Source organism: Micromonospora sp. WMMD980 (assembly GCF_029626035.1).
Lineage (GTDB): Bacteria > Actinomycetota > Actinomycetes > Mycobacteriales > Micromonosporaceae > Micromonospora.
On sequence record NZ_JARUBE010000003.1, the window covers coordinates 3,538,620 to 3,595,261 of the forward strand.

A 56,642-nucleotide genomic window follows, 5' to 3' on the forward strand; every position below is an offset into this window, starting at 1 on the left:
GCTGACCCCGTCGTAGTTGTGGTGCTCGGTCAGCGCGGTGGTGACATAGGTGTCCACCGCGCCGGTGGTGGCGTTGAGCGAGGCCAGCCCGCCGCGCGGGGTGGTGTTGCCGGCCGTGGTGAAGATGCCGCCGACCAGCAGCCGGTTGCCGACCACGGCGATGTCGTTGACCAGGCCGTTGAACGCCGGCGGGGCGAAGCCGGTGACCAGCGCCCCGGTGGCGACGTCGAGCAGCGCCACCTTGCGCCGGGTCACCCCGTTGACGGTGTTGAACTTGCCGGCGACGAAGACGGTGCCGGGGGTCGGGCCGGCGACCACCGCGTACACCTCGTTGTCGACCGTCGGCACGAACGCGGTGTCCACGGCGCCGGTGGCCTTGTCGAAGGCGAGCAGGTAGTTACGCGGGATGTCGGTGTCGGAGTTGCGGTTCTGCACGGTATGGAACGAACCGGCCACGATGATCTTCGTGCCGGCGTCGTGGATCGCGTCGACGGCGCCGTCCACGATGTCCGGCGAGGCGGTGGTGGGGACGGGCTTGACCACTGTCGTGTGGTTGGGCGCGGCGCCGGCGGGGGCGGCCGGGGCGAGGCCGGCCGCGGTGAGCGCGACGGCGGCCAGGGCCGCGAGGACGCGGCGGCGCGGGGCCGAGGGGTGGGTCACGGGCAGCTCCGTAGGATCGACGGGGAGGCGTGTCGCTCCGCTCACCCTGGGCCACGCCCGCACCGCCGTCCAGCGCCCGGCAAGCTTTCTGACCGACCACCGCACCGCCGGGCCCGACCACCCGCCGCGGCGGCCGGGACAGCCGGGCCGCGCCGCACGAACAGGTGGCCCCGGGGGTACGCCCGGACGGGCGCGGATCGACGGTCAGGTGGCCGCGGGCGGGTCGGCCGACGGGAGCGTCACCGTCACCTCCAGGCCGCCGCCGGGCTGGGCGACCGCCTTCACCGTGCCGCCGTGCGCGTCGCAGACCGCCCGCACGATGGACAGGCCGAGGCCGGAGCCGCGGGCCCCGGTGCGTTCCTGCCCGCCCCGACGGAACGGCTCGAACAGGCCGGGCACCTCGGTCGGGGCGACCTCGAAGCCGGTGTTCCCCACCACCAGCCAGGAGCGCTGCCCGTCGGTGCCGGTGCGCACCCACATCCGGCCGTGCAGGTGGTTGTAGCGGACCGCGTTCTCCACCAGGTTGCCGGCCAGCCGGTCGAGCAGCCCCGGGTCGCCGACCACCGGCGCCGGGCGCAGCGAGGTGTGCACCTTCAGGCCGATCCGTTCCACCTCTCGGGCCACCGCGGAGAGCGCGTTCGCGGTGCCCACGGCGAGGTCGCTCTCGGCCCGGCGGGCCAGCCGCCGGCCGGTCTGCGCCTCGCTGCGGGCCAGCACCAGCAGCGCGTCGACCAGTCCGTTGGCCCGCTCGGATGCCTCCCGCACCACGCCCGCCATCCGGCGGTACTCGCCGAGGTCCGCGTCGTCGTCGCTGAGCGTCACGTCGATCTCGGTACGCATCACCGCGAGCGGCGTGCGCAGCTCGTGCGAGGCGTTGGCGACGAACCGTTTCTGCGCCTCGAACGCGGCGCTGATCCGGTCCAGCATCGCGTCGAACGTCTCGGCCAGCTCGGCCACCTCGTCGTCGGCGCCGGACCAGCCGATCCGCTCGTCGAGCGTGGTCTCACCGAGCCGGCGGGCGGTGGCGGTGACCTGGTGCAGCGGGCGCAGCGCCCGACCGGCCACCAGGTAGGCCCCGGCCACCCCGACGACGCTGATCGCCAGCAACGCCAGCAGCCCCTTGACCAGCAGTTCCCGCGACGCGGCGTCGACGAGTTGCCGCTGCCACTGCCCGGCGTCGAGGGTACGGCCGTCGGTGAGCACCACTGTGGTGCCGGGCAGCAGCTCGTCGGTGGGGCGCAGCGCGTCGCGGACCAGCAGCCAGGCCAGCAGCACCAGGATCGCCCCGGCGCCGACCAGGAGCACGCCGTTGAGCAGGGTCAGTCGCAGCCGCAGCGTCGGCCGTACCCGCCGGGCGGCCGTCACGCGGGCTCACCGACGCGGTAGCCCGCGCCGACCACGGTGTCGATCAGCGGCGGGTCGCCGAGCTTCTTGCGCAGGGTCATCACGGTGACCCGGACGATCGTGGTGAACGGGTCGGTGTTCGCGTCCCAGACCCGCTCCAGCAGTTCCTCGCTGGAGACCACCGCGCCGCGCGCCTTGAGCAGCTCGGCGAGCACGCCGAACTCCTTGTTGGTCAGGTCGAGCGGGACACCGGCCCGGGTCACCACGCGCCGGGCCGGGTCGAGTTCCAGGTCGCCCACCGCCAGCACCGGCGGCGCGGCCGGGGTGGCCCGCCGGCCCAACGCCTGCACCCGGGCCACCAGCTCGTCGAAGGCGAACGGCTTGGCCAGGTAGTCGTCGGCGCCGAGTTGCAGCCCCTCGACCCGGTCCGCGACGGTCCCGCTCGCGGTCAGCATGAGGACCCGGGTCAGCGCGCCGGAGGCGGCCAGGTCGGCGCAGATCCGGTCGCCGTGCACGCCCGGCAGGTCCCGGTCCAGGATCACCACGTCGTAGCGGGTGACGAACGCCGCCTCGTGCCCGGCGTCGCCGTCGTAGGCGACGTCCACCGCCATTCCGCGCTTGCGCAGCCCGCGCGCGATCGCGTCGGCGAGGTTGCGCTCGTCCTCGACCACCAGTACCCGCATCCCGGCCTCCCGCCTCGTGACCTCCCACAACCTAGTGCCGGCGACCAAACGACAGGCACGCGCCGCCGTTGCAGAAATTCTTCGGGTACGCGATGCTCGCCGGCAACGATCGACAACGCCCGCGGCCGACCCGCCCGGCCCGAGCCGAACGGAGCCCCGATGACCACCGTCGACCCCGGCCGGGACGTCGCATACCACCGCTTCCGCTTCCCCGCCGACCGCGAGCGGGGCCACGCCGACGGGCTCCGGAACGGTCCGGACGGGCTCACGCCCGACGCCGCGACCGGCCGGCCCACGCACGCCGACCCGCGCCCCGGAACCTGGACCTCGCCGGTGGTGCCGGTCGGCTTCACCACCACCGAACTGGTGCCGTCGTGGACCGCCGACACACCCCCCGGCTGCTGGCTACGGGTGGAGCTGCGCGGCTGGGACGGCGACGCCGCCACCACCGGCTGGTACACGCTCGGCGACTGGGCGGCCGACGACAGCGCGGTGCGGCGCTCCTCGGTGCCCGGGCAGTCCGACGGGCGGGCCCGGGTGGCCGCGGACACGCTCCAGGTCACGGCGCGACGGTGACCGGTTGGCAGGCCCGCGTGACGCTGTTCCGCCGCGTCGGCGCCCCGGGCGACCCGGTGCTGCGCTCGCTCGGCGTGGTCGCCTCCGCCGATCCCGCCCCGGCCGGCGATGTCGCTGCCGGCACCGGAGACGTCGACGCGCTCGGCGGGCCGTCCGCCGGTGGCGCGCGGGGGCGGGTGCTGGACGTGCCGCGCTACGCGCAGCGGCTGCACGCCGGCGGCGAGACCCGCTGGGGTGGCGGCGGTGACTCCTGGTGCAGCCCCACCTGTGTGTCGATGGTGCTCGACTTCTGGCACGCCGGCCCCACCCCGGACCGGTACGCCTGGGTCGACCCGCCCGGCCCCCGGCCGGTCGTGGTGCACGCCGCCCGGCACTGCTACGACCACGCCTACGGCGGGGCGGGCAACTGGCCGTTCAACACCGCGTACGCGGCGACGCACGGGGTGGACGCGTTCGTCACCCGACTGCGCTCGCTGGCCGAGGCGGAACGGTTCGTGGCCGCCGGCATCCCGCTCGTCGTCTCGGCCGCCTTCACCCGGGGCCAGGTGCCCGGGCTGGACTACGACACCCGGGGGCACCTGATCGTGCTGGTCGGCTTCAACGCCGACGGCGACCCGGTGCTCAACGACCCGTACGCGCCGGACGACGAGCGGGTCCGCCGGACCGTGCCCCGGGCGCCGTTCGAGGCGGCCTGGCAGGCGGGCAGCGGCGGGATCGCGTATGTGCTGCGACCCGACTCGGTGCCGCTGCCCCCGGCCCCCGAGCAGGCCAACTGGTGATCACCGGACGACCGGCCAGACCGCCAGGCCGCCGGCCGGACGCAGGCACACCAGCGCCTCGCCCGCGTCCGCGCACTCGTCCCAGGAGCCCGGCAGGACCGCCCGGACCCGCGCCTCGCCGGCCGGCACGTCCAGCGCGCCGACGAGCGTGCGGTCCCCGGTGAGGCGACGCAGCCCGAGCAGCCCGGCCAGCGTGCCGGACCCGTCGTCGCGGCCGGTGACGCGCCAGCGGCCGAGCCGGGCGAGCACCCGGCCGGTGGCCGGTTCGAGCGTCCACAGGTCCAGCTCCGGGCCGTCCCCCGCCGTCGCGGCGATCAACCGGTCGCCGACCGGCGCGAACCCGAGCCACCCCTCGTCCGTCCAGGCCGAGCGGCCGGTGGCGGGATCGAGGGCCACCGCCCCGCCCACCTGGTCACGTCGGCAGATCACGCCGGCGCAGTCGGTGAACCAGATGCCGGCACGCGGATCCACCGGCACCGTCCAGAGCCGGTCCAACCGGTCCAGCCCGTACGCGGTGACCGCGCCGGCGCCGTCGTCGACCAGCAGCAGGCCGCCGACGACCTGCGCGAACCGGTGGGAGACGCCGTCCGGCACGGACGACACCCGGCCGGCGCGCAGGCGCGCGCCCGAGTCGGCGTCGTGCACCGCGACCCGGCCGTCCGGCTCGACCAGCACGAGCTGCGTCACGCCCCGGGCCTCCCGCCGGTACGACACCCCCTGCGCGGGCACCGGCAACGACCAGCGCACCACGCCGGACGCCGGGTCGACGGACCGCACGCTGCCGGTGCCGCCCGGACGGGGGTTCTCGACCAGCAGCCCGCCGGTCGCGGTCGCGATCGGGTAACCGGACTGCCGCCAGCGGACCGCCCCGGTCGTCGGATCGAGCAGCGTGACGACCGTGTCACCGACCCCGGTCGGACTGCTCGTCACCAGCAGTCCGCCGGCCCCGACGGTCAGGCCGAGCACATGGGCGCCGGCGGGCAGCGTGAACCGCCACGCCGGCTCGCCACCGGGCAGCCGGAAGGCGGTGACCTCCCGGCCGCCCCGCTGGACCGCGCCGGGGCCGTCGGCCACCACCAGCCGACCGGCCAGCGCCACGAAGACGGCACCCTGCGGCGCGGGCACCCGCGCCGGCGCCGGCTGCCGCGCCGGCCCCGCCGCGCCGGCGAGGGTGAGCAGCACCAGGCAGCCGAGCGCCACCGCGCGGGCGGTCCGGCCGGGCGGCCGCCGGGGCGGCGCGGGGAGCGGCTCGTCGCCGTCCTCGGCGTGCCGCATCTCCCCCAGGTCGATGACCGGGCTCACGGCAACCGCCGCAGCGTGAAGTCGCCGCTGCGCGCCCGGCAGACCAGCAGCGTCGTACCGGCGGTGCAGTCGGTGCCGGTGAGCACGTCACGCACCACCGGTGGGCCGCCCGGCAGGTCCGGCTCGGCGAGGAGCAGCCGGCCGCCGCCCAACGGCCGGGTCAGGAAGATCCGCCCCGTCATCTCGCTCTGCGGCAGCACCGCCCAGTCGCCGAGGTCGGCGACCAGCCGCCCGTCCGCCTCCTCGAGCACCGCCAGGTGGTCGCCGGTGGTGCCGCCGGCACCCACCAGCAGGCGGCCGGCGTCGGCCCGGAGCACGCTCTGCCACCGCTCGGCGGTCCAGCGCAGCGCGCCGGCGCCGGGATCGAGCGCGCGTATTCCGCCGTCCTGCCGGGCGGCGCAGAGCAGCCCCCCGCACTGCTCCAGGTGATCGACCAGCGGCATCTCGACGGTCCACCGCAACCGGAGCGTGTCCAACTCGTACGCGTTCACGGTCGCGCCGGCGTCCGAGGTCTGGACGGTTTCCAGGAAGAGCCCGCCGGTGGCCTGCGTCGTGCGCGGGCCGGGCAGTTCCTCCGGGTGCAGGTTCCGAACGGCCAGCCGGGCGCCGGTCACCGCGTCCAGCACCACCGTCCTGCCGGCGTTCGGCACCAGCAGGATCCTCTCGACCCCGGACGATCCATAGCTGAACTGCACGTCCTGTCCGTCGGGCGCGGGCGCGGTCCAGAGCGTCCGCCCGTCGGCCACCGCCAACCGGCGGACCGGCTGCGAGCCCGGCCCACCCACCGGGCGCAGCAGCAGCGCGTCGCCGGCCGGGAACGCCAAGCCGGACTGCCGCCGGCGGAGCGCGCCGGTGCCGGCGTCGAACGCCACCGTCTCCCATCCCTCGCCCTCGCCGGTGCCCACGGCAAGCACCCGCCCGCCCTGTTGCCACAACCCGACGACGTCGCCCGTGCCGGGCATCCCGGCCCGCCACCGCTCACGACCCTCGTGGTACGCCACGACGTCCCGGCCCGGCCGCTGCGTGGACCGCAGCGCCACGTACACCCGGTCGCCGGAGAGGAACGCGGCGGCCCCGGTGCCGCCGGGGATGCGGCGCGGCGCGGGTCGGGCCGGCGGCACCGCGGCGGCGAGCGTGACGAGCGCCACCGACAGCACCACCGCGCAGCGGAACGGCCGCCCCGCGGCACGCGGCGGCCGGCCCGGCGCCCCGGATGCCGGGGCATCGTCGCGCAGCTCACCCAGATCGATGACGGTCACGAACTCCCCCTTCCGCGCCGCCGCACCGCCGCCCGGCCGTGACCGGACCGACGCCGGGCCGCCTGTACGATGGCCCGTCGTGGCCGTGCCGGTGGTTGACCCTCCTCTGAACTCCTCGTCCGTCGAGGTGGACGCCGGCGCGGCGGATCCGCCGCGCCGGCCCCGTCGCCGACCGGCCCGCGCCGACGTGCTGGCCATCGGAGCCTATGCGCTGCTCGGCGTTCTCGTCTGCCTCAACTACTGGGGCGACGTGCAGCACCGGGTGTCCTCGCACCTGCCCACCGACCACAGTTGGTTCGAGTGGCTGTTCGCGCACGGCGCGTACTCGGTGCGGCACCTGGAGAACCCGCTGTTCACCGCCCGGCAGAACGCGCCGGACGGGGTGAACATGATGGCGAACACCTCGCTGCTCGGGGTGACGCTGCCGTTGGCGCCGCTGACCATGCTGCTCGGCCCGCAGGTGATGTACGCGCTCTACCTCGGCGCGGCGTTGTCGGCGACCGCCGCCACGTCCTACTGGATGCTCGCGAAGCACCTGGTCCGCTCCCGGGCGGCGGCGTTCGTCGGTGGCGCGTTCCTGGGCTTCGCGCCGGGCATCGTGCACCACGCCAACGGGCAGCCGAACTTCGTGTCGAACTTCCTGCTCCCGCTGATCGTGGCCCGGGTGCTGCGGCTCGGCGAGCCGGGCCGCTGGCGGCGCAACGGGCTGGCGCTCGGGCTGCTGGTGGCGTACCAGATCTTCATCAACGAGGAGATGCTGCTGCTCACCGCGTTGGCCTGTCTGGTCGTGGTGGTGGCCTGGGTGGTGCAGCGACCACGCGCGGCGCGCGAGCGGGCCGGCACGTTCCTGGCCGCGATCGGGCTCGGCGGCGGGGTGGCGCTGCTGCTCACCGCGTACCCGATCTGGTTCCAGTTCAACGGCCCGCAGTCCTACCGGGGGTTGCAGGGCGGGGTCTTCCACAACTGGGGTGAAGACCTGATGGCCTTCGTCACCTTCGCCCGGGACACCGTGGCCGGGGACGAGGCGGTCGAGAAGACCATCGGGCTCACCGAGCAGAACACCTGGTTCGGCTGGCCGCTGGTGCTGGTCGCGCTGGCCGCGCTGGTGCTGCTCGTCCGCCGCTCGGTGCCGGCCCGGATCCTGGCCGTGCTGGTGGTCCTGTTCACCATCGCCTCGATCGGGCCGGTGGTGCGCTTCGACGGCGCGGAGACCGACGTGGCCGGGCCGTGGGCCTACGTGCCGGACGACCTGCCGCTGGTCGAGATGATGATGCCCACCCGGTTGAGCCTGGTGGTGGTCGGCGCGGTCGGCGTGCTGCTGGCGCTGGCCTGGGACACGCTGGCCCGCACCGGCCGGCCGCCGGTGCCCGCGCCCCGCGCCGGCGACCACGACGCCGACGCCGACGCGGTCTCCGGCGGTGACAGGTCGGACCGGCGGCGGGCGGTGCGCCTGGTCGGGTACGCCGCGATCGTGGCCGCCCTGCTGCCGTTGATCCCGCGTCCGCTGCCGGCGCAGCGGATCGACCCGCCGCCGCACTTCGTCACCGCCGGTGGCTGGCGGCCCTACGTGCCGGCCGGCCGGACGCTGGTGCCGGTGCCGATCCCGAGCAACGTGCACGGCCTGCCGACGCTGCGCTGGAGCGCGCTGACCGGGCAGGAGTTCCCGATCCCGGCCGGCTACTTCATCGGCCCCAACGCGGCCGGCGAGGGGGTCTTCGGCGCGCCGAACCGGCCGACCAGCACGCTGATCTACGCCACGATGGACGCCGACGAGGTCCCCGAGATCACCGCGGAGAACCGCCGGCACGCGCTCGACGACCTGCGCTTCTGGCGGGCGTCGGTGGTGGTGCTCGGCGCCGGCCCGCGCGAGGCGGTGCTGCGCGACCTGATGACCGCACTGCTCGGCCCCCCGCGGCGGATCGACGACGTCTGGCTCTGGGACGTCCGCGACCGCGGGTAAGGCGGGGCCCCCTGTTAACGCCTCCGGTAGAGAAGGCGCCCCCGCTCACCACCACGCGTTAAGAAGGGGCCCCTCCTTACCCGAGGGGTCAACGGAGCAGGGGGCGGACGTCCCACAGGTAGCCGCCGGCGACGTCCCGACCGGGGCCGACCAGGGCGTCCACCGTGGCCCGCACCGGGTCGGCCGGTGACGAGTCGGCCTGCACCAGCGCCGCCGCCCGCCAGTGCCGCAGGTCCGCCACCGCCTGCCGGCGTTCCGCGTCACCGACCGGCGGCACCTGACCGGTCTCGGCGGCCCGGCGCAGCAGCAGCGACGTCGGCCGGTCCGGCGCGCCCCACCGGGCGGTCGGGTCGCCGGCCGAACGCGGCCCGATGAAGTAGCCGCCCGGCGCGTCGAAGGCCAGCCCGGTGCGCGCCGACCAGAACATCGCCGGGCTCTTCGCCGCTCCGGTGACCGGCGGGACCGGCACCAGTGTCCGGCCCGGCGGGACGTACGCCCGCCAGCCGCCGCCGGCCACCACGGCGGGCACCGGCGGGACCGGCACGGTGCGGATCGGGGTGGGTACGAGCGGCAGCAGCGCGCCGGCGACCGCGCCGGCCCACGGCGCCCAGGCTCGTACGGCGCCGCGCCGGACCCGGTCCACGGCCAACGCTAGCAGCACCCCGGCCACCGGCACGCAGACCAGCGCGAAGCGGGCCGGCACCACCAGGTCGAGCAGCGGCACGCCGGCGAGCAGCCGGTACGGGCCGGGCAGCCCGGTGTCGTGCCGGTCCACCACCACCGTGGCGCCCAGCGAGAGCGCCGCGAACAGCAGCCCGCACGCGGCCACCGCGCGCACCAACGGCCGCCGCCACAGCCGCACCACCACGAGCAGCGCCACCAGCGGCAGGAACGGCCCGAAGAACGAGTTCTGCTCGGTGGGGTTCGGCGAGAGCAGCCCGGCGCGGTGGCCGTCCCCGGCCACGGTCTGCCGGGCCGCGGCGGTGAACGAGGCCAGGTCCAGCCGGTAGCCGTGGGTGTGGAACGGCATCCCGGTGTAGTGGCCCGGCCCGAAGAACTGGAACCACAGCGGGTACGCCAGCAGCACGCCGGCCACCACCGCGCCGACGCCGAGCCGGCGCGCCAGCACGGGCGCCAGCCGGCGCGCGGCGGCCCGGTCGGCCAGCGCGTACGCCCCGGCCAGCACGCCGGCGGCCAGCGCCAGGAAGACCAACACCTCCTCGCCGAGGAAGACCTGGTAGGCGACCGCCAGCCCGAGCAGCACGCCGTCCCGGCGGATCCGGTCGGTGGCCGGCCGGAACACCAGCGCGAGGATCACCGGCACCAGGAACTGGGCGGCCATGTGCAGGTGCGCGCCGGCCTGCGCCACCATGCCGGGGGCGAAGCCGCAGCAGAGCCCGCCCACCGCGGCGGCGGCCCGGGAGCGGACCAGCCGGCGGGCGAGCAGCGCGTACCAGGCGGTGGCGGTGCCGGCGAGGCTGAGCACCACCGCCACCAGGAAGGCCACCTGGGAGCCGAACGCCACGGTCACCGGGGTGAGCGGCACGCCCAGCCCCAGCACCGAGGTGTTGGCCATCAGGTTCACCCCGTGCGGCACGTTCAGCGCGGCGCTGTGCAGCGGGTTCTCGCCACCGGTGACCGCGCGGGCGGCCCGGGCCAGCATCCACTCGAACAGCATCTGGTCACCGGCCTGGTGGAACAGCCGATCCGGGCGGCGCCACTGGTCGGCGGTGAGCAGCACGGCCGGCGCGAGGTAGCCGGCCACCACGAAGGCGTCGACCGACCGGGGCCACCACCGGCGCCGGGGCGCGGGGGCGGGGCGGTCCGGGCGGGCGGGCGCGCTCAGGCGGACCGGTCGGTCAGTGTCCGTACGTCCCACACCCACACGTCCAACTCCTGCCGGGCGGGCCCGACCAACTGCTCCACGGTGCGGCGCAGCGGCTCGGCGTTCTGCTCGTCCAGCGGCAGCACCACCACCGCCGCGTTCCAGTGCCGCAGCTCGTCGAGGAAGCGGCGGCGCTGCCGGTCGTCGAGCTTCGGCGTACGCCCGGTCGACGCCACGTCGGCGAGCACCTCGCCGATGCCGCTGCGCCGGCCGCCGAAGCGGCCCGGGTCACCGGTGACGCCGTTGCGCGGGGCGAGGAAGTAGCCGCCGGGAATCTTGAAGTCGAGGTCGGTGCTGGCCGCCCAGCGCATCGGGTCGGTGTTGCCCATCGCCGGCACCGGCACGGAGACCAGCGTCTGGTCCGGGCCGACGTACTGTCGCCACCGGTCCGCGGTGATGAACTCCGGCACCGGCGGGCGGCTGGTGACCCGCAACGGCATCGGCGCGATCGGCAGCAGCGCGAAGACCAACCCGGCGGCGGTCAGCGTCCGCGCGGTGCGCCGCTCCACGCCGCGCAGCACCCAGGCGCTGCGCACCGCGAACGCCAGCAGCACCGCGACGGTCACGCTGGTGATCAGGCCGAACCGGGTGGGCACCACGGCGTCCAGCAGCGGCAGCCGCACCAGCAGCTCCCACGGGCCGGTGGCCAGGTCCCGGTCCCACCAGGAGATCCGCTCGCCGAGGGAGAGCACCGCGAAGAGCAGGCCGGTCGCGGCGAGCGCCCGGACCATCACGTCCCGGCGCAGCCAGACGACGATGCCCACGGCCAGCAGCGACAGGCTCCAGCCGAAGAAGGCGTTCTCCTCCGAGTAGTTCGGGGCCAGGTTGACGTTGGCGCGCTCGTTGCCGCCGAACGTGGGCGAGCCGGGGGCGACGAACGCGGCGATGTCGTTGCCGTAGTCGCGCACCGCGTCGCTGAGCCCGTGGTAGGCCATCGGCCCGGCGAACTGCACCCAGAGCGGGTACGCCAGCAGCGCGCCGGCCAGCACCGCGCAGACCGCCAGCCCGGCGCCGAGCGGCCGCCACGCGGCGGCCCACCGCTCGCGCTGCTGCACCAACACGGCGAGCAGGAACACGCCCAGGGCCAGCGCGGTGAAGAGCAGGATCTCCTCGTTGATGAACGCCTGCACGACGACCAGCAGGGCGAGCAGCGCGCCGTCGCGCACCGGCCGGGCCGAGCGGGTCAACACCAGCACCCGCCAGACGATGAACGGCAGCAGGAACTGGCTGATGATGTTCGGGTGCCAGTTGGCGTGCGACAGCATGGCCGGCGAGAACCCGCAGAACCAGGCGCCGACCGCGGCGGCCGGCCGGTGCTTGACCAGATGCCGGGAGAGCACCCGGTACCAGGCCGCGGCGGTGCCGGCCAGGCCCAGCGTGACCAGCGCGACGAAGGAGACCGCCGGTCCGAACAGGAGGGTCACCGGCACCATCGGGATGCCGAGGGCCAGGATGGCGGTGTTCGCCATCAGGTTGACCCCGTCGGGGTAGTTGAACTGCTCGGTGAAGAACGGGAACTCGCCGTGCAGCACCACCCGCACCGAGTGGGCCAGGAAGAACTGCACCTGGGCCGGGTCGCTGCTGTAGAGCGCGGCCACCCGGCCGGCCGGGTCGGCCCAGATGCCGCTGGTCACCCAGACGGCGGCGAGCAGGAAGGCCGCGTACACGACGAGGTCGATGCGCCGGCGGGTCCACCGCCAGCGCCACCGGGGGCGCGCGGCCGGCGCGACGGGTTCGGTGGTGGCGACCATCGGCTCGCGCGGCTCGACCGGAGGTTCACGGCGGGTGACCGGCGGCGGATCGAGGGTGACGGATCGGGAGCCCGTCGGGGCGTCGGCGGCCGGCGTCGAGGCGCCGCGGGTCTCGGCAGGCGTCACAGTCGGCGGAGTCTACCGGAGCCGGATATCGACCCCCGAATCGCGCGTCACGTTCCGCGACGAGGGGGAGAACCGGGCGCGTCCGGGCACCGGGTCGTCTCGTACCATGTGGGCTTCCGACCGACGACCGGCGAGGGGATCAGGGTGGTTTCAGCCCGCCGAGGCGCTGTGACGGGCACCGCGCTGGCCGCGTTGCTCCTGGCCACGGCCGGTTGTGGACCGGTCACCGAACGACGGCCGGCGGATCTGCGGGTCGGTTACGACAGCCTGGACGGCACGCTCGCGGTCTGGCCGCCGCGCGGCAGCTTGGCCCGCGACGGCGCGGCGACCGCCGGGATCACCGCCGCGGTGCGGGACTGGCGCTCGCCGGTGGACGACCGCGCCCACCTGCCGTCCTCCGGCATCCTCTTCTCCGGTGAGGTGGGCGGCACCCCGCTGGCGCTGGTCGCCGCCGACGTGCCCGGGGATTCCGCCTCCTGGCTGCTGCAGCTCGACCGGGACGGGCAGCAGTGGCGGGTGACCCACGCCACCGAGTACACCGAGTCCGGCTACCTGGTCTACTCCGACGTGCTGCCGGTGCGGGAGCCCACCGGCCGCCGCTACCTGACCTCCGCCCGGGTGGCGCGCCTGCTCGGCCCGGACGGGCGGGCGGTGGCCGGCGCCGACGGCGTCACCGAGCCGGTCGCCGTGCCGGCCTGCCGGGCCGTCGAGCTGACCGCGACGCTGCGACCCACGCCGTCGCTGCCGCGCGGCCGGGCCGCCGACCGCGTCCTCGACCTGGGTACGGCCACCGAGGCGCCCCGCTACCCGCTGGTACGCGACGAGACCGGTGCCGGCAAGCGGGCCCTGACCGGCCTGGACACCTGCGTCCTGGCCGGCGAGCGGGGCCCGTTCGGCAGCGCGCCGCGCCGCATCGGCGACCGGGAGGCGCCCCGCTCCGCCCCGGAGTCCTGGCCGATGGCGAAGATCGCGACCCGGTCGCTGGGCTCGGTGGCGCTCGGCGGCGGGGAGCCGGGCGACCTGGAGCAGCTCACCTGGGAGACCCCGAGCGGGACGATGACCGCGGTGCTCCACCGCCCGGCCGACGGCGGCACCCCGGTGGTCTCCCCCGCCGACCGCTCCACCACCCTCCAGGCCTACCACCTGCCGCTGCCCGGCCAGCCGCTCGCGGTGTTGACCTGGCGGACCCGGGACGCCTCCTTCGCCGCGCCGCCCGGCACCACCCGCCTGGTCGACCGTCCGGGCCTCGTGATGGTCGAGCAGACCGACGCCAAGCAGACGTTCAGCCTGGCCGGCACCGAGAAGACCTGGTACCGCTCCCTCTCCGCCCCCCGGTGACCCCCGTCCTCGGCGCCACCGCCTGAGATCTTGGAAAAATTGATCCCTGGAGCAGCGCTCGGGCGGCCCCGCGACAGCGGGACCGCCCGAGCACCGTAACCGGGATCAGTTCTGCGCGGCGGCCCCGTCGGTGGCCGGGTCGACCGGGGCGGCGTCCAGGCCGGAGATCCAGCCGGTGACGTCGCGGGCCACGTCCTGCGCGGTCAGTCCCAGGTCGGACAGGATCTGCGCGCGGGTGCCGTGCGGGTGCCAGTCGGCCGGTACGCCCAGGTCGCGCACCGGCACGCGGACGTCGGCGTCCCGCATGGCCTGGGCCAGCGCGGAGCCGACGCCACCGATGCGGACGCCGTCCTCGACGGTGACCACGAGCCGGTGCCCGGCGGCCAGCTCGACCAGCTCGGCGGGGACCGGGCGGACCCAGCGCGGGTCGACCACGGTGACGCCGTAGCCCTGCTCGGCGACCCGGGCGGCGACCTCCATGCCGAGGCCGGCGAACGAGCCGACCGCGACCAGCAGCACGTCGGTACGCGCCGACTCGGCCAGCACGTCGACCGGGCCGACCCGGCGCACGGCCGGCAGGTCGGCGGCGACGGTGCCGGTCGGGAAGCGCAGGATGGTCGGGCCGTCGTCGACGGCGATCGCCTCGCGCAGCTCCTCGCGCAGCGTGGCCGAGTCGCGGGGCGCGGCGATCCGCAGGCCCGGCACCACCCCGAAGACCGACATGTCCCAGATGCCGTAGTGGCTGGGCCCGTCCGGGCCGGTGATACCGGCCCGGTCCAGCACGAACGTGACCGGCAGCTTGTGCATCGCCACGTCCAGCAGGACCTGGTCGAAGGCGCGGTTGAGGAACGTGGCGTAGACCGCGACCACCGGGTGCAGGCCGCCCATCGCCAGGCCGGCGGCGGAGGTGGCCGCGTGCTGCTCGGCGATGCCCACGTCGTAGACCCGCTTCGGGTACTTGCGGGCCAGCGTGGCGATGCCGGTGGGCTCGGCCATGGCGGCGGTGATGCCGACCACGTCGGGGCGCTCGTCGGCGATCGCCACCAGCTCGTCGGCGAAGACGTTGGTCCACTTCACCGACGGCACGGCGAGCAGCTTGCCGGTCTCGGCGTCGAACGCGCCGGGGCCGTGCAGGCAGTCCGCCTCGTCGTCCTCGGCGGGACGGTAGCCGTAGCCCTTGCGGGTCACCGCGTGCACGATCACCGGGCCGCCGAAGTTCTTCGCCGCGCGCAGCGCCGCCTCGACCGCCGGCACGTCGTGGCCGTCGACCGGGCCCACATATTTGATGCCGAGGTCCTCGAACATGGCCTGCGGGGCGACCGCGTCCTTGATGCCCTTCTTGACCGCGTGCAGCACCTCGTACATCGGCTTGCCGACGAACGGGGTGTTGCCGAGGGCGTCCTTGACGGTGTCGAGCACCTTCTCGTAGCCGGGGTTGAGCCGCAGCGACGACAGGTGGTCGGCGAGGCCGCCGATGGTCGGCGAGTAGGACCGGCCGTTGTCATTGACCACGATGACCAGCGGGTTCCCGGCGGTGGCGATGTTGTTCAGCGCCTCCCAGCACATGCCGCCGGTGAGCGCGCCGTCGCCGACCACGGCCACCACGGACCGCTTCTCGCCGCGCAGCGCGTACGCCTTGGCCAGGCCGTCGGCGTAGGACAGGGCGGTGGAGGCGTGCGAGTTCTCGATCAGGTCGTGCTCGCTCTCCGCCTGGCTGGGGTAGCCGGAGAGGCCACCGCGCTGGCGGAGCTTGTCGAAGCCCTCCTGCCGGCCGGTGAGGATCTTGTGCACGTACGCCTGGTGGCCGGTGTCGAAGAGGAGCCGGTCGCGCGGGGAGTCGAAGACCCGGTGCATGGCCAGGGTCAGCTCGACGACGCCCAGGTTGGGGCCGACGTGCCCGCCGGTGCGGGAGACCTTCGCGATCAGGAAGTCCCGGATCTCGGCGGCGAGGATGTCCAGTTGCTCAGCGGTCATCCGCTTCACGTCCTGCGGGCCGCGGACGGCGCCCAGCAGCCGACCGTGGTTGGCCGTGCCCTCTTCAACACTCATGACCGGAGAGTCTATCGGCCGCGCCCCAGTCCGCAGCCGAGCCGTGGCTCAGGAGGCGACCACCAGCCGGCGCGGCGGCGCCGGTCGGGACGCGGCGAACGGCGGCCCGGACGGCGTCCAGGAGCCGAGCACGGCGGCCCGGGACGCGCCGGTCACCGAGGGCACCGCGCCGGGCAGCCCGTGCCAGCTCAACCAGCCCAGCAGCGCGAACGCGTACGCCTCCTTGGCCTGCGCCGGCACGCCCAGCTCGTCGGTGACACGCAGCCGCCAACGGCCCGCCCCGAGCGCGGCAAGTCGTGCCCGAAGTGTGGGATTACGCACTCCCCCGCCGGCGGCCACCACCTCGGTCACCCGGTGCCGGTCGCAGGCGTCGGCGACCGTGCGGGCGGTCAGCTCGGTGAGTGTGGCGAGCAGGTCGTCGGCGGCCACCGGCTCGCCCACCGCGTCCAGCGCGGCGTCCAGGTAGCCGCCGTGGAACAGCTCCTTCCCCGTCGACTTGGGCGGCGGCGCGGCATAGTAGGGCTCGGCGAGCAACCGGGCCAGCAGCGCCTCGTGCACCCGGCCGGCCAGGGCCCGCGCCCCGTCGACGTCGCACGGCCGGCCCAGGAACCGCCGGGCGGCGGCGTCCAGCAGCGCGTTGGCCGGGCCCACGTCGTACCCGAGGACCGGCGCCCCGGGCGCGACCACGGTGAGGTTCGCGATCCCCCCGAGGTTCAGCGCCGCCCGGGGCCCGGCCGCGGCGTCGAGCAGCAGCGCGTCGAACGCCGGGACCAGCGGCGCGCCCTGCCCGCCGGCCGCCACGTCCGCCGAGCGCAGGTCGTGCAGCACCGGTACGCCCACCCGCGCGGCCACCCGGGCCGGCGCGCCGAGCTGGAGCGTGCCGCGCACCCGCCCGCCGTCGACCCAGTGGAAGACGGTCTGCCCGTGCGACACGACCGCGTCGGCCGCGCCGCCGGCCAGCTCGACCCCGGCGGCCGCGGCCTCGGCGAACACCTCGCCGAGCCGGTTGTCCAGCCGGCAGACCGCTTCGATCGTGGTGGCCGCGGGCGGCAGCAGCGCGCCGATCCGCTCCCGCAGGTCGTCCGGGTAGGCCAGCTCGCGATGCCCGAGCGGCCGCAGCCGCAGCGTCTCCCCGTCGAGCGTGAACTCGCCCGCGGCCACGTCCACCCCGTCGTACGACGTCCCCGACATCAACCCGACAATGCGCAAGGAGGGGCCCCCTTTTAACGGATCCGGTAGAGGAAGGGCCCCCGCTTAACGCGCCGGGGGCAGGAACAGGCCGACCAGCTCGACGTGCTGGGTCATCGGGAACAGGTCGAACCCGCGCAGGTCGGTCAGCCGCCAACCCGCCTCGGCGAACGTCCGCACGTCCCGGGCGAACGCGGCCGGATCGCAGGCCACGTACGCCACCGCGCGCGGGCTCGCGGCCACCACGCCGCGCACCACCGCCGCGCCGGCCCCCGAACGCGGCGGGTCGAGCACCACCAGGTCGACCGGGCCGGTGATCCGGCGCCGGGCCAGCGCGGTCTCCACCCGGGCCGCGACCACCTCGACGGCGGACAGGTCGGCCAGGTTCGTCCGGGCCGCGGCCACCCCGTCGGGCGCCGACTCGACCACCGTCACCCGAGCCCCGTCGACCCGGCCGGCGAGCGCGGCGGCGAACAACCCGGCGCCGCCGTACAGGTCCCAGGCGGTCTCGCCCGGCTGCGGGTCGAGCAGGTCGAGCACGGCCCCGACCAGGGCGTCCGCGGCGGCCGGATGCACCTGCCAGAAGCCGGACGCGGGCAGCGTGAAGGACCGCCCGGCCGCCGTCTCCCGGACCCGCTCCGGCCCGCGCACGCCGGTGGCGACCCCCTCGGCGTACGCGACCACGGCGACGTCCCCGCCGGTACTGGCGACCGTCTCGACCGCGTCGGCGTCCGGCCAGCGTGCCCCGGTGCCCGCAAGCACCGGCAGCTCCTGGATCGCCGGGTGGGCGATCAGGCAGCGATCGATCGGCACCACCTCGTGCGAGCGGTGCTTGAGCAGCCCGGCCCGGCCGGCGGCGTCGACCGCGTAGCGGACCCGGGAACGCCAGCCCAGCGGCCCGCCGGGCAGCGCAGCGACGTGGACGCCGAGCGCGTCCACCCGGTCGTCGGTGAGCCCACCGAGGCGGGTGAGCTGCTCGCGCACCACCGTTGCCTTCCAGTCGAGCTGGGCGGCCGGCGCCACGTGCTGGAGGTCGCAGCCGCCGCACGCGCCCGGCCGGGCGTACGGGCAGGGCGGGGCGACCCGGTCCGCCGAGGCGTCGAGGATCTCCACCGCGTCGGCGCGGGCGAAGCCCCGGTGCAGCTCGGTCACCTCGGCCACCACCCGCTCGCCAGGTAGCGCGTGCCGGACGAAGACCACCTGGCCGCCGACCCGGGCCACGCAGTGCCCACCCGGGGCGACCGCGTCGACGGTCAACTCGACCCGCTCGGCCTCCTCCAGCCCGGGACGCGGATCCGCGGTCACAGCATCACCCTTCGTTCCCGACTGCGGGGCTCGCAGAACCGGCTCACTCCTCGCGCTCACGGCAACACCTTCGCTCGCGACTGCGGGGCTCGCAGAACCGGCTCACTCCTCGCGCTCACGGCCGACCCTCCGACTCGCCCGACGACCTGGTGCCGACCGGCGGCGGCAGGGTGCTCTGCGGCGCGACCCGGGGGCCACGGGCCGGACCCCGGGTGAGCGTGGCGTCGAGGCGGTCCAGGTTCTTGCTGGCGGTGGACGCGAGCTGCCAGGGCACGCTGGTCACCATCACGCCCGGCTCGAACAGCAGCCGGCCCTTGAGCCGCAACGCGCTCTGGTTGTGCAGCAGGTTCTCCCACCAGCGGCCCACCACGTACTCGGGGATGAAGACGGTGACCACGTCGCGGGGTGACTCGCGGCGGACCGAGGCGACGAAGTTGATGATCGGTCGGGTGATCTCCCGGTACGGGGAGTCGATCACGGTCAGCGGCACCGGCAGCTCGCGCCGCTCCCAGTCCGCCTGGAGGTCCCGGGTGTCCTTGTCGTCGACGTTGACGGTGACCGCGGTGAGCGTGTCCGGCCGGGTGGCCCGGGCGTACGCGACGGCCCGCAGGGTGGGCTGGTGCAGCTTGCTGACCAGCACGATGGCGTGGTTGCGGGCGGGCAGCACGGCCCGCTGCTCGGTCGGCTCCAGCTCGGCGGCGACCCGGTCGTAGTGCCGGCGGATGGCCAGCATGACCACGTACATCACGGCCATCGCGACGATCGCGATCCACGCGCCGAGCAGGAACTTGGTGACCAGCACGATGATCAACACGATGCCGGTCATGGCCATGCCGAACGTGTTGATCGCCCGGGAGCGGACCATCCGCCGCCGCGCCTCGGGGTCCCGCTCGGTGCGCAGGTGCCGGTTCCAGTGCCGGATCATGCCGGCCTGGGAGAGCGTGAACGAGACGAACACCCCGACGATGTAGAGCTGGATGAGCCGGGTCACCTCGGCCTGGAAGCCGACGATCAGCACCACCGCGGAGACGGCGAGGAAGACGATGCCGTTGGAGAACGCCAGCCGGTCGCCCCGGGTGTGCAGCTGTCGGGGCAGGTAGCGGTCCTGCGCCAGGATCGAGCCGAGCACCGGGAAGCCGTTGAACGCGGTGTTCGCGGCCAGGAACAGGATCAGCGCGGTCATCCCGGCGACCACGTAGAGCAGCACCGAGCCGCTGCCGAACACGGTCTCGCCGAGCTGCGCGGTGACCGTCTTCTGCACGTAGTCGGCCGGGCCGCCGACGATCTGCGTGGCCGGGTCCTCGACGAACTGCAGGCCGGTCCGGCGGGCCAGCAGGATGATGCCGACCAGCATGGCGACCGCGATGGTGCCGAGCAGCAGCAGCGTGGTCGCCGCGTTCTTCGACTTCGGCGACTTGAACGCCGGCACGCCGTTGGAGATCGCCTCCACGCCGGTGAGCGCGGCGCAGCCGGAGGAGAACGTGCGCAGCAGCAGGAAGATCAGCGCGAAGCCGGTCACGCTGTGCTCGGCGTGGATCTCCAGGCCGGCGCTGGGCGCGCGCAGGTCGTCGCCGAGCACGAAGATCCGCACGACCCCGGTGAGCAGCATGCCGCCGATGACGATGACGAAGCCGTAGGTGGGGATGGCGAAAGCGGTGCCCGACTCGCGCAGGCCGCGCAGGTTCATCGCGGTGAGCAGCACCACCGCGCTGACCGCGATGAGCACCTTGTGGGTGGCCACGAACGGCACCACCGAGCCGAGGTTGGCCACCCCGGAGGAGACCGACACCGCGACCGTGAGCACGTAGTCGACGAGCAGCGCGCTGGCCACCGCGAGCCCGGCCCGCGGCCCGAGGTTGACGGTGGCCACCTCGTAGTCGCCGCCGCCGGAGGGGTAGGCGTGCACGTTCTGCCGGTAGCTCGCCACCACGGTGAGCATCACCACGACGACGGCGAGCGCGATCCACGGCGAGAAGAAGAACGCCGAGGCGCCCGCGATGGAGAGCGTCAGCAGGATCTCGTCCGGGGCGTAGGCCACGGACGAGAGCGCGTCGGACGCGAAGACCGGCAGCGCGATGCGCTTCGGCAGCAGGGTGTGCTGGAGGCGGTCGGACCGGAACGGTCGACCGAGGAGGAGTCGCTTCAGCAGCGAGGTGGGGCTGGCCACAACCGACAAGCGTACGGCCACCCGGCGCGGGACGGTGGGGTGGCTGATCACTGTCGCGCGCGCCCGCACGGTACGGTCGGTGCCCCGCCGCGGGCGGGGACGTGGCAGGCTTCGCAGGGAACGGGTCGGCGGGCGGCCACCGTGGGAGGAGCGGACACCGTGCATGTCGTGATCATGGGCTGCGGCCGGGTCGGGTCGACCCTGGCCCACAGCCTGGAGTCCCGGGGGCATTCGGTGGCGGTGATCGACCAGGACGCGGACGCGTTCCGCCGTCTCGGCCCCGACTTCGCGGGCATCACGGTCACCGGCGCGGGCTTCGACGGCGAGGTGCTGCGCGAGGCGGGCATCGAGCGGGCCGACGCGTTCGCCGCGGTCTCCAGCGGTGACAACTCCAACATCATCTCGGCCCGGCTGGCCCGGGAGACGTTCGGTGTGTCCCGGGTCGCGGCCCGGATCTACGACCAGCGCCGGGCCCAGGTCTACGAGCGTCTCGGCATCCCGACCGTGGCCACCGTCCGGTGGACCGCCGACCGGATGCTGCGCCACCTGGTCCCCGAGGGGAACGTGGAGATCTTCCGCGATCTGACCAGCACCGTGTCGATCGTCGAGGTGCCGGTGCACAAGGACTGGATCGGCCGGCCGCTGCGGCAGCTCGAGGAGTCGGCCGGCGCCCGGGTGGCCTACCTGACCCGGTTCGGCATCGGCACCCTGCCCACCGCCTCCACCGTGGTGCAGGAGGGCGACCAGGTCTTCATGCTGGTGACCGACGACATCGCCGCCTCGGTCACGTCGGCGGCGGCGGCGCCGCCGGAAGGGGGGCACTGAGCCATGCGGATCGCCATCGCCGGCGCCGGCAACGTGGGCCGCTCGATCGCCCAGGAGCTGATCGACAACGGCCACCAGGTGATGCTGATCGAGCGGCAGCCCAAGATGCTGCGGCCCGACCGGGTGCCGACCGCCGACTGGGTGTTGGCCGACGCGTGCGAGCTGGCCAGCCTCGAGGAGGCCGACGTCGCCGGCTGCGACGTGGTGGTGGCGGCCACCGGCGACGACAAGGTCAACCTGGTGGTCTCGCTGCTCGCCAAGACCGAGTTCGCGGTGCCCCGGGTGGTGGCCCGGGTCAACCGGGCGGAGAACGAGTGGCTCTTCACCGAGCAGTGGGGCGTCGACGTCGCGGTCAGCAAGCCGCGCGTGATGGCGGCGCTGGTCGAGGAGGCGGTCACCGTCGGCGACCTGGTCCGGCTGATGACGTTCCGGCAGGGTGAGGCCAACCTGGTCGAGATCACCCTGCCGCCGACCGCGCCCTACGTCGGGCAGCCGATCCACGCGGTGCCGATTCCCCGGGACGCGGCGCTGGTGGCGATCCTGCGCGGCAAGCGGGTGCTGGTGCCCACCCCCGACGACCCGATCGAGGCCGGCGACGAGCTGGTCTTCGTCTGCACCGCCGAGGTGGAGGACGAGGTGCGCGCGGTGATCCTCGGGCCGGAGAGCACCGACCGGCAGCGCGAGCGCGCCTGACCGCCGCCGGGCTCAGGCTCCCGGCAGCGGCGTGGCGGTGGCGCCCTCGCGGGTGACCCGACGCACCACCCAGACCGTGATCAGCAACAGCAGCGCGTACGGCGGATAGCCGAGCGCCAGCCGGGCCACGCCGAGCGCGGTGTCCTGGTGGGCCAGGTAGAGCCCGGCCTGCACGCCGACCTTGGCCAGCCACACCACGCCCCAGAGCACGGTGAGCTGGGTGAAGGTGCGCACCAGCTTCGGGTCGTCGCGCCACTCGGAGCGGCCCTTGGCGACCAGCACCGACCAGAGCCAGCCGACCAGCGGCTGCCGGATCGCGGCCGAGAGCAGCAGCGCCAGCCCCAAGCCGATGCCCTGGACGATGCCCGGCAGGTAGAAGTCGCGGGCGTTACCGGTCTTCAGGGCGATGCCCGCGCCGATGGCGATGCCGATCAACCCGTTGACCGCGTGCCGCACCGGCCGGCGCTGGATCAGCCGCACCGCGGCGATCAGCAGCGTCACCGCGATGGCGGCGATCAGTGCGGGGCGCAGCTCGCCCGCCATGTTGGCGATCACGAAGACCACCACCGGGATGCTCGACTCGACCAGGCCCCGCCACCCGCCGAGCTGGTCGGCCATCTGCTCGGCGATGCTGGGCAGCCGCTCCTCCTCCTGCGGGTCGAGGCCCGACGGGGTGTGCTGCTGTCCGGTCGTCACTTCGGCGGCTCCAGCTCGTAGGACGGGTTGTAGATCACCTTGCGGTCGTCGCGTACGGCCACCCGGCCGTGCGCGGTGAGGTGCCGGCCCGGCTCGATCCCGGCGATGTGCCGCCGGCCCAGCCAGACCAGCGTGACCACGTCGTTGCCGTCGTAGAGGTCGGCCTCCAGCGTGGGCAGGTTGGTGCGCGGCGTGTAGACCACCGTGCGCAGCCGCCCGGCCACCGAGACCACCTGACCCCGGTTGCACTGGTGGGTCGGGGTGCCGCCGGACTCGGCGCTCTCCCGCCGCAGCTCCTGCGCCTCGATCTCGGCCTCGCTCGCGGTGAGCCGTCGCAGGAGCCGCCGCAGCGACACCCGGCCCTGGTCGGTCGTCATGACCTCCGCGTCTCCCTCTCCGCCGGCGGGGCTCCGCGGGTGGCGGAACCGTCAGGCCAGCGTACGCCGATCCGGCCCGTCGGCGGCACCGCCGGGCAGCGGCGTGCACGCGTCGCGGGCCCGACCTGCCGGTCCACCGGGGGGCCGGGGGCGGCTCCGCGGTCCGGACCGGCGGGCCGGGCGGCGGACACGCCGCGGGCCCGGCCCGGCCGGCTCGTGCGCCGACGGAACCGGGCCCGACACGCGGTGACTCAGACCTCCTGCGGACCGGCGGCCTGCTGCTCCGCGGCCTGCTGCTCGGCGACCTCGCGGGGCAGGCGCAGCGGCAGTGGCTCCCGGACGGGCTTGGCCTCCTGACCACGGTCCACCACCAGGCCGTCCAGGCAGGCGGCGAGCGGGCCGGCGGCGGCCGGGTCGGCGGCCGCCCGGCCCTGGAAGACGCCACGCACCATCCACCGCGGCCCGTCGATGCCGACGAAGCGCAGGTCGGTCACACCGTCCGGGGTGCGCACCCGGGCGCGCAGCTCGGGGCCGCGCTCGCCCTCGACCTCCTCGGCGGCGGCGCCGTCGTTCGCCAGCGACGTGCGGATCTCCTCGCGCACCTCGTCCCAGATGCCGTCGGAGCGGGGCGCGGCGAAGACACCGAGCTGCAGCGCGTTCTGCCCGTGCACCAGCACCACCTGCTGGATCACGCCCTGCGGGTCGGCCTGCACCCGCACCTCCACGTCGGGCACCGCCGGGATCTGAAGGCTGCCCAGGTCGAGCCGGGGCTCGTCGGGCGCCTCGCTGACGTCGTACGGGCCGCGGGCCGGCGTCGTCGAGGTCTCCTCGGCGGCCAGGACGCCGTTGTCACGCGCCTGCCGCGCCTCGTCGGCCCGCTTCCGGGAGAAGATCACTGAGTCCACCCTCCGCTGTTCGCACTCACCCTGCCACCTCTTCGTTCTGCCCGCCGGCCGCAGCCGGAACCAGCCCGGCGTGCCCGCCGGTGGAGCCGTGCCCGCCGGCGCCGCGCCGGGACGCGGGCAGCTCGGCCACCGGCCGGAACTCGGCCCGGGCGACCCGCTGCACGACGAGCTGCGCGATCCGGTCGCCCCGGCTGATCGTCGCCGGCGTGTCCCGATCATGGTTGATCAGGTTGACCAGGATCTCACCCCGGTAGCCGGCGTCGACCGTACCGGGCGCGTTCAGCACCGTCACGCCGAGCCTGGCGGCCAACCCCGATCGGGGATGGACCAGTCCCACGTACCCCTCCGGGAGGGCCACCGCGACGCCGGTGGGCACCAGGGCCCGCCCACCGGGCGGCAGCTCCACGTCCGCGGCGGCCACCAGGTCCGCGCCGGCGTCGCCGGGATGGGCGTACGCCGGCAGCGGCAGCTCGGGGTCGAGCTGCCGTACGGGCACGGGCACGACATCTGTCACGGTCATCCTCTTCCGTCCGGTCCTCGCGGGGTGCCCCTGCCATCCTGCCGGTTGGCCGGTCCGCCGCGCGCCGTACCCTCGCAGTGTGCGTCAGTCGTCATCTCCGGCCGCCCCGACGGCCACCCCCGCGCTCTACGCGGAGCGTCTGGGGGTGCCCTGGTGGGCCTGGCCCGCCGGGCTGGCCGTGGCCGGGCTGCTCGCCGCCGAGCTGTGGCTGGGCGCGACCGGGTTCCGGGCCTGGCTGCCGTTCGTGCTGCTGATTCCCGCCACGGTGGCCACCCTGGCGTGGCTGGGCCGGATCCGGGTGACCGTCCGCGACGGCGAGTTGGTCGTCGACGACGCCCGCCTGCCGGTGCGTCACGTCGCGGACGCGCTGCCGTTGGACGCGGCCGGCCGGCGTGAGGTGCTCGGCGTGGGCGCCGACCCGCTGGCCTTCGTGGTGCAGCGCCCGTGGATCGGCGGCGCCGTCCAGGTGGTGCTGGACGACCCGGCCGACCCCACCCCGTTCTGGGTGGTCAGCTCCCGGCGCCCGGTGGAGCTGGCGGCCGCGCTGCTGGCCGCCCGCGACGCCGCCTGACCGGCCCCGGACCGGGACGGCCGGCGGTCAGGCCCGCTTGCCGGGCAGGCCCCGGGCGGTGTGCCGGAGGTCCTTGCGAAGCTGCTCGCCCAGCGCCCGGGTGGCCCGCCGGTTGAGGTAGCCGGCCACGGCCGCGCCGGTCAGGAACGGCCCGAGCGTGGTGAGGTTGCGGCCGAAGCGGCGCAGCAGGCTGTCCCGCAACTCCCGGCGGGCGGCGGTGCCGAGCACGGCGCTCACCCCGACGCCGGGCATCATCGGGTTGATCCCCCGCTGGCCGGCCCAGGACTGCACCAGCGCCACCGTGCGCGCGGTGCCACCGGTGGGCAGCGGCATCCGGTGCAGCTCGTGCAGCTCGCCGATCAGCTTCAGCTCGATCGCCACCACGGCCACCGTCTCGGCGGCCAGCAGGACGGGGGCGGAGAGCAGCGTCGGCGTGACCGCCCACTCGACCGCGGCGACGCCGCCACCGGCCGCGCCGATCCCCGCGGTGGCGCGGGACGCGTTGCGGACCAGCCGGTCGGCGAGCGCGTCGTCGTCCAGCCCGGGGAAGTGTCGCCGCAGCGTGGCGGCGTCCCGGATCGGCACGTGCGGCGCGATCTCGGCGACCGTCTCGGTCATCCACCGCAGCGCGGCCTTGGGCTTGAACAGGTCGGTGAGCCCGCGGGCCCGGGCCTGGCCGACCAGCCGGACCAGCAGTTGCCGGCGACGGGCCGGCGCGATGTCGTCGGCGGTGAGCGCGGCGACCGTGGCGCCCAGCTCGTCGCCGGACGGGGCATGCGCCTGGTCCCCCGCACCGGTCGGGTCGCCGGCCGGGTCCGGGACGGACGGTGTCGGTCCCGTTCCCGGGACCGGCGACCGGTCGGTGTCGCCGGTCCGCTCGCTGCGCTCGCTCACAGGTCCGCCCCTCCTGCTCCGTGCGGCGTGGAGGCCGCCCGTACGAGTCAAGCAGCTTCCCGCCACCGGCGCACGGCGGCTCGAACAGCGGCGGCCCCGTCGAGGAGGCCGCCGCCGGTGTCCCGGCTCGGGATCAGACGCACTCGCGGCAGATCAGGTCGCCGTTGCGCTCGACCGCCAACTGGCTGCGGTGGTGGACCAGGAAGCAGCGGGCGCAGCGGAACTCGTCCTGCTGCATCGGGAGCACCTTGACCGTGAGCTCCTCGTCGGCCAGGTCGGCGCCGGGCAGCTCGAAGCTCTCGGCCACTTCGGCCTCGTCCACGTCCACGGCGCCCGACTGTGAGTCGACCCGCCGGGCCTTGAGCTCCTCGAGGCTGTCCTCGCCGAGGTCGACCTCGTCGCGACGCGGGGCGTCGTAGTCGGTGGCCATCGGTTTCACTCTCCAATATCGATATGGTCGCTGCCGGTTGTAACGCCGGACGACGCCGTTTCGGTTCCCCTGGCCGGCCACCATCTGTGTCGGGCACCCGACCCGACGACCGTGGGGTCGGGTTCGCCGGAGCGGAACCCCCCGGCGAGCGCGGAACCTTACCCCCCCTTTGGGCGAGGCATGTATACCGCCCTCGCGGGAGAGATGTACGCCCCTGCGCCCGAAGTTGTTCCCAATGTGACTCAGGCGACACGAAGATAGGGGTAGTCCTACCCGTTCCCTTCGTGGCGCGCCGGCATGTCGGACTGTTTCCACGCGGGAGCCGGACAAGGGTTAACCTCAGCGGCGTACTCCGACGGTCGACAGACGCGGCCCGACCGCGGCGGCCGCCGCCACCCAATCACTGTCCGGGGAGCGCCCAGGATGAGTTTTGCGCGAGTGCGGGCACTCGTTGTCGTCGGACTGCTGGCGGTCATCGCCCTGGTCTTCGTGGTCATCGCCGTGGTTCGCGACAGCCAGAGCGAGGCCGGCACCGCCGCCGGCTGTCCGGACGGCTGGCCGCTTGTCGACCTACGACTACGCGAGCAGAAGGACGTGAAGATCAACGTCTTCAACGCCACCGACGAGGCCGGCCGGGCCGGCACCGTCGCGGACGACTTCCGCAACCGGAAGTTCCAGGTCGTGAAGGTCGGCAACGAGAAGAAGGCGGTCGACGGCGTGGCGGTGCTGCGCTTCGGCCCCAAGGGCGTCGGCTCGGCCCACCTGCTGCGGGCCTACTTCCTCAACAACGCCGAGCAGGTGTTCCAGGCCACCCGCAAGGACGACACGGTCGACGTGGTCCTCGGCAACGGCTTCCAGCAGTTGGCCACCACCACCGAGGTGAACCAGTCGCTCGGCGACCTGGGCGCGCCCGAGGCGCCGGCCCAGACGTGCCCGATGCCGATCGACAAGTGACCGGCGGGCCGGACCACCGGCCCGATGACGACACAGGGCGGTCCCCCGGGCTCCGGGCGGCCGCCCTGTCACGTGTCCCGGCTCGACACGGCTTCCCGGCGCCGCGGCGCGGGCACGGCCTCTCCGGCGCGGCCGCGACGCCGGCACGGCTTCCCCGCCGCCGCAGTGCGGGCTCGGCCGCCCGGCGCGCCGGAGTGCGGGTCAGGGCCCGCCGGAGGCGTCCAGGTCGGTGAGGCGGGTGTGCAGCGGCCCGTGCAGCGCCGGCGGCGCGGCGAGCACCAGGTCCGGGCCGGCGGGCCGGTCGGACACCCCGGTCACCAGCAGGCCGGCCTCCCGGGCCACCAGCCCGCCGGCGGCGAGATCCCAGGCGGCCAGCCCCTTCTCGAAGTAGGCGTCCACCCGCCCCTCGGCGGCCAGGCAGAGGTCGAGCGCCGCCGCGCCCATCCGGCGGATGTCCCGCACGTGCGGGATCAACTCGGCGACCACCCGGGCCTGGTGGGAGCGGCGGCCGGCGTCGTAGCCGAAGCCGGTGGCGACCAGCGCCTGCCCGAGGTCGGTCTCGGCCGAGCCGCGCAGCCGCCGGCCGTCGCGCCAGGCGCCGCCGCCCAGGGTCGCGGTCCACTCCTCGCCGGTGAACACGTTGCGCACCACCCCGGCGACGACCTCGCCGGCCACCTCGGCGGCGAGCGACACCGCGCAGTAGGGCAGCCCGTAGAGGTAGTTGACGGTGCCGTCGATCGGGTCGACGACCCAGCGCACGCCGTCCGGCGTCACCGGGGCGGCCTCCCCGGCCCCGTACTCCTCCCCCAGCACCGCGTCGCCGGGCCGCCGGTTCCGCAGCGCGGCCAGCACCTGCCGCTCCACCGCCCGGTCGGCGGCGGTGACCACGTCGGTGGCGGTGCTCTTGGTCGCGGCCACCGACACGCCCTCGGAGCGCATCCGGTGGGCCGTGGCGGCGGCGTCCCGGGCCACCTCGACGGCGATCGTGAGCAGTTCCCGCGGCGAGGGCGCGGAGGTGATCATGTCGGTCCCCTTCCCGCGCGATCGGGACCGCCCGGTTCGCGCGTGGGTATCATCCTTACAAAGTCCACATCTGCGCCGAATCGGCGGTCCCGGCCGCGGTTACGCCGTGCGGCGCAGGATGATCGCGCCAGACGGCGTTACAATTCACCCTGCCCACGCGCCACGGACCGCCAGCGACCGGACGGACCGGGACACGGGGGTCCCTCAAAGACTCGCCCGGCACGGCCGTTCGTGCTGCGCCGGACGACCCGGCCGTGCTCGCTCTTCGCCTCCGGAAGGTCATTCGTGACAGAACCCCGCCAGACCGGCGCCGACGTTCGCTCGCTCACCGACACCCTGATCGCCCACGCCCAGAGCGCCGGCGGCCAGCTCACGTCGGCCCAGCTCGCGCGCACCGTCGAGTCCGCTGAGGTGACCCCGGCCCAGGCCAAGAAGATCCTCCGCGCGCTCTCCGAGGCGGGCGTGACGGTGGTGGTGGACGGCTCCGCGAGCACCCGACGCCGGGTCGCCGCCGCCCGTTCCGCCACGCCGGCTTCCCGGGCCACCACCGCCAAGACCACCAAGAAGGCCGCCGCGCCCGCCCCGAAGCAGGCGCCCGCCGCCGACGAGGCCCCCGCCCCGGCCCCGCGCAAGGCCACGGCCCGCAAGGCCGCCGGCGCCACCGCCGAGGTGGCCGCCAAGACCGTCGCCCCGGCGAAGGCCACCAAGGCGACCCGGGCCACCAAGGCGACGGTGGCCGCGAAGACGGCCGCGGCCAAGCCGGCGAAGCCCGGCGCCGAGGGCGAGGTCGACCCGGAGGAGCTGGCCGCCGAGATCGAGGACGTGGTGGTCGAGGAGCCGGCCGAGCTGGCCCAGGCCGCCGCGGCCGACGCGGCGAGCTCCGCCACCGACGGCGACTTCGAGTGGGACGACGAGGAGTCCGAGGCGCTCAAGCAGGCGCGTCGCGACGCCGAGCTGACCGCCTCCGCCGACTCGGTCCGGGCCTACCTGAAGCAGATCGGCAAGGTCCCGCTGCTCAACGCGGAGCAGGAGGTCGAGCTGGCCAAGCGGATCGAGGCCGGCCTCTACGCCGCCGAGCGACTGCGCGCCGCCGACGAGGGCGAGGAGAAGCTGGTCCGCGACATGCAGCGCGACCTGCTGTGGATCTCCCGCGACGGCGAGCGGGCCAAGAACCACCTGCTGGAGGCGAACCTCCGACTGGTGGTCTCGCTGGCCAAGCGCTACACCGGGCGGGGCATGGCCTTCCTCGACCTGATCCAGGAGGGCAACCTCGGCCTGATCCGCGCCGTCGAGAAGTTCGACTACACCAAGGGCTACAAGTTCTCCACCTACGCCACCTGGTGGATCCGCCAGGCCATCACCCGCGCCATGGCCGACCAGGCCCGCACCATCCGCATCCCGGTGCACATGGTCGAGGTGATCAACAAGCTCGGCCGGATCCAGCGCGAGCTGCTCCAGGACCTGGGCCGCGAGCCCACCCCGGAGGAGCTCGCCAAGGAGATGGACATCACACCGGAGAAGGTGCTGGAGATCCAGCAGTACGCCCGGGAACCCATCTCGCTCGACCAGACCATCGGCGACGAGGGCGACAGCCAGCTCGGCGACTTCATCGAGGATTCCGAGGCCGTCGTGGCGGTCGACGCGGTGTCGTTCTCGCTGCTCCAGGACCAGCTCCAGCAGGTCCTCCAGACGTTGTCCGAGCGTGAGGCGGGTGTGGTGCGCCTGCGCTTCGGCCTCACCGACGGCCAGCCGCGCACCCTGGACGAGATCGGCCAGGTGTACGGCGTGACCCGGGAGCGCATCCGGCAGATCGAGTCCAAGACCATGTCCAAGTTGCGGCACCCCTCGCGTTCCCAGGTGCTCCGCGACTACCTGGACTGACCGCACGCGTCAACCAGACGTGTCGCTTTGATCACCAGCCGTAGAACACTGATCGGTGATCGGTCGGTTGCACGTTTGTGATCGTTGACGTGGCACCCTTGGTGCACGGCACACTGTCTTCCACGCCAGGTGTGACCTCGGTCCCCCGCGGGCACACAGGGAAGGCAGGGCCCGAGATGGGTGTTGCACGATAGGTGAGCAACGACCGACGAGTGTGTTCATCGGTGACGACCAGAGGAGGAAGGCGATGACCCCGACCCTCACGCCGCCGCCCGAGACGGTGAGCCCCCCGGCCGCCGATGAACGGTGCGACCGCTGTAATGCTGCCGGCAAGCTCCGGATCACCCTGTCGGGTGGGAGCGAGCTGGTGTTCTGTGGGCACCACGCGAACAAGTACGCGGAGGATCTGGTGAAGATCACCGTGCGCTACGCGACGGACCCGGAGTTCAGCTGGCGGGGCACCGATCTGATGGCGAACTGAGCCGACAAACAATCCGCAACGCGACATAACCGACCGGAGACGCCCAGACGGGCGCCTCCGGTCGGTTCTTTCGTGCCTGTCGCGCCTGCGGTGTTAAGCGGGGCCCCCGCCTCTACCGGAGGCGTTAAGAAGGGGCCCCTCCTTACAGCGTCTGCACGGTGGCGATGCGCTCCTCGAGCTGCTCGATCGTCGCCTGCGCGCTGGGCGGGCCGCCGCAGAGCCGGCGCAGCTCGGCGTGGATCTTGCCGTGCGGCTGGCCGGTGCGGTGGTGCCGGGCGGCCACCAGCGCGTTCAGTTGCCGCCGGAGCGCCACCCGGCGCTGGGCCGCACTCAGCGGAGGGGGCGCCGCCACCGACGCGGCAGCGGCCGGCTCAGCGGTCCGCTGGGCCACCCGGCGCTTCTGCGCGGCGAGCTGGTCGGCCTGCCGCTTGGTCAGCAGCAGGGAGACCTGGTCGGCGGTGAGCAGGCCGGGCAGCCCGAGGTATTCCTCCTCCTCCGGCGTGCCGGCCTGGGCGGCGGTGCCGAACGACGCGCCGTCGAAGATCACCTGGTCCAGCTCGGCGGTGGCGGAGAGCGCGGCGAACCGCTTCTCCAGCTCGCCGCTGGCGCCGTCGTCGCGCTGGGCACGCTCCAGCAGGTCGTCGTCGAAGCCCTCGCGGTCCTTGGGCTTGCCGAGCACGTGGTCCCGCTCGATCTCCATCTCGCTGGCCAGCCCGAGCAGGTGCGGCACGCTGGGCAGGAACACCGAGGCGGTCTCGCCGGGGCGGCGGGCCCGGACGAACCGGCCGATCGCCTGCGCGAAGTAGAGCGCGGTGCTGGCGCTGGTCGCGTAGACCCCGACGGCCAGCCGGGGGATGTCCACGCCCTCGGACACCATCCGCACCGCGACCAGCCAGCGCTGCTCGGACGCCGCGAACGTCGCGATCCGCGCGGACGCGCCCTGGTCGTCGGAGAGCACCACGGCGGCCTTCTCGCCGGTCACCTGCTCCAGCAGCTTCGCGTACGCACGGGCCACCTGCTGGTCGCTGGCGATGACCAGGCCACCCGCGTCGGGCATGCCGTTGGCCCGCAGCACACTCAACCGGGCGTCGGCGGCGCGCAGCACCTGCGGCATCCAGTCGCCGGCCGGGTCCAGCGCGGTGCGCCACGCCTGCGCGATCAGGTCCTGCGTCATCGGCTCGCCCAACCGGGCGGCCAGCTCGTCGCCGGCGTTGGTGCGCCAGCGGGTCTCCCCGGAGTAGGCCAGGAACAGCACCGGCCGGACCACGCCGTCGCGCAGCGCGTCGGCGTAGCCGTAGACCGAGTCGGCGCGGGAGCGCAGCAGCCCGTCGCCGCCGCGTTCGTAGCTGATGAACGGGATCGGGTTGTCGTCGGAGCGGAACGGCGTGCCGGTCAGCATCAGCCGGCGGACGGCGGGCTCGAACGCCGCCTTGACGCCGTCGCCCCAGGTGCGGGCGTCGCCGGCGTGGTGGATCTCGTCGAGGACGACGAGCGTGCGCCGGGTCATCGTGCGCCGCCGGTGCACCTGCGGCGCCATGCCGACCTGGGCGTAGGTGACCACCGCGCCGTGGAAGTCGGCGGCGGAGTGCAGGTCGGCGTTGCGGAACGCGGCGTCGAGCTGGATGCCGACCCGGGCCGCCGCCTGCGCCCACTGGGTCTTCAGGTGCTCCGTGGGCGCGACCACGGTGACCGCCTCGACGGTGCCGTCGGCGAGCAGCTCGGCGGCGATCCGCAGGGCGAACGTGGTCTTCCCGGCGCCGGGCGTGGCGACCGCGGTGAAGTCCTCGGCGCGGCGGCGCAGGTATTCCACCATCGCCTTGCGCTGCCAGGAACGCAGGGGCGGGAACGTGTCGAGCGCCGGCAACCGCGGTGGCACGCGTGCTCCTCTCCCCATGAAAAGACCCTCGCGCATCCGGTGCCGCGAAGGCCGACCCAGCATAACCAGCGGGGGCGTGCCGCCCCACCCGACGCCACGCCTGTCACATCCGCCCACCCCGCTGCGGGACGGGTCAGGACCACTCTCCCCGAGCGCCGGTGCGCGGCGGGCGCAGCGTCGCCACCGGGGCGGACCAGCGCCGGCGCAGCGAGATCAGGCGCAGCCCGAAGACGAAGACCGCGGCGCCGGTCAGCGGCACGGTGGTGGCCCGCCAGTAGGTCGACAGCAGCGTCACCGCGATCGAGCCGGCGAGCGCCGCCACGGCGTAGATCTCCCGGCGCAGCACCACCGGGATCTCGCCGGTCAGCAGGTCCCGCCCGAGTCCGCCGCCGATCGCGGTGAGCATGCCGATCATGCAGGCGCCGACCGCCGGCACGTGCGCGTCGAGCGCCTTGAGCGTGCCGGTGACGGTGAACAGCGCCAGCCCGGCCGCGTCGAGCACCAGCACCGTGGTGCGCAGCCGGGCGAGTTGGGGGTGCAACCGGAACACCGCGGCGGCGGTGACGGCGGCGGTGACCGCGTACCGCCAGTCGGCGAACGCCAGTGGGGGAACCTCGTCGATGACCAGGTCGCGGAAGATGCCGCCGCCGAGGGCGGCGACCACGCCGACGAAGACCACCCCGAACAGGTCGAGCCGTTTGGCGACCGCCGCGGAGGCGCCGGAGGCGGCGAAGACCGCCACGCCGGTCAGGTCGGCGAGGAGCAGGGCGGTGGAGGTGGTCACCGCCGCAGGTTACGTGGGCGGGCGGCGGAGCCGCCCGCGATCACTCGCCCCAGGACTCGTAGATCTCCTTGCACTTGGGGCAGACCGGGGAGCCGGGCTTCGCGGCCTTGGTCACCGGGAAGGTCTCCCCGCACAGCGCGATGACGTAGGTGCCCATGACCGCGCTCTCGGCGATCTTGTCCTTGCGCACGTAGTGGAACATCTCGGGGCCGGTGTCGGCCTCCTTCTGCTCCGGGCGTTCGAGAATCTCAGTGCTCATGTTCCACCTCCGGCTTTCCAGTTTCGCAGGCCGGCCGGGTCGGGTCCACCACAGCCCTCCCGGCGGGCGGCCCGTAACGTAACGGAAGTGACCAACTTTCGCATCAGCCTCGGTGGTGAGGTGGCCGACGCCCTGCGGGACGGCCGCCCGGTCGTGGCGCTGGAGAGCACGATCGTCTCGCACGGGCTCCCCCGACCGGACAACCTGCGCGTGGCGCGGCAGATCGAGCAGGCGGTCCGGGACGCGGGCGCGGTGCCGGCCACCATCGGCATGGTCGCCGGCGAGCTGCGGGTGGGGCTGGACGACGCCCAGCTGACCCGGCTCGCCACGGTGGACGACGTGAGCAAGCTCTCGGTCCGCGACCTGGCCCCGGCGGCGGCCTGCGGCGCGGACGGGGCCACCACGGTCGCGGCCACCAGCGCGGTCGCGGCGGCGGCCGGCATTCCGGTGTTCGCCACCGGCGGGCTCGGCGGGGTGCACCGGGAGGCGGCGCAGACGTTCGACGAGTCGGCCGACCTGGTCACGCTGGCCCGTACCCCGATCGCGGTGGTCTGCGCCGGGGTGAAGTCGATCCTCGACGTGGGCGCCACGCTGGAGCGGTTGGAGACGCTGGGGGTGAGCGTGGTCGGCTACCGCACCCGCCGGTTCCCCGGGTTCTATCTCACCGACGCCGGTTTCGACCTGGACTGGTCGGTGGACTCGCCGGAGCGGGTGGCCGACGTGCTGGCCGCCCGGGCCGCGCAGGGCGTGCACCGGGGCGGGTTGATCGTGGCCAACCCGCTGCCCGTCGACGAGCAGCTCGACCCGGCGCTGCACGACCGCACCCTCGCCGACGGGTTGGCCGCGCTGGCCCGCGAGGGCGTCACCGGCAAGGCGGTGACCCCGTTCCTGCTGGCCCACTTCCACGCCGCCACCGAGGGCGCCAGCCTGGCGGTGAACGTCCGGATCATCCTGCGCAACGCCGACCTGGCGGCACGGATCGCGGTCGCCGCCGCGGCCCGGCCCACCACGGCATGAGCGAACGCACCGAGCGGAGCGAGGGCCGTGAGGGCATGCCCAGCCAGCACCGCATGAGCGAACGCACCGAGCGGAGCGAGGGCCGTGAGGGCATGCCCAGCCAGCACCGCATGAGCGAACGCACCGAGCGGAGCGAGGGCCGTGAGGGCATGCCCAGCCAGCACCGCATGAGCGGGGCTCCGCGCATCGTCGTCGTCGGTGACGTGATCACCGACGTGGTGGCCATGCTGTCCGGGCCGCTCGCGACCGGCTCGGACACCGCGGCCGGCATCCGGTTCAGCGGCGGCGGGCAGGCGGCCAACACCGCGGCCTGGCTGGCCGGGCAGGGCGCGGGCGTGACTCTGGTGGCCGCCGTGGGCGACGACGAGACGGGCCGGGAGCGGGTCGCCGAGCTGACCCGGCTCGGCGTGGACTGTGCCGTGGAGCGGCACGAGGGCTACCCGACCGGCACGGTGATCGTGCTCACCCACGACGGGGAACGCACCATGGTCAGCCAGCGCGGTGCGAACCTGCGGCTGACCGCCCGCCACGTGGACGCCGCGCTGGCCGCCGCGCCCGACGCCGGGCACCTGCACCTGTCCGCGTACACCCTGTTGGACGTCGGGTCGCGCGGCGCGGGCCTGCGCGCGCTGGCCGTCGCCCGCGAGCGCGGGCTGACCGTCAGCGTCGACGCGGCCTCCGCGGCGCCGTTGCGGCGCGTCGGCGGGGCGTTCCTGACCTGGGTACGCGACGTCGACCTGCTGCTCGTCAACACCGACGAGGCGACGGTGCTGGCCGGCGGCCTGGACCCGGCGGCGCAGGCCCGGGCGCTGACCTCGGTGGCGCACCGGGTGGTGGTCAAGCGCGGCGCGGCCGGGGCGGTCTGGGCGGAGCGCGGCGGCCGGGTGGAGGCCGCGCCGGCACCCGGGGTGGCCGTGGTCGACGTCACCGGCGCGGGGGACGCGTTCGCCGCCGGCCTGCTCACCGCGTGGCTGGCCGGCGCCTCGCCGGGCGCGGCGCTGGCCCGGGCCGGCGACCTGGGCGCGCTGGCGGTGACCACGGTGGGTGCCCGCCCGGGCGCTTGACCCGACCCCCGACGACGGCGCGCGGCCGACCGACGCGCCGACGACGATGCGCGGCCGGTGACGGCGGGTCACTGCCGCAGCGGGGGGCGGGCGTGTCGCGCCGAACACGGGGCTTCGCTGTTGAGCGGTATACCTCTCGGTCATATTTATGACTCAGAGGTATACCGCTGCGTTCCGGTATCTCCTTCGGCGGGCGTCACCGAGCGTGGCCCGGCTCAGGGTTCGGCGTCGATCACCTTGTGCGGGCGCTCCTCGGCGGAGAGCGCCATCGGCGGGGTCTCGTCGCGGCCGCGGGCCTGGAACCGGTTGGCCAGGCGGTGCTCCTCCTTGGGCGGGCGGTCGTTCGCCAGCAGCACCGCGAGCCACGGGATGAGCACCATGCCGAGCGCGCACAGCGACAGCCAGAGCCACAGCAGCGGGGCCTGGACGCCGACCAGGACCGCGCCCACGACCAGGCAGGCGACCCGGATGCCCATCATCAGCACGTAGCGCTTCTGCCGGCTGTTGAGCTGGTCGTCCTGGCTGCGTGGGGCATCGGTGATCAGGATCGGCTTGTAGGCCTGATGCTTCACCACGGACCTCCTACGAGGGGATACGGCCCATCCTGTCACTCCGTGCCGACGATCGGCGACAATCGGGCGACGTGTTACGGGCGTGGTACGCTGCGCTGGTGGCCAACCGGTTCAGCTTCACCGACGAGGCGCTGGCGAACCTGCGGGTCTACGACGTCACACCCGGGGAAGTCTGGGAGGCCCTGCACAGCAACCGCCGGGTCATCCGGCACCTCGGCGACGACGTGATAATGGTCTACGCCACCGACCACCGCGGCCGGCGCCTGGCCGTGCTGCTGGCCGAGGCCGACGGCACCGACAACGACTGGGACATCCTCTCCGCCCGTGAGCTGAGCGACGTCGAGGCCAAGCGCTACGACGAGGCGGTGCGGAGGTCACGCCGACGAGGAGGCGGTCACGATGCACCGTGACGAGGCGACCAAGCGGTTCCACGGCGGCGGCGACGCGTTCGCCGACCTGATCGACGAGACGTCGCCGGCGCAACTGCCCACCCCCGACACCGACGTGCCGATGGTCAGCCGGTCGGTCCGGCTCCCGCTGGAAACCTACGAACGGGTCCGGGCCGCCGCCGACGCGCGGGGCATCGGAGTGACCACGCTGATGCGGCAGTGGATCGAGGCCGGCCTGGCCGACCTGGACGACTCGGCCACGGTCTCGCTGGCCGACGTGCGCCGCGCGCTGGCCTCGCTGTCCCGCCCGACCGCCGCCTGAGCGCTCAGGCTTCGGGGCCGGCCTCGCCGAGCGCCTCCCGCCCGACCGGCGACGCGGAGGGCTCCGGTGGCGCGCCCTGGGCCCGCCGCGCGTCGGCGAGCGCGACGAGCGCCAGCACGCCGGCCACCACACCGAGCGCCAGCACCGCCGGCCCGGTCGTCAGCACCGGCGCGACCAGCACCAGCAACCCCAGGCCGACCAGCCGGGAGCGGGACACCCGGCCGAAGATCTCGTACTCGAAGCGGGACCGGGCGGCCAGGAACAGCGCCGGGCCGCCCACCACGAAGATCAGCCAGCGCGGGTCGGCGTTCTCGTACGGGTGGGCGATGACCAGCTCGTAGCCGACCGCGGCGGTGAGCACGCCGAGCACCATGAACAGGTGGGTCTGCGCGGCCGACTCGGCCAGCCGCCCCGGCGTGCCGGCCCGCCGCAGCGCCTCCGCGAGCAGGTGTCCGGCCCGGTGGAAGTAGAGCCGCCAGAGCAGCGCGGTGACACCGAACGCGAGTGCGAACGCGGCGGCCGACCGGCCGGAGAACCGCTCCCCGCTGTAGGACACGCCGATCACCAGGATCGACTCGCCCAGCGCGATGAGGAAGATCTGCTGGTAGCGCTCGGCCAGGTGCTCCCCGGCGAGCAGCCAGCTCCGGATGCGGGACGCCCCGATCCGGGGCAGCGGCCAGCCCAGGAAGGCGCCCAGATAGTCGGCCGCCAGCGCCGCCACCCAGAGCGGCAGGCGCAGGCCGGGCACCAGCGCGCCGACCAGCCAGAGCGGGGCGGTCGCCATGGCCCAGCCGGTCAGCCGCACCGGCACCATCCGCCGCGGATGCCCGCGCAACGCCACCACCAGGACCAGCGGACGGCCGACCATGATCACCACATACGCGAGCGCGAACGCCAGCGACCGCTCCTCCAGCGCGCGGGGCAACGTCACCCCGAGCACCAGGCTGCCGAACATGACGCCGACCACGACCGCCTGGATGACCACCCGCTCCGGCTCGTACCGGCTGGTCACCCAGGTGGTGATCGTCCAGACGTGCCAGAGCACCAGGAAGAGCAGCAGCGTCCGGAGGACGCCGGCCGTCATGCGCCCGCCGTCGACGTCGGCCACCAGGCGCTGGGACACCCGGGTCAGCGCGAAGACGAAGACCAGGTCGAAGAAGAGCTCCAGGAACGTGGCGCGCTCGGCGCTGGACGTGGTGCGCAGCAGCGCCCCGCCCCGCTGCCCGCTCACCCCTTCGCGGCCTTCGCTTCCGCCTTCATCCGCTGCTTGAACTCGCGCACCCGGCGCAGGGACTCGGGGTCGGTCACGTCGGCCACCGACCGGTACGCGTCCGCGTCGCCGTAGGCGCCGGCCGCCTCGCGCCAACCCGGTGGGGTGACCCCGAACCGTTTGCCGAGCAGCGCGACGAAGATCTGTGCCTTCTGCCGGCCGAAGCCGGGCAGCTCACCGACCCGGCGCAGCAGCTCACCGCCGTCGGCCGCGTCGGACCAGAGCCGGGCCGGGTCGCCGTCGTAGCGGTCCACCAGCGCCCGGCAGACCTCCTGCGTCCGGGCCGCCATCGCCTTCGGGAAGCGGTGCAGCGCCGGCGGCCGGGCGAACAGCTCCACCAACGCCTCCGGGTCGTAGCCGGCCAGCTCACGGGCGTCCGGCTCGTGGCCGAGCCGCTGCGCCAGCACGTGCGGTGAGGAGAACGCCTTCTCCATCGGCACCTGCTGGTCCAGCACCATGCCGAGCAGCAGCGCCAGCGGGCTGCGCGCCAACAGCTCGTTGGCCTGCGGGTCGATGGGCAGGGAGAGCGTCATGCCCCCATCCTGCCGTCCCGGGCGCCGGTCGGGCCGCCGACTCCCCGACGCGCACGACGCGGCCCGGTGGACCCCGCGCGGGTCCACCGGGCCGCGTGACCCGCGACGCGGGTCAGTTCACCACGAAGAGCAGCCGGTTCGGCGAGCCCGAACCCGGGTTGGTCACCTTGCCGGTGGTGGCGTTGCTGGTCAGGTAGCTGGCCACCTGCGCCGGGCTGTAGGACGGGTTGGCCGACAGCACCAGCGCCGCCGCGCCGGCCACGTGCGGCGAGGCCATCGAGGTGCCGCTGATCGTGTTGGTCGCGGTGTCGCTGGTACGCCACGCCGACGTGATCGACGAGCCGGGCGCGAAGATGTCCACGCAGGAGCCGTAGTTCGAGTACGAGGCACGCGCGTCGGTGCTGGTGGTGGCGCCCACCGTGATCGCCGAGGCGACCCGGGCCGGCGAGGAGTTGCAGGCGTTGGCGCTGGAGTTGCCGGCGGCCAGCGCGTACGTGATGCCCGAGCTGATCGAGTTGGCCACCGCGTTGTCCAGCGTGGTGCTGGCGCCGCCGCCGAGGCTCATGTTCGCCACGGCCGGCTTGACCGCGTTCGAGGTGACCCAGTTGACGCCGTTGACCACGCCGGCGGTGGAACCGCTGCCGGAGCAGTTGAGCACCTTCACCGCGATCAACCGCACACCCTTGGCCACGCCGTAGGTGCTGCCGCCGACCGTGCCGGCGACGTGCGTGCCGTGGCCGTTGCAGTCGGTGTTGTTGGTGTCCACCGTGTTGGTGCCCCAGGTGGCCCGGCCGCCGAACTGGCTGTGGGTGGTCCGGATGCCGGTGTCGATGATGTAGGCGCGCACGTTGGTGGCGGTGTTCGGGTAGGTGAACGTGCTGTTGAGCGGCAGGTTGCGCTGGTCGATCCGGTCCAGGCCCCAGGTGGCGCCGGTCTGGGTGCCCTGCACGGTCACCCGACGGTCCTGCTCGACGTACGCGACGGCCGGGTCGGCGGCCAGCCGGCGCGCCTGTCCGGCGCTCATCTTCGCGTTGTAGCCGGTGAGCGCGGCGCTCCACACCGCGCCGACGCTGCCGCCGTAGCGCTTGGCCAGGCCGGCGGCCCGGTCCGGCACCGCGGTGCGGGCGGTACGGCTGTTCGCGGCGCCGACCGCGTCACCCTTGAGCACGACCAGGTAGCTGCCGCTGACGGCGTCGGCGGCGCCGGCGTACCGGATCTGGCCGGTGGGCACGGCGAGGGCCGGGGTGGCGGCGGCGGCGGTGAGGGCCGCGGCGGCGGCCGTGACGGCGAGCGCGCGCAGCGCGCGGCGCCGGGGGACGGACACGTCGGGCATCGTCTGGCTCCCTACCGGGCGGGCCGGTTCGTGGCCGGCGGGCCGCCCATCGACGGATGTTGGCAGGAATGCTAACCACACATCGACACTCATCGAAAGAGATAGTTGCCGGGTAATACCGTCCGCGCGCCGGATCCGGCGGGTGCGCACCGCGTCGGACGGCGGTCGAGGCAGGATGGCCCCGTGGACCGTGACGACATGCTGCTCTCCCCCGCCGGGGTCGAGGCGCTGCGCACCGCGCTGACGCTCGCCGACTTCACCGCCAACGGCATCGCCGGGCGGCTCGGCTCGCAGGCCACCGGCGGGGTCGCCCGCAACGACTACCGGGCCGCGCTACGCGCCACCGAGGACCGCGACCGGCTGGGCACCCTGATCCGGGTGTTCATCTGCGACCGGACCGAGCCGGAGCCGGTGGTGGCCGTCGCGCTGGCCCCGCTGGGCGTGGACGAGGCGCTCGCCGGGGGCATCGTCGAGCGGCACGGCGACGGCCTACGCGCCGGCGTCGACCTGGAACCCTACGGAGACGACTGGTGGGTGCTCGCCGACGTGCCGGCCAGCGCCCGGCCCGGCCGGCCGTTGCACGCCGAACACGTGCTCGGCATCGGCGGGGCCACCCAGACGCTGATCGGCGCCGCCGTGCGCCGCCCGGTGGAGACCGCGCTGGACCTCGGAACCGGCTCCGGGGTGCAGGCTCTGCACCTGGGCACCCACGCCCGCCGGGTCACCGCCACCGACGTCTCCGAACGTGCGCTGCGCTTCGCCGCCACCACCGCCGCGCTCAACGGACAGGACTGGGAGCTGCTCCGCGGCGACCTGGTCGCCCCGGTCGCCGGGCGCCGCTTCGACCTGGTGGTCAGCAACCCGCCGTTCGTGGTCGGCCCCGGCACCACCACGCACGTCTACCGCGACTCCGGGCGGGTCGGCGACGCGATCGGCGCCGAACTGGCCGCCGCCGCGCCGCACCTGCTCACCGACGGCGGCACCATGCAGTACCTGGCGAACTGGGTGCACGTCACCGGCGAGGACTGGGCCGAGCGGGTCACCGGCTGGTTCGCCGGCACCGGGCTGGACGCCTGGGTGATCCAGCGCGAGGTGGCCGACCCGATGGCGTACGTGAATCTCTGGCTCACCGACGTCGGGGAGAGCGCCGACCCGCACCGGATGGAGGCGTGGCTGGACTGGTTCGACGGGCACAAGGTCGAGGCGGTCGGGTTCGGCATCGTGTCGCTGCGCCGCGCCGGGCACGACGACCCGATCGTCCGGGTCGAGGACCTGCGCCAGCGGGTGGAGCCGCCGCTCGGCGACCGGATCGGCGAGTGGTTCGACCGGCAGGACTGGCTGCGCGCCCGGGACACCGACGCGCTGCTCGCCGCCCGCTACCGGGCCGCCGACGGGCTGCAACTGCGCCAGGAGGCCACCATGGGCGACGACGGCTGGGCGGTGGACCGGCAGGTCCTGGCCATGCCCCGCGGGCTGCGCTGGTCCGAGGAGATCGACCCGCTGGTGCTCGCCCTGATCGGCGGCGCGGACGGCCGGCTGCCGCTGCGCGACCAGCTCGCCCTGCTCGCCGCCGCGCACGACGTGCCGCCCGGCGAGCTGGCCGAGGCGGCCGGCCCGATCGTGGCGCACCTGGTCGAACGCGGCCTCGTCGAGCCGGTGGTCGACTGATGCGGGCGGTGGTGCAGACCGTCGGCCGGGCCTCGGTGACCGTCGACGGCGCGGTGGTGGGCGAGATCGCCGACGGGCTGCTGGTGCTGCTCGGCGTCACCCACACCGACACTCCGCGGGTGGCCGCCACCATGGCCCGCAAGCTGCACGAGCTGCGCATCCTGGACGGCGAGCGCAGCGCCGCCGACGCCGGGGCGCCACTGCTCGTGGTCAGCCAGTTCACGCTCTACGGCGACGCCCGCAAGGGCCGGCGGCCGAGCTGGACCGCCGCCGCCCCGGCGGAGGTGGCGGAACCTCTGGTGGAGGCCGTGGTCGAGGAGCTGCGAGCCCGGGGTGCGAAGGTGGAAACCGGCCGCTTCCGCACCCACATGCTGGTGGAGAGCGTCAACGTCGGCCCCCGCACCCTCCTGCTGGACCTCTGACCGACCGGTCGGTCAGAAGAACAGGCCGCGACGGGACAGCGACTGGCGCAGCCAGCCGTCGAGCTGGGGGGCGAAGTCGGTGCGATCGGCGGTGGCATGGTCCACGGTGAACCGGCCGAACGCGTCCCGGCCCTCGGTGAACAGGCCGCCCCGCTTGTCCATCTCCAGCACCACCTGCACCTGGTGCGGGTCGGTGACGAAGGTGACCTCGAGCTGGTTCATGGCCCGGGCGTACTGCGGCGCCGGGTAGAACTCGATCTCCTGGTAGAACGGCAACTGCTGGCGTACGCCATAGATGTGCCCCCGCTCGACGTCGGCGCGGGCGAACCGGAAGCCCAGCCGCAGCAGCGCCTCCAGCAGCCGCTCCTGGGCCGGCAGCGGGTGCACCGCGACCGCGTCCAGGTCGGTGGAGTCGACCGCCCGGGCCACCTCCAGCTCGGTGCGCAGCCCCATGGTCATGCCGTGCAGGTGCTGGCCGTAGAGGTCGGTGAGCGGCGTCTCCCAGGGGACCTGGAAGCGGAACGGCACGTCGTGGCGCTGCCCCGGGTCCAGCCGGAACGCGCCGGTCACCCGGACCTGGCCGAACTCCTGGTTGGTGTCGTACTCCGAGTCGCCGCTCTCCACCTCGACCCGGGTGACCAGGCCGAGCGAGACGTAGCTCACATCCGTCGGGTGGTCGCCGCCGGCCACCTGGATCCGGCCCTCCAGCAGGCCACCGGGGCGACAGTTCGGGTTGGTCAGAACCGTCTCCACCGACGGCCCGCCCACACCCATCGCCTGCATGAGCCGCTTGAAGACCACGTGTGCTCCGATCGCCTGTACGGCCGGCCCGGCCGGCCGGTCCGCTGGCACGGTAACCAACTCCGGCAAGCGACGACCGGAGTTCGACCCGGATTCGTGTCGGGTCCCCGATCGCCTCACCCCCGTCTCACGCCCCGACCGCCAAGCTGGTTGTCACCGGCCCACCACGCCGGTCGGCGCGGGGGCCGGTACGGCTCGTAGGACACGGGGAGAGACAGAGATGACCCAGCAGATGATCGAGCACCAGGACATGGACGTCACCCTCACGGACCTGGACGCCACCGACGAGCGCGGCGTCTCCACCGATCTGGTCCGGGCGTACCTGAACGGCATCGGCCGCACCAAGCTGCTCACCGCGGCGCAGGAGGTCGAGCTGAGCCGGCGGATCGAGGCCGGCCTCTTCGCCGACGAGAAGTTGGCCACCTGCACCCCGGTCTCCGCCGAGCTGCGCGGGGACCTGGCGCTGGTCGCGGCCGAGGGCCGCGCCGCCAAGGACCACCTGCTGGAGGCGAACCTGCGGCTCGTGGTGAGCATCGCCAAGCGCTACACCGGGCGGGGCATGGCCTTCCTCGACCTGATCCAGGAGGGCAACCTCGGCCTGATCCGCGCCGTCGAGAAGTTCGACTACACCAAGGGCTACAAGTTCTCCACCTACGCCACCTGGTGGATCCGCCAGGCCATCACCCGCGCCATGGCCGACCAGGCCCGCACCATCCGCATCCCGGTGCACATGGTCGAGCAGGTCAACCGGATGGTCCGGGTGCGCCGCGAGCTGTCGGTGACGCTCGGCCGCGAGCCCACCGTCAGCGAGGTGGCCACCGCGCTGGAGGTCCCGGAGTACCAGGTGATCGAGCTGATCTCCTACGACCGGGAGCCGGTGAGCCTGGACCAGGCGGTCGGCGAGGACGGCGAGAGCGCGCTCGGCGACTTCGTCGCCGCCGTCGACCCGCGCACCGAGCCCGGCGACGCCGCCGCCAACGGCGAGCTGCGCAACGAGGTACGCATCGTGCTGGCCACGCTCTCGCAGCGGGAGCAGGCGGTGATCCGGCTGCGCTTCGGCCTGGACGACGGCCGGCAGCGCACCCTCGACGAGGTGGGCCGCGAGTTCGGGCTGTCCCGGGAGCGGATCCGGCAGATCGAGAAGGTCACGCTGCTCAAGCTGCGCGACCCGGAGCGGGCGAACCGGCTGGAGGCGTACGCCTGCTGACCCCACGCGCCACGCGACAGGCCCCGGCGGTTCGCCGGGGCCTGTCGCGCTTGAACCGGCGCCCCGGCCCGGCCAGGCTGAGGCGGTGAACTGGACCCTGGAAGTGGTGATCGTGCCCGTCTCCGACGTGGACCGGGCGAAGGAGTTCTATGCCGAGCGGGTCGGCTTCGCCGTCGACCACGACACCGACCTGGGCGGGGTGGGACGGATCGTGCAACTCACGCCCCCGGGCTCGGGATGCTCGATCGTGCTGGGCCGGGGCGTGGTGCCGGAGATGCCGCCGGGCTCGCTCAAGGGCCTGCAACTGGTCGTGGCCGACCTGGCGCAGGCGCGCGCGGAGCTGATCCAGCGGGGCGTGCAGGTCAGCGAGATCCAGGTGGTCGGGCGGAACCCGCGCCCGGTGTCGCACCCGCTGGACAACGTCGGCTTCGTGTTCTTCGCCGACCCCGACGGCAACGAGTGGAGCGTGCAGCAGATCTCCGCCCGCGCGTGAGCCCCGGCGTTAACAGGGGCCCCCTCCTATACCGCAGGCGTTAACAGGGGGCCCGGCCTTACAACCTCCGGGGGCCCGTGTCGGGGCGCGGCGCCTCGGCGCCGGTGCGGACGGTGGCGTGCAGCACCGAGATGCCGTCCGGGCGGGCCAGCACCGGGTTGAGCGTGAGCGACCGCACCCGGGGCTGCTCGTCGGCCAGCCGGCCCACCCGCAGCAGCAGGTCGACCAGCGCCGCCCGGTCCACCGGGGCGGCGCCCCGGTGCCCGCGCAGCAGCGGCGCGGCGCGCGGCTCGTCGACCAACTCGGCGGCGTCCCGGTCGGTCAACGGCAGCGCCCGCCACGCCCGGTCACCGAGCAGCTCGGTCGCCACGCCACCCAGCCCGAACCCGACCACCGGCCCGAACGCCGGATCCTCCACCAGCTCCACCACGCACGCCACGCCGGGCGCGACCATCGGCTGCACCAGCACCTGGGCGCCGAACACCGGAGCCGTCTCGGCGTACGCGCGGCGCAGCGCGTCGGCGTCGCCCAGGTCGAGCCGGACCGCGCCCAGGTCGAGGCGGTGCCGCAACCCCGGGTCGGCCGCCTTCAGCGCCACCGGCCAACCGAGCCGCTCCCCCGCCGCCAGCACCTCGTCGACCGAGCCGGCCGGCGCCGACTCCACCACGTCGATCCCGTACGCGCCGAGCAGCGCCGCCGGCTCCGCCCCGTCGGGGCCCAGCGCGGCCTGCCCCGCCGACCGGTCGACCCGGGTCAGCTCGGGCGGCACGCCGGGCGGCCGGCGCAGCCAGTCCGCGTACCGGGTGACCCGGGCCAGCGCCCGCACCGCCTCCTCCACGCTCGGATAGGCCGGCACCCCGGCGGGCACCCGGCCGGCGAGGAACGTCGCCACCACCGGCTTGCCGGTGGCCCGCGCGTCGGGCAGCGCCGCCGCGAAGTCGGCCTCCGGGTCGGTGAGCTGGCCGGGCAGCGGCGGGGCGAACACCGCCACCACGGCGTCCACCCGGTCGTCGGCGGCCGCGGCGGCGAGCGCGGCGGCGTACGCGGCGGCGCCGCCGGTCGGCCCGACGTCGTGCGGGTAGCCGACGGCGACGACCAGGCCCTGCCCGGCGCCCGCGGTCGCGGCCAACCCGGTCAGCGCCGACGAGTTGCCGACCACGGCGACCCGCCACCCGGCCGGCAGCGGCTGGTGGGCCAGCAGCACGCCCACGTCGAGCAGTTCGGACACGGTGTCCACCCGGATCACGCCGGACTGGGCGAACAACGCGCTGACCGCGGCGGCGTCCAGCGCCGGCGCCTCGCCCACGCCCGGCGGCCGGGCCAGCGACGCCAATGCCACCACCGGCTTGCTCCGGCCGATCCGCCGCGCCAGCCGGGCGAACTTGCGCGGGTTGCCGAACGTCTCCAGGTAGAGCGTGATCACCTCGGTGGCCGGATCGTCCTGCCAGTATTGCAGCAGGTCGTTGCCGGAAACGTCGGCCCGGTTGCCGGCCGACACGAAGCTGGAGAGGCCGAGCCCGCGCCGGGACGCCTCGGCCAGCAGCGCCACCCCGAACGCGCCGGACTGGCTGAACACGCCGACCCGGCCCGGCGCCGGCAGCGCGGGGGCGAGCGTGGCGTTGAGGCGTACCGCCGGGTCGGTGTTGGCGACGCCGAGACAGTTCGGGCCGACCACCCGCATGCCGGCCAGGTGCGCGGCACGGACCAGCGCGCGCTGCGCCGCCGCGCCGGCCGGGCCGGACTCGGCGAACCCGGCCGAGACCACCACCAGCCCGTGCGCGCCGGCCCGGGCCGCGTCGTCGACCACAGCGGTCACCGTCTCCGGCGCGACCGCCACCACCGCCAGGTCGACGTCGCGGCCGGCGTCGACCGCCGACGGGTACGCCGGTAGCCCGGCCACCGTCGCCGCGCTCGGATGCACCGGCACGATCGCGCCGGTGAACCCGCCGTCGCGCAGGTGCCCGAGCAGCGCCGCGCCGACGCCCTGGCCGGTGGTGCTGGCACCGTAGACGGCGATGCCGCGCGGGGCGAGCAACCGGGCGATCGACCGCGCCTCGGTGCGGTGCTCCCGGCCGCGCTGCACCGCAAGCGTCGCCTCGGTGGCCGCGATCGGGAAGCTCAGGTGCACCACGCCGTCGGCGTACTGGCGCTGGACCTGGTAGCCGAAGTCGGCGAAGACCCGCAGCATCGTCCCGTTGGCCGGGAGCACCTCGGCGACGAAGTGCGCGATCCCGTGCCGGCCGGCCGCGTCCGCCAGGTGTTCCAGCAGCACCGAGCCGATCCCCCGGCCCTGGTAGGCGTCCTCCACCACGAACGCCACCTCGGCCTCCGGCGAGGCGGGACCGAGCCGCTCGTACCTGCCGACCGCGACGATCCGCTCGCCGGCCAGCACCACGAACGCCTCCCGGTCGCGGTGGTCGACGGTGACGAAGCGCTTCAGGTCGCGCTCCGGGATGCGCGGGTAGGGCGAGAAGTAGCGCAGATATCGGGTGCGCTCGGAGAAGCGGGCGTGCATCGCCACGATCGCCGCCGCGTCGTCCGGGCGGATCTGTCGCAACTGGACCGTGGTGCCGTCGCTGAGCAGCACGTCCACCGGTTGCTCGACGGTGGTCACGGGATCAGTCGCGGGGATCGTGCGGGTCGAGGCCGAGCAACGGGAAGACCGCCTTGCGGGTGGCCGCCACCGCCCGGTCCACCGCGTTCGGCTCGCCGCTGGGCTGCCACGGCTGGTAGGACGGGTCGACGTCGTCGGTCATCCGCAGCGGGACGTCGTGGCCCGGCCGCCGGCGCGCGGCCAGCTCCCGCCAGCCCGGCGGGGTGAGCGTGGCCGGGTCGATCGGGCCGCCGGTGGCCACCGCGAGCAGGTGCGTCCAGGCCCGGGGCACCACCTCGACCAGCGCGTACCCGCCGCCGCCGGTGGCCACCCAGCGGCCGTCGCACAGCTCGTCGGCGAGCGCCCGCAGCGCCCGGTAGGTGGCCCGCTGCCCGTCCACGGACAGGTGCAGGTCGGCCAGCGGGTCGGCGCGGTGCCCGTCCGCCCCGCACTGGGTGACGAGGATCTGCGGGCGGAACGCGCGCAACACCGACGGCACCACCGCGTGGAACGCCCGCTGCCAGCCCGCGTCGCCGACCCCCGGCGGCAGCGGCAGGTTGACCGCGCTGCCCTCCGCGCCCGGCCCACCGGTCTCGTCCGGGAAACCGGTGCCGGGGAAGAGCGCGAGCGGGGTCTCGTGCAGGCTGACCGTGAGCACCCGCGGGTCGCGGTAGAAGACCTCCTGCACCCCGTCGCCGTGGTGCACGTCCACGTCCACGTACGCGATCCGCTCCGCGCCCAGGTCGAGCAGGCGGGCGATGGCCACCGCCGGGTCGTTGTAGACGCAGAAGCCGGCGGCCCGGGCCGGCATGGCGTGGTGCAGGCCACCGGCCACGTTGACCGCGCGCCGGGCCTCGCCCCGCCACACCGCCTCGGCGGCGGCCACGGTGGCGCCGGCGATCAGCGCGCTGGACTCGTGCATCCCGTCGAAGACCGGATTGTCCGAGGTGCCCAGCCCGAAGCCGGCGAAGAGCGGATCGCGCGGGGCGGCGCGGACCGCGTCCAGGTAGGCCGGATCGTGCACCCGGGTCAGCAGCGCGTCGTCCGCCGGCTCCGGCTTGACCAGGCGCACCCCGGGCCGGTCGAGCACCCCCAACTCGCGGGCGAGCGCCATGGTCAGCTCCACCCGCACCGGATCGAGGGGATGGTCCCCCATGTCGTAGGCGAGGAGGGCGGGATCCCACACCACCACCGTGTCGTCGGCCATGCGGCCATCGTCGCACGCGGGTCGGGGCACGCCCACCAGCCGCGCGCTCAACGGTCGGCGGCGTCGCCGGTCGCCACCGGACGGTCCGGGTCGGCCACCCACTCGCTCCACGAGCCGACGTAGAGGGCGGCGTCGGGTCGGCCGGCCAGGTGCAACGCCAGCACCGCCTGCGCGGCGGTCACCCCGGAGCCGCAGTATGCCCCGACCGGCGCGTCCGGACGCACTCCGGCCTCGGCGAAGCGCGCGCGCAACGCCTCGGCGGCGGGGAACCGGCCCTGCGTCACGTACCCCGGGGCGGGCAGGTTGACCGCGCCGGGGACGTGCCCGGCGACCGGGTCGACCGGCTCGGTCTCGCCCCGGTAGCGCGGCGCGGCCCGCACGTCGAGCAGCACCCCGGCGTCGGCGGCGGCGAGCCGGGCGGCCCGCGCGGCGTCGAGCACCGGAAGCGCACCCGGGGCGACCGTCACGTCGCCGGGCGCCGGCGCGGGCGCGGCGGTGTCCACCGGCAGCCCGGCGGCGGTCCACGCCGGGTAGCCGCCGTGCAGCACCCGCACCGCCCGGTGCCCCGCCCAGCGCAAGGTCCACCAGGCCCGGGCGGCGGACATGCCGTCACCGCCGTCGTACACCACCACCGGGTGACCGGCGCGGACCCCGGCGGCCCGCAGCGCGGCCTGCAACGTGGCCGGGTCGGGCAGCGGGTGCCGCCCGGCGCCGCCGGGCGGCCCGCACAGCTCGGTGTCCAGGTCGACGAAGACGGCGCCGGGCAGGTGACCGGCGGTGTAGTCGTCGCGGCCGGGCGGGCCGGCGAGCCGCCAGCGGACATCGAGCAGCACGGGCGGATCGGCGCGGTCGAGCTCGGCGGCGAGCCGATCCGGCTCGACCAGCAGCTCTGCGGTTCCGGACATGCGGTCCAGTCAACACCATCCGGGCAGCGACCTCCGGGTTCGCCTACGGCGGCCGGTCGGTCGTTACGGGTAGCATCGGACGCCGGGAGGCCGCTGACGTGAAGCATGACCTGGTCGACACGACCGAGATGTACCTGCGCACCATCCTCGAGCTGGAGGAGGAAGGTGTGCCGCCGCTGCGCGCCCGCATCGCCGAGCGGCTGCGGCAGAGCGGTCCGACCGTCAGCCAGACCGTCGCCCGGATGGAGCGGGACGGCCTGCTCACCGTCGAGGGCGACCGGCACCTGACCCTCACCGCGCTGGGCCGCAACACCGCCGTCTCGGTGATGCGTAAGCACCGGCTGGCCGAGCTGCTGCTGGTCAACGTGATCGGGATGCCCTACGAGGAGGCCCACGAGGAGGCCTGCCGCTGGGAGCACGTGATGAGCGACGCGGTCGAGAAGCGGGTCTACGACCTGCTCAACCGCCCGTCGCGGTCGCCCTACGGCAACCCGATCCCGGGCCTGGAGGAGCTGGGCGACCCGGGCCAGCACCCGGCCGAGACCGTCGAGGGCGAGCGCAACCTGGCCTTCCCGGGCCTCTCCGGCCCGGTGGTGGTGCGGCGGATCTGCGAGAGCGTGCAGACCGACGCCGACGTGCTCCGGCAACTGCACGCGGCGGGCGTCGACCCGGGTGCGACCGTCACGGTGGCGCAGGAGCGCGACGGCGTCTCCATCGACCGCTCCGGCGACCGGGTGCGGCTGCCCCGCGAGGTCGCCTCACGCGTCTTCGTCGCGGCCCGCTGACCTCCCGGTCCGGGGCTCACAACCTGCGGGTGTCGATCACCTTGGCCAGGGCGACCAGCTTGGCGGTCGCCTTCTCCGCCTCCGCCGAGGCGGTGCCGGGCGGGGTGGCCCAGCGGAGACTCGCCAGCCGGTCCTCCCCGGCCAGCCAGCCCACCTCGGCGACCGGGCCGGCCTTCCCGGTCTTCGACACCGTGCGCCGGTAGGCGATCTTCCCGAGCTTGGTGACCTTGGCCGCGCCGCGCGGCTGCACGTCGGCGGTGAAGGTGGCCGCGTCGATCGACGTGTCGGTCACCGAGAGCGTCAGCTCCGGCAGCGCCGCCGCCTGGGCGCGGACCACGCAGGTGTGCGTGTCGCCCCGGTCCGTGGCGGCGGCCACGTCGAACGTGCCGCCGGTGTGCGCGGCGATCACCGCGAAGTCGAGCAGCCGGCAGGCCCCGCCGGAGGAGGCGGCGGCGACCTCGGCCGGCGGCGGCGCGGCCGGCACCTCGACCTCCGAGGCGTCCTCGGCGCAGCCGGTGGCGAGCAGGACGGCCGAAAGTGCCAGCCAGGTACGGGCGCGCACGGGGAGACCTCCGCGATCGGCGGCGGGCGGGTGGCCCGCCGGAGTTCCGTCGGACACCGTACGGCGCGCGCGACGGGGACGGAAGGCCCTAATCGGCCACGTACGGACAGTGCCGGCATCCTCGCCCGCAGCAGGTGCCGCGTCGGGCCAGGAACCCGGCGCTGAGCACGAACAGTCCGGTCTCCGGGTCGAGGTAGCCGGCCTCCCCGGCGGCCAGCGCGGCGGCGTGCGCGGCCAGGATCCGCTCCCGCGCCGGGTGACCCGGCGGCAGGCGCGACGGGTGCGGCTCGGTCAGCGGCCGGTCCGCCAGCTCGTCACTCACCGCTGGAGTGTAAGGAGGGGCCCCTTCTTAACGTTTTCCGCATCGGCGGGGGCCCCTGTTAACACCTCTCAACCGTGGCACGCGTACGCCTCGCCGATCGCCGCGCGGTCGACCCCGGCGGCGAGCAGCACCCGCAGCAGCACCTTCGCCTTGTACGGGTCGAGCAGCCCGCCGTCGACCAGCCCACGCCGCCGCAGGTCCCGCTCCGAGCCGACCGCGCCGTAGGTGTCCCGCAGCACCGACCCGGCCCCGGTCCGCGACGTGAGCACCACCGGCATCCGTCCGGCCAGCTCACCCAGCGCCGGGGCGAACGCCGGCGGCACGTGCCCCACCCCGAACCCGGCCACCACCAGCCCGTCGAGGCCGGCGGCCAGCGCGTCGAGCAGGGAGACGTCGTCGTCGAGGGTGACCGTGTGCAGCGCCACCCGGGTGGCGGCCAGCCGGTCGCGGTCCACCGCCGGCAGCGGCGCGCGTCGGGGCGGCCGGGCCAGCACCCGTACCCGCCCCTCGATCACCTGCCCCAGCGGCCCGGCGTTCGGCGAGGTGAACGTGGCCGTACTCGTGCTGTGCGTCTTGCGGACGAACCGCGCGGCGTGGATCTCGTCGTTGAGCACGGCGAGCACGCCGAGGTCGCGAGCGGCCGGCGCGGCCGCGACCCGGGCCGCCGCGAGCAGGTTGGCCGGCCCGTCCGGGCCGGCCAACGTCGGGTTGCGCATCGCGCCGGTGAAGACCAGCGGCGTCGCGTGCGGCCAGACCAGGTCGGCCAGCCACGCGGTCTCCTCCAGCGTGTCGGTGCCCTGGGTGACCACCACGCCGGTCGCCCCGCCGGCGACCGCCTCGGCCGCCGCGTCCACCAGGTCGAGGACCTGCCGGTACGCGAGCGCGGCGCTGGGCACCGCCGCCACGTCGCGCACGTCGAGCGGGATCTCGGCGAGCCCGGGTACGGCGGCGGTGAGGTCGGCGCCGGTGAGCCGGGTGACCACTCCCCCGGCACCGGCGCCAGCCATCGCGATGGTCCCGCCGAGGGTGAACAGGGCGATGGTCACGCTGGTTGCCTCCCGTGGCGCCGGCTCTCCGGGAGGGAGACTACGACCGGACGGGGGGGGTGCCGTGAACCGGTCCGCGCCGACCGGGCATGAACGGATGTGACCAAGATGCACCGGGCCGATGCCCGCGAGCGGGGGCAGCCCGTGGTCGTGCCGCCCGACGAGCCGCCGGACGACGACCTGATCGGCCTGTCCATTGCCGAACCGGAGCGCTTCGCGCCGTTGTTCGACCGGCACGCCGCCGCCGTGCACCGCTATCTCGCCCGCCGGATCGGCCAGCCGGCCGACGATCTGCTGGCCGAGACGTTCCTGGTCGCGTTCCGCCAGCGGGCCGGCTACCGGCCCGACGTCGGGGTGCGGCCGTGGCTGTTCGGGATCGCGACCAACCTGCTGCGCCGGCACCTGCGCTCGGAGGAACGCCGCTATCGGGCGTTGGCCCGGCTCGCCGCCGCCGAGCCGACGCCGCCGGTGGAGGAGGAGGCGATCGACCGGCTGGACGCCCGCGCCCTGCGCCGGGACCTGGCCTCGGCGCTCGCCGCGTTGCATCGCCGTGACCGGGACGTCCTGCTGCTCACCGCCTGGGCGGGCCTGTCGTACGAGCAGATCGCGGCGGTGCTCGACGTTCCGGTCGGCACCGTCCGGTCCCGCCTGCACCGGGCTCGCCGGCTGACCCGTCTAGCGCTCACCATGGAGGAGCCGACATGAACGAGATCACGCTGCTGCGGACGCACGGGCCGGGCGGCCCGGAAGCATCCGTGGAGGTGCTGACCCGCGCGCGGCAGCGCCTCCTCGACGAGTTCGGCGCTGCGCCGGCGCGCCACACTCCACGGCGACGGACCCTCCTGGTGGCGGCGGCGACGGTGGCGGTCGCGGCGGGCGTCGGGCTCGCGGCGCGCCCGACCGACCGCCCGGCGGCGCCGATCACGCTGGTGGCCGTGGCCGTGCCCGAATTCCCGCTGACGCTGCGGTCCCGGCCAGCGGCCCTGCAACCGCCCCGGTACAGCTACGAGCCGGGCCGCTTTCTCGCCGTGTTCCTGTCCGACGGTGGCGCCGACGACGTCTGGCTCTGCGTTCGGGACGACCGCCCGGATCGCCACACGCGGACGTCCCGGCAGGTGACCGTGGCCGGCCACCCCGCCGAGCTGGCCGAGGACGACAACCCCGGCGGGCCACGGCAATTCACCGTGACGTGGGAGCAGACGTCGGGTCGGTGGGTGTCGCTGACCGGCCACGGCCGGTTCGCCCAGGACGGCGCGCTGCTCCGGCTGGCCGGGGACGTCGTCGACGACCCGCAGCCGGTGCCCCTGCGGGTGCGGCTCGCGCCCCGCGGCTGGCGGGTCGCCGCTTTCAAGGACGACACCATCCTCACCCTGCAAGGCGACTCCCCCGGCGACACGCTCGCCGTGCAGGTGGTGGCCGGCCGCGACCCGGACCTGCGGCATCACGTGATGGGAGCGGTCGAGGAACGGCCGGTCACGGTCGGCGGGCGGGACGCCCGGTTGGTCCGCGCGGACGAGATGTGGTTCCTGCAGACCGAGGTGTCGGGCGGAGCGGTGGTCAACCTGCAGGCGCCGTTGCGGCTCACCGTGGAGCAGGTGATCGCGATCGCCGAGCAGGTGTCGGTGACACCGCGCCGACGCTGACGGACCGGGTCAGGCCGCCGGGCGCTGGGCGAGCAGGAACGCCTGCGGCTGGCGTTCGGCGCCGACCGGTTCGCGGACCAGCGTGGCCGACACCGCGAACCCGGCGTCGGCGAGTTGGCCGGCCAGCCGCTCCGGCGGCAGCCAGTACACGTCGAGGCCGACGCGGTGCCCGTACGCCTGCTCCCGCCGGTCGAGCCGGTCGCCGGCCTTCACGGCGAGCAGCAGGTGACCGCCGGGAGCGAGCACCCGATGGAAGCCGGCGAACACCCCGGGCAGCAGCTCCGGCGGCAGGTGGATGATCGAGTACCAGGCGACCAGCCCGGCCAGCGACACGGCCGGCGCGGTCAGCTCCGTCATCGAGCCGACGTGGAAACTCAACTCCGGGTGGTCCCGCCGGGCCACCGTCACCATGCCGGGCGACAGGTCGACGCCGGCCACGTCGAGGCCGAGACGTCGCAGGTGGGCGGTTACCCGCCCGGTGGCGCAGCCGACCTCCAGCACCGGCCGGCCCGGCCCGACCGTCTCGGCGAACGCGCTCAGCACGGCCCGGTCCAGCGGCGGCTCCACCACGTCCGGCAGCACCCGTGCGTAGTCCTCGGCGACGGTGTCGTAGACCGCGCGGATCTGCGTCAGCCATCCCCTTTCGGGCACGCCCACGACCCTACTCACTGCCCGGCCCTCCTCGTCGATCATGACGTTGACCGGTGCGGTTGACCGGTGCGTCGCGCCGCCAAACTTTGGTGATCGATCTGGCGGCGCGCGGGATGTGGACGGTGGTCACCGCGAAATGTGCGGGTAGCACGGCGCTGCTACGGTCCCCGTCGACCGTCCAAGGAGGACAGATGACGAGATCGGCCGCAATGCTCGTGGTCACCGGTGCGCTCCTGGCCGTCGCCGGCTGTGCCGCCGACGACACAGCTCCGCCGGACGAGCTTCGCGACCCCTGCGCGCTGCTCCCGGCGGACCTGCTGACCCGACTCGCGCCCGGCGCGCAACCCACCGCCTCGGCGAACCTCGGTGACCGCAGCGGCACCCGGGAGTGCGCGGTCGACCTGACCAGCGGCACCTCGATGCGCGGCGACCTGGTCGTCACCGTGGGCGTGGACGCGGAGGGCATGTACGACGAGAAGTGGCGGCGGGACCGCTGCGCCCGGATCGCCACCGATCCGAGCGACGCCGGCCCGGGTGACAACTCCTGCGTGACGGTGACCCCGTGGGACGGCGGGGAGACCCGGTTCGACGGCTATGCCTGGCGGGGCGACCACTACGAGGTGCGCGTCGCGTACCAGGTGGTCAAGCCGCAGACGCTGCCGGCCGGCGCGGAGGCCGACCTGCGCCGGGTGCTCGCCTCGGCGGTCGACTCGCTGCCCGAGTAGACCGTCAGCCGAACCAGGTGACCGCCTGCCCGTGGCCCCGGGTCCAGGCCAACGGCCGCCCGTCGAGCGCGAGCACGTTGTGGAACCCGCCGTCCGGCGGCGCGGGCGTCTGCGCGTGCGGCAGCACGGCCGGGTCCTCGTTGGCGAGCCAGTGGCCGGGCAGCGTGCCGACCAACTCGGTGAACGCCGCCCGACGCGCGGACGGCACCTGGTAGAGCACCGAGCTGTGGAACACCACGAGCGTCGCGCCGGCCGGCGCCCGCGCCGCGAGCGCCGGCAGGTCGTCGACCAGGTCGCCGCGGACCAGCAGCGGCGGGTCGGCCGCCGCGACCGCCGCGGCGGCCCGCAGCCGGTCCCGGCGGTGCCGGTGCTCCGGCCAGATCAGCGCGTCCAGCCAGGCCAGGTCGGCCGGTTCGGTGACGTCGAGCGGGTTCACGTCCAGCCCGGCCCGCCAGACCACCTCCGGCCGCCGGTCCGGCGGGGCGGTGCCGGCGAGCGCGCAGTCGAGCACCGGCTGGCCGTCGCCGACCCGCCGGTCGCCGTAGCGGTAGCCGTACCGGTCGGGGTAGAGGCACAGGCCGGCGGACGCGCCGACCTCCAGCAACGCCAGTGGCTGGGGCAGCGCGGCGAGCACCGGCAGCAGCACCGCGCAGCGGCCGGCCTCGTTGGTCTGCGTCGCCCGGGCCCGCATCTGCGCCGCGATGTCCGGCCAGTGGGCCAGCACGTGCTCGCGGAACGCCGCCGGGTCGTCCACCGGGCCGCCGCGCAGCCGGACCACGCCGAACAGCAGGTTCGGCTGGCGCTTCGCGGGTGGAAGCGTGTCGAGCGACGCGAGCAGGTCCGGGTCGCGCGCCACGGACCGCGACAACCGGTGGTACGTCGGGGAGATGCCGCGCGCCTCGCGGTCGGCGAACGCCTGATAGATGTCGGCCGTGCTCATCGCCCGAGCATCCCAGCTTCCGGCATGCCCGGTCTGTGACCGTGCCCACCTACGACGGGTTCGGTCGGCGTCGGCGGAGACCGCGAGAGATCTCCTCCAGATGGCATTGCTGGTGCTCGCAGACCATGGCCTCCCAGACCTCCTGGTCGAAGTCCGGGTCGGGCGGGACCCAGCGATGCGAGCCGTCGCAGTAGTGGAAGCGTTCGTCGCCCGGCCGGATGGCGCTCATCGCACCCATCCCAGGAACCGGCGATGCAGCAACCCGGCCGGCACCCAGGTCAGATCCTTGGTCGCCCACACGAGATGCGACCCCATGTAGAGGGCCAGCGAAATGGGTGCTGCGTCGAACTCCGCCCGCAGCTCATGGCGTCGGGCCGTGCAGGGCCAGGGAGCGCCGCAGCCGCCACAGCTCCATATCGGCAATACCGGCCCCTGGGCGGTCACCGCTGGCCGTCCAGAAACCTCCGGGCAGCCGCCCGCGCCTGCCGGCTTGCGGCCCACTCCCTCTTGGGGCCCGGGTACGGAACCAGCCCCGCCCATCACCGGCGGCATCCCGTACAGAAGCCATCGCCGTCAGGCAGGTGCACCGACCGGATCTGCCGGATCTGAATATCGGTCACGTCTCTTCCTC

Annotated in this window: 57 protein-coding genes (1 of these 57 only partly in view); 22 read left to right on the forward strand and 35 right to left on the reverse strand. The window is 74.7% G+C overall.

All coding sequences use genetic code 11. The features are described from left to right. From O7618_RS16530 to O7618_RS16540, 3 genes are all read right to left on the reverse strand, one after another. Window positions 1–660: the 5' end (the start) of a malectin domain-containing carbohydrate-binding protein gene (locus tag O7618_RS16530; RefSeq protein ID WP_278106990.1), read on the reverse strand. The gene continues 1,881 nt to the left of window position 1, outside the view; the window shows 660 of its 2,541 coding nt (coding positions 1–660); it begins with the start codon at window positions 658–660; the stop codon falls past the left edge of the window. Between the two features lie 204 nt (window positions 661–864). Further along, window positions 865–2,025 (reverse strand): HAMP domain-containing sensor histidine kinase, encoded by a 1,161-nt coding sequence (locus tag O7618_RS16535; protein ID WP_278106991.1) that lies wholly within the window; start codon window positions 2,023–2,025, stop codon window positions 865–867. Continuing rightward, entirely contained in the window at window positions 2,022–2,687 is a 666-nt protein-coding gene (locus O7618_RS16540; protein ID WP_278106992.1) for a response regulator transcription factor, read from the reverse strand. Before O7618_RS16540 ends, O7618_RS16535 begins: the two co-directional genes overlap by 4 nt. Before the next feature lie 159 nt (window positions 2,688–2,846). Between O7618_RS16540 and O7618_RS16545 the strand changes: the two genes are divergently transcribed. After that, a complete protein-coding gene (locus tag O7618_RS16545; protein ID WP_278106993.1) occupies window positions 2,847–3,263 on the forward strand; it encodes a hypothetical protein in 417 nt (138 codons plus the stop codon). Next, entirely contained in the window at window positions 3,260–4,042 is a 783-nt protein-coding gene (locus O7618_RS16550; protein WP_278106994.1) for a peptidase C39 family protein, read from the forward strand. The genes O7618_RS16545 and O7618_RS16550 overlap by 4 nt, the downstream gene beginning before the upstream one ends. Here O7618_RS16550 and O7618_RS16555 read toward each other — a convergent pair whose 3' ends face one another. Next, window positions 4,043–5,344, reverse strand: a complete 1,302-nt coding sequence (locus O7618_RS16555) for a PQQ-binding-like beta-propeller repeat protein (RefSeq protein ID WP_278106995.1) — start codon at window positions 5,342–5,344, stop codon at window positions 4,043–4,045. Next, window positions 5,341–6,603 (reverse strand): PQQ-binding-like beta-propeller repeat protein, encoded by a 1,263-nt coding sequence (locus O7618_RS16560; protein WP_278106996.1) that lies wholly within the window; start codon window positions 6,601–6,603, stop codon window positions 5,341–5,343. Before O7618_RS16560 ends, O7618_RS16555 begins: the two co-directional genes overlap by 4 nt. Window positions 6,604–6,682: 79 nt before the next feature. On the opposite strand from O7618_RS16560, the gene O7618_RS16565 reads away from it, so the two are divergent. Continuing rightward, window positions 6,683–8,563, forward strand: a complete 1,881-nt coding sequence (locus O7618_RS16565) for a hypothetical protein (protein ID WP_278106997.1) — start codon at window positions 6,683–6,685, stop codon at window positions 8,561–8,563. A gap of 88 nt (window positions 8,564–8,651) precedes the next feature. Here O7618_RS16565 and O7618_RS16570 read toward each other — a convergent pair whose 3' ends face one another. Together O7618_RS16570 and O7618_RS16575 are read right to left on the reverse strand one after the other, a co-directional pair. After that, window positions 8,652–10,448, reverse strand: a complete 1,797-nt coding sequence (locus tag O7618_RS16570) for a hypothetical protein (RefSeq protein WP_347405379.1) — start codon at window positions 10,446–10,448, stop codon at window positions 8,652–8,654. After that, window positions 10,406–12,199, reverse strand: a complete 1,794-nt coding sequence (locus tag O7618_RS16575) for a hypothetical protein (RefSeq protein WP_278110035.1) — start codon at window positions 12,197–12,199, stop codon at window positions 10,406–10,408. Before O7618_RS16575 ends, O7618_RS16570 begins: the two co-directional genes overlap by 43 nt. Before the next feature lie 270 nt (window positions 12,200–12,469). On the opposite strand from O7618_RS16575, the gene O7618_RS16580 reads away from it, so the two are divergent. Beyond that, window positions 12,470–13,663, forward strand: coding sequence for a hypothetical protein (locus O7618_RS16580; protein WP_278106999.1), 1,194 nt, complete (start codon window positions 12,470–12,472; stop codon window positions 13,661–13,663). Window positions 13,664–13,768: 105 nt separating this feature from the next. On the opposite strand, the gene dxs is transcribed toward O7618_RS16580, so the two are convergent. The 4 genes from dxs to O7618_RS16600 all read right to left on the reverse strand — a co-directional run bounded on the left by dxs (window position 13,769) and on the right by O7618_RS16600 (window position 20,372). Beyond that, on the reverse strand, window positions 13,769–15,712 hold the full coding sequence (gene dxs, locus O7618_RS16585; protein ID WP_278107000.1) for a 1-deoxy-D-xylulose-5-phosphate synthase: 1,944 nt from the start codon (window positions 15,710–15,712) through the stop codon (window positions 13,769–13,771). 48 nt (window positions 15,713–15,760) lie between these two features. Next, window positions 15,761–16,921: an anhydro-N-acetylmuramic acid kinase gene (locus tag O7618_RS16590; protein ID WP_278107001.1), complete on the reverse strand. Its 1,161-nt coding sequence runs from the start codon at window positions 16,919–16,921 to the stop codon at window positions 15,761–15,763. 45 nt (window positions 16,922–16,966) lie between these two features. Beyond that, window positions 16,967–18,205, reverse strand: coding sequence for a TRAM domain-containing protein (locus tag O7618_RS16595; RefSeq protein ID WP_278107002.1), 1,239 nt, complete (start codon window positions 18,203–18,205; stop codon window positions 16,967–16,969). Between the two features lie 115 nt (window positions 18,206–18,320). Then, complete coding sequence (locus O7618_RS16600; protein ID WP_278107003.1) at window positions 18,321–20,372, reverse strand: APC family permease; 2,052 nt, start codon at window positions 20,370–20,372, stop codon at window positions 18,321–18,323. A gap of 159 nt (window positions 20,373–20,531) precedes the next feature. On the opposite strand from O7618_RS16600, the gene O7618_RS16605 reads away from it, so the two are divergent. Together O7618_RS16605 and O7618_RS16610 are read left to right on the forward strand one after the other, a co-directional pair. Continuing rightward, window positions 20,532–21,197 (forward strand): TrkA family potassium uptake protein, encoded by a 666-nt coding sequence (locus O7618_RS16605; RefSeq protein WP_278107004.1) that lies wholly within the window; start codon window positions 20,532–20,534, stop codon window positions 21,195–21,197. Window positions 21,198–21,200: 3 nt separating this feature from the next. Next, window positions 21,201–21,890: a TrkA family potassium uptake protein gene (locus tag O7618_RS16610; protein WP_278107005.1), complete on the forward strand. Its 690-nt coding sequence runs from the start codon at window positions 21,201–21,203 to the stop codon at window positions 21,888–21,890. A gap of 12 nt (window positions 21,891–21,902) precedes the next feature. Here the strand turns inward: O7618_RS16610 and O7618_RS16615 are convergent, their stop codons facing one another. The 4 genes from O7618_RS16615 to dut form a co-directional block, all read right to left on the reverse strand. Beyond that, the gene (locus O7618_RS16615) at window positions 21,903–22,586 is read right to left on the reverse strand and encodes a DUF3159 domain-containing protein (protein ID WP_278107006.1); all 684 of its coding nucleotides are present in this window, start codon (window positions 22,584–22,586) and stop codon (window positions 21,903–21,905) included. After that, entirely contained in the window at window positions 22,583–22,963 is a 381-nt protein-coding gene (locus O7618_RS16620; RefSeq protein WP_278107007.1) for an OB-fold nucleic acid binding domain-containing protein, read from the reverse strand. The genes O7618_RS16615 and O7618_RS16620 overlap by 4 nt, the downstream gene beginning before the upstream one ends. Before the next feature lie 251 nt (window positions 22,964–23,214). After that, entirely contained in the window at window positions 23,215–23,859 is a 645-nt protein-coding gene (locus tag O7618_RS16625; protein ID WP_278107008.1) for a DUF3710 domain-containing protein, read from the reverse strand. 25 nt (window positions 23,860–23,884) lie between these two features. Further along, window positions 23,885–24,382, reverse strand: a complete 498-nt coding sequence (dut, locus tag O7618_RS16630; protein ID WP_278107009.1) for a dUTP diphosphatase — start codon at window positions 24,380–24,382, stop codon at window positions 23,885–23,887. 85 nt (window positions 24,383–24,467) lie between these two features. Between dut and O7618_RS16635 the strand changes: the two genes are divergently transcribed. After that, entirely contained in the window at window positions 24,468–24,959 is a 492-nt protein-coding gene (locus tag O7618_RS16635; protein ID WP_278107010.1) for a DUF3093 domain-containing protein, read from the forward strand. A 27-nt stretch (window positions 24,960–24,986) separates the two neighbouring features. Here O7618_RS16635 and O7618_RS16640 read toward each other — a convergent pair whose 3' ends face one another. Both O7618_RS16640 and O7618_RS16645 read right to left on the reverse strand, forming a co-directional pair. Beyond that, on the reverse strand, window positions 24,987–25,715 hold the full coding sequence (locus O7618_RS16640; protein WP_278110036.1) for a hypothetical protein: 729 nt from the start codon (window positions 25,713–25,715) through the stop codon (window positions 24,987–24,989). Between the two features lie 271 nt (window positions 25,716–25,986). Next, window positions 25,987–26,283, reverse strand: coding sequence for a DUF4193 domain-containing protein (locus tag O7618_RS16645; protein ID WP_013284790.1), 297 nt, complete (start codon window positions 26,281–26,283; stop codon window positions 25,987–25,989). Window positions 26,284–26,721: 438 nt separating this feature from the next. On the opposite strand from O7618_RS16645, the gene O7618_RS16650 reads away from it, so the two are divergent. Beyond that, the gene (locus tag O7618_RS16650; protein WP_278110037.1) at window positions 26,722–27,237 is read left to right on the forward strand and encodes a LytR C-terminal domain-containing protein; all 516 of its coding nucleotides are present in this window, start codon (window positions 26,722–26,724) and stop codon (window positions 27,235–27,237) included. A 201-nt stretch (window positions 27,238–27,438) separates the two neighbouring features. Here the strand turns inward: O7618_RS16650 and O7618_RS16655 are convergent, their stop codons facing one another. Then, complete coding sequence (locus O7618_RS16655; RefSeq protein ID WP_278107011.1) at window positions 27,439–28,260, reverse strand: inositol monophosphatase family protein; 822 nt, start codon at window positions 28,258–28,260, stop codon at window positions 27,439–27,441. Between the two features lie 285 nt (window positions 28,261–28,545). On the opposite strand from O7618_RS16655, the gene O7618_RS16660 reads away from it, so the two are divergent. Together O7618_RS16660 and O7618_RS16665 are read left to right on the forward strand one after the other, a co-directional pair. After that, the gene (locus O7618_RS16660) at window positions 28,546–30,141 is read left to right on the forward strand and encodes an RNA polymerase sigma factor (RefSeq protein WP_278107012.1); all 1,596 of its coding nucleotides are present in this window, start codon (window positions 28,546–28,548) and stop codon (window positions 30,139–30,141) included. Between the two features lie 247 nt (window positions 30,142–30,388). Continuing rightward, window positions 30,389–30,622: a hypothetical protein gene (locus O7618_RS16665; protein ID WP_091070720.1), complete on the forward strand. Its 234-nt coding sequence runs from the start codon at window positions 30,389–30,391 to the stop codon at window positions 30,620–30,622. A 142-nt stretch (window positions 30,623–30,764) separates the two neighbouring features. Here O7618_RS16665 and O7618_RS16670 read toward each other — a convergent pair whose 3' ends face one another. From O7618_RS16670 to O7618_RS16680, 3 genes are all read right to left on the reverse strand, one after another. Then, a complete protein-coding gene (locus O7618_RS16670) occupies window positions 30,765–32,498 on the reverse strand; it encodes a DEAD/DEAH box helicase (RefSeq protein ID WP_278107013.1) in 1,734 nt (577 codons plus the stop codon). Between the two features lie 133 nt (window positions 32,499–32,631). Beyond that, entirely contained in the window at window positions 32,632–33,282 is a 651-nt protein-coding gene (locus O7618_RS16675) for a TRIC cation channel family protein (protein WP_278107014.1), read from the reverse strand. A 40-nt stretch (window positions 33,283–33,322) separates the two neighbouring features. After that, complete coding sequence (locus O7618_RS16680) at window positions 33,323–33,541, reverse strand: DUF3039 domain-containing protein (RefSeq protein WP_107159174.1); 219 nt, start codon at window positions 33,539–33,541, stop codon at window positions 33,323–33,325. A gap of 87 nt (window positions 33,542–33,628) precedes the next feature. Here O7618_RS16680 and O7618_RS16685 point away from each other — a divergent pair, with 87 nt between their 5' ends. Further along, complete coding sequence (locus O7618_RS16685) at window positions 33,629–34,558, forward strand: pseudouridine-5'-phosphate glycosidase (protein ID WP_278107015.1); 930 nt, start codon at window positions 33,629–33,631, stop codon at window positions 34,556–34,558. 167 nt (window positions 34,559–34,725) lie between these two features. Beyond that, entirely contained in the window at window positions 34,726–35,622 is an 897-nt protein-coding gene (locus O7618_RS16690; RefSeq protein WP_278110038.1) for a sugar kinase, read from the forward strand. 215 nt (window positions 35,623–35,837) lie between these two features. Here O7618_RS16690 and O7618_RS16695 read toward each other — a convergent pair whose 3' ends face one another. Beyond that, on the reverse strand, window positions 35,838–36,194 hold the full coding sequence (locus O7618_RS16695) for a DUF3099 domain-containing protein (protein WP_278110039.1): 357 nt from the start codon (window positions 36,192–36,194) through the stop codon (window positions 35,838–35,840). 98 nt (window positions 36,195–36,292) lie between these two features. Here O7618_RS16695 and O7618_RS16700 point away from each other — a divergent pair, with 98 nt between their 5' ends. Continuing rightward, window positions 36,293–36,604, forward strand: coding sequence for a hypothetical protein (locus O7618_RS16700; protein WP_278107016.1), 312 nt, complete (start codon window positions 36,293–36,295; stop codon window positions 36,602–36,604). Then, window positions 36,594–36,905, forward strand: coding sequence for a hypothetical protein (locus O7618_RS16705; RefSeq protein WP_278107017.1), 312 nt, complete (start codon window positions 36,594–36,596; stop codon window positions 36,903–36,905). Before O7618_RS16700 ends, O7618_RS16705 begins: the two co-directional genes overlap by 11 nt. A gap of 4 nt (window positions 36,906–36,909) precedes the next feature. Here the strand turns inward: O7618_RS16705 and O7618_RS16710 are convergent, their stop codons facing one another. The 3 genes from O7618_RS16710 to O7618_RS16720 form a co-directional block, all read right to left on the reverse strand. Continuing rightward, a complete protein-coding gene (locus O7618_RS16710; RefSeq protein WP_278107018.1) occupies window positions 36,910–38,136 on the reverse strand; it encodes a low temperature requirement protein A in 1,227 nt (408 codons plus the stop codon). Next, entirely contained in the window at window positions 38,133–38,708 is a 576-nt protein-coding gene (locus O7618_RS16715; RefSeq protein WP_278107019.1) for an HhH-GPD-type base excision DNA repair protein, read from the reverse strand. The genes O7618_RS16710 and O7618_RS16715 overlap by 4 nt, the downstream gene beginning before the upstream one ends. A gap of 112 nt (window positions 38,709–38,820) precedes the next feature. Then, window positions 38,821–40,041: a S8 family peptidase gene (locus O7618_RS16720; RefSeq protein WP_278107020.1), complete on the reverse strand. Its 1,221-nt coding sequence runs from the start codon at window positions 40,039–40,041 to the stop codon at window positions 38,821–38,823. A gap of 183 nt (window positions 40,042–40,224) precedes the next feature. Between O7618_RS16720 and O7618_RS16725 the strand changes: the two genes are divergently transcribed. Next, complete coding sequence (locus O7618_RS16725) at window positions 40,225–41,709, forward strand: methyltransferase (protein WP_278107022.1); 1,485 nt, start codon at window positions 40,225–40,227, stop codon at window positions 41,707–41,709. Next, window positions 41,709–42,131, forward strand: a complete 423-nt coding sequence (gene dtd, locus O7618_RS16730) for a D-aminoacyl-tRNA deacylase (RefSeq protein WP_278107023.1) — start codon at window positions 41,709–41,711, stop codon at window positions 42,129–42,131. The genes O7618_RS16725 and dtd overlap by 1 nt, the downstream gene beginning before the upstream one ends. 12 nt (window positions 42,132–42,143) lie before the next feature. On the opposite strand, the gene O7618_RS16735 is transcribed toward dtd, so the two are convergent. Next, window positions 42,144–42,932, reverse strand: a complete 789-nt coding sequence (locus O7618_RS16735) for a sporulation protein (protein ID WP_278110040.1) — start codon at window positions 42,930–42,932, stop codon at window positions 42,144–42,146. 220 nt (window positions 42,933–43,152) lie between these two features. Between O7618_RS16735 and sigB the strand changes: the two genes are divergently transcribed. Together sigB and O7618_RS16745 are read left to right on the forward strand one after the other, a co-directional pair. After that, window positions 43,153–44,139: an RNA polymerase sigma factor SigB gene (gene sigB / locus O7618_RS16740; protein ID WP_278107024.1), complete on the forward strand. Its 987-nt coding sequence runs from the start codon at window positions 43,153–43,155 to the stop codon at window positions 44,137–44,139. An 85-nt stretch (window positions 44,140–44,224) separates the two neighbouring features. Then, entirely contained in the window at window positions 44,225–44,632 is a 408-nt protein-coding gene (locus tag O7618_RS16745; RefSeq protein WP_278107025.1) for a VOC family protein, read from the forward strand. 58 nt (window positions 44,633–44,690) lie between these two features. Here the strand turns inward: O7618_RS16745 and O7618_RS16750 are convergent, their stop codons facing one another. From O7618_RS16750 to O7618_RS16760, 3 genes are read right to left on the reverse strand one after another with little or no spacing between them, the layout of a single operon-like run. Next, window positions 44,691–47,246, reverse strand: coding sequence for a bifunctional GNAT family N-acetyltransferase/acetate--CoA ligase family protein (locus O7618_RS16750; protein WP_278107026.1), 2,556 nt, complete (start codon window positions 47,244–47,246; stop codon window positions 44,691–44,693). A gap of 4 nt (window positions 47,247–47,250) precedes the next feature. Continuing rightward, a complete protein-coding gene (locus O7618_RS16755) occupies window positions 47,251–48,432 on the reverse strand; it encodes an acetoin utilization protein AcuC (protein ID WP_278107027.1) in 1,182 nt (393 codons plus the stop codon). 47 nt (window positions 48,433–48,479) lie between these two features. Next, window positions 48,480–49,337: a sulfurtransferase gene (locus tag O7618_RS16760; protein ID WP_278107028.1), complete on the reverse strand. Its 858-nt coding sequence runs from the start codon at window positions 49,335–49,337 to the stop codon at window positions 48,480–48,482. A gap of 98 nt (window positions 49,338–49,435) precedes the next feature. Here O7618_RS16760 and O7618_RS16765 point away from each other — a divergent pair, with 98 nt between their 5' ends. Beyond that, window positions 49,436–50,122 (forward strand): metal-dependent transcriptional regulator, encoded by a 687-nt coding sequence (locus tag O7618_RS16765; protein WP_278107029.1) that lies wholly within the window; start codon window positions 49,436–49,438, stop codon window positions 50,120–50,122. Window positions 50,123–50,138: 16 nt separating this feature from the next. On the opposite strand, the gene O7618_RS16770 is transcribed toward O7618_RS16765, so the two are convergent. From O7618_RS16770 to O7618_RS16780, 3 genes are all read right to left on the reverse strand, one after another. Next, window positions 50,139–50,684 (reverse strand): hypothetical protein, encoded by a 546-nt coding sequence (locus O7618_RS16770; RefSeq protein ID WP_278107030.1) that lies wholly within the window; start codon window positions 50,682–50,684, stop codon window positions 50,139–50,141. Between the two features lie 88 nt (window positions 50,685–50,772). Continuing rightward, window positions 50,773–51,006 carry a DUF5522 domain-containing protein gene (locus tag O7618_RS16775; RefSeq protein ID WP_278107031.1) on the reverse strand — a complete coding sequence of 78 codons (234 nt, stop codon included), beginning with the start codon at window positions 51,004–51,006 and terminating at the stop codon, window positions 50,773–50,775. Between the two features lie 68 nt (window positions 51,007–51,074). Then, the gene (locus O7618_RS16780; protein ID WP_278107032.1) at window positions 51,075–52,052 is read right to left on the reverse strand and encodes an asparaginase; all 978 of its coding nucleotides are present in this window, start codon (window positions 52,050–52,052) and stop codon (window positions 51,075–51,077) included. Between the two features lie 108 nt (window positions 52,053–52,160). Between O7618_RS16780 and O7618_RS16785 the strand changes: the two genes are divergently transcribed. Both O7618_RS16785 and O7618_RS16790 read left to right on the forward strand, forming a co-directional pair. After that, the gene (locus tag O7618_RS16785) at window positions 52,161–52,757 is read left to right on the forward strand and encodes an RNA polymerase sigma factor (RefSeq protein ID WP_278107033.1); all 597 of its coding nucleotides are present in this window, start codon (window positions 52,161–52,163) and stop codon (window positions 52,755–52,757) included. Further along, window positions 52,754–53,695 carry a hypothetical protein gene (locus O7618_RS16790; RefSeq protein ID WP_278107035.1) on the forward strand — a complete coding sequence of 314 codons (942 nt, stop codon included), beginning with the start codon at window positions 52,754–52,756 and terminating at the stop codon, window positions 53,693–53,695. The genes O7618_RS16785 and O7618_RS16790 overlap by 4 nt, the downstream gene beginning before the upstream one ends. 9 nt (window positions 53,696–53,704) lie before the next feature. On the opposite strand, the gene O7618_RS16795 is transcribed toward O7618_RS16790, so the two are convergent. Further along, window positions 53,705–54,346 carry a class I SAM-dependent methyltransferase gene (locus O7618_RS16795; RefSeq protein WP_278107037.1) on the reverse strand — a complete coding sequence of 214 codons (642 nt, stop codon included), beginning with the start codon at window positions 54,344–54,346 and terminating at the stop codon, window positions 53,705–53,707. Between the two features lie 191 nt (window positions 54,347–54,537). Here O7618_RS16795 and O7618_RS16800 point away from each other — a divergent pair, with 191 nt between their 5' ends. Beyond that, on the forward strand, window positions 54,538–55,071 hold the full coding sequence (locus O7618_RS16800) for a hypothetical protein (RefSeq protein WP_278107038.1): 534 nt from the start codon (window positions 54,538–54,540) through the stop codon (window positions 55,069–55,071). A gap of 4 nt (window positions 55,072–55,075) precedes the next feature. Here the strand turns inward: O7618_RS16800 and O7618_RS16805 are convergent, their stop codons facing one another. Next, window positions 55,076–56,011: a DUF2332 domain-containing protein gene (locus O7618_RS16805; RefSeq protein ID WP_278107039.1), complete on the reverse strand. Its 936-nt coding sequence runs from the start codon at window positions 56,009–56,011 to the stop codon at window positions 55,076–55,078. A 49-nt stretch (window positions 56,012–56,060) separates the two neighbouring features. Next, window positions 56,061–56,240: a hypothetical protein gene (locus O7618_RS16810; protein WP_278107040.1), complete on the reverse strand. Its 180-nt coding sequence runs from the start codon at window positions 56,238–56,240 to the stop codon at window positions 56,061–56,063. Window positions 56,241–56,642 lie beyond the last annotated feature (402 nt).

Excerpts from the sequence above, each read along its gene's own strand:
- O7618_RS16790 (WP_278107035.1), top strand. The coding sequence starts at position 52,754 with ATGAACGAGATCACGCTGCTGCGGACGCACGGGCCGGGCGGCCCGGAA.
- O7618_RS16645 (WP_013284790.1), bottom strand. The coding sequence starts at position 26,283 with ATGGCCACCGACTACGACGCCCCGCGTCGCGACGAGGTCGACCTCGGC.
- O7618_RS16620 (WP_278107007.1), bottom strand. The coding sequence starts at position 22,963 with ATGACGACCGACCAGGGCCGGGTGTCGCTGCGGCGGCTCCTGCGACGG.
- O7618_RS16755 (WP_278107027.1), bottom strand. The coding sequence starts at position 48,432 with ATGGCCGACGACACGGTGGTGGTGTGGGATCCCGCCCTCCTCGCCTAC.
- O7618_RS16655 (WP_278107011.1), bottom strand. The coding sequence starts at position 28,260 with ATGATCACCTCCGCGCCCTCGCCGCGGGAACTGCTCACGATCGCCGTC.
- O7618_RS16545 (WP_278106993.1), top strand. The coding sequence starts at position 2,847 with ATGACCACCGTCGACCCCGGCCGGGACGTCGCATACCACCGCTTCCGC.
- O7618_RS16705 (WP_278107017.1), top strand. The coding sequence starts at position 36,594 with ATGCACCGTGACGAGGCGACCAAGCGGTTCCACGGCGGCGGCGACGCG.
- O7618_RS16715 (WP_278107019.1), bottom strand. The coding sequence starts at position 38,708 with ATGACGCTCTCCCTGCCCATCGACCCGCAGGCCAACGAGCTGTTGGCG.
- dtd (WP_278107023.1), top strand. The coding sequence starts at position 41,709 with ATGCGGGCGGTGGTGCAGACCGTCGGCCGGGCCTCGGTGACCGTCGAC.
- O7618_RS16805 (WP_278107039.1), bottom strand. The coding sequence starts at position 56,011 with ATGAGCACGGCCGACATCTATCAGGCGTTCGCCGACCGCGAGGCGCGC.
- O7618_RS16680 (WP_107159174.1), bottom strand. The coding sequence starts at position 33,541 with ATGAGCACTGAGATTCTCGAACGCCCGGAGCAGAAGGAGGCCGACACC.
- O7618_RS16810 (WP_278107040.1), bottom strand. The coding sequence starts at position 56,240 with ATGAGCGCCATCCGGCCGGGCGACGAACGCTTCCACTACTGCGACGGC.
- O7618_RS16575 (WP_278110035.1), bottom strand. The coding sequence starts at position 12,199 with ATGGTCGCCACCACCGAACCCGTCGCGCCGGCCGCGCGCCCCCGGTGG.
- O7618_RS16800 (WP_278107038.1), top strand. The coding sequence starts at position 54,538 with ATGACGAGATCGGCCGCAATGCTCGTGGTCACCGGTGCGCTCCTGGCC.
- O7618_RS16610 (WP_278107005.1), top strand. The coding sequence starts at position 21,201 with ATGCGGATCGCCATCGCCGGCGCCGGCAACGTGGGCCGCTCGATCGCC.
- O7618_RS16665 (WP_091070720.1), top strand. The coding sequence starts at position 30,389 with ATGACCCCGACCCTCACGCCGCCGCCCGAGACGGTGAGCCCCCCGGCC.
- sigB (WP_278107024.1), top strand. The coding sequence starts at position 43,153 with ATGACCCAGCAGATGATCGAGCACCAGGACATGGACGTCACCCTCACG.
- O7618_RS16540 (WP_278106992.1), bottom strand. The coding sequence starts at position 2,687 with ATGCGGGTACTGGTGGTCGAGGACGAGCGCAACCTCGCCGACGCGATC.
- O7618_RS16720 (WP_278107020.1), bottom strand. The coding sequence starts at position 40,041 with ATGCCCGACGTGTCCGTCCCCCGGCGCCGCGCGCTGCGCGCGCTCGCC.
- O7618_RS16690 (WP_278110038.1), top strand. The coding sequence starts at position 34,726 with ATGAGCGGGGCTCCGCGCATCGTCGTCGTCGGTGACGTGATCACCGAC.
- O7618_RS16785 (WP_278107033.1), top strand. The coding sequence starts at position 52,161 with ATGCACCGGGCCGATGCCCGCGAGCGGGGGCAGCCCGTGGTCGTGCCG.
- dxs (WP_278107000.1), bottom strand. The coding sequence starts at position 15,712 with ATGAGTGTTGAAGAGGGCACGGCCAACCACGGTCGGCTGCTGGGCGCC.
- O7618_RS16760 (WP_278107028.1), bottom strand. The coding sequence starts at position 49,337 with ATGTCCGGAACCGCAGAGCTGCTGGTCGAGCCGGATCGGCTCGCCGCC.